The sequence below is a fragment of the Amycolatopsis sp. MEPSY49 genome (genome assembly GCF_051337345.1).
Taxonomy (GTDB): Bacteria; Actinomycetota; Actinomycetes; order Mycobacteriales; family Pseudonocardiaceae; genus Amycolatopsis.
In genome coordinates this window covers 771,510-828,371 of the sequence record NZ_JBDLYJ010000001.1, presented here as the reverse complement: position 1 = coordinate 828,371, position 56,862 = coordinate 771,510, and the positions used below count along the sequence as shown (strand labels likewise).

Below are 56,862 nucleotides of genomic sequence, written 5' to 3'. Positions count from 1 at the left end.
CGGGGGTCGCCCGCGCGCTGCGTTCGCGATCCGCCGGCGAGATGCCCTTCCAGGCGTCGGTGAGCACCGGTCCCGGCAGGACGGAGTTGACCCGCACGTCGGGGGCGTATTCGACGGCCAGCTGCCGGGCCAGCGCGACCAGCGCGCCCTTGCTGGCGGCGTAGGCGGGGTGGCCTGGCAGCCCGAAGTGCGCGTGCACCGACGAAACCAGCACGACGGCGCCGCGCCGCTCCCGCAGCGACGGCAGGCAGGCCTTCACGGCGAGGTACGTGCCGGTCAGGTTGACGTCGAGCTGGCGCTGCCACTCGGCGCGGTCGATCTCGTGCAGCGGCCCGGTGCTGGGCACGTAGGCGTTGCTGACCAGGGCGTCGACCTCGCCGATGTCCGCCCACGTCTCTTCATCGCTGACCGATCCCCGGATGGGGACGACGCCGTCGGGGAGTTCGGCGATGTCCACGCCCAGCACGCGGTAGCCGTCGTGGAGCAGCTTGCGGGCCGTCGCCAGCCCGATGCCGGACGCCGCTCCGGTCACCACCGCGGTGCGCGTGGCCATCGCCTCTCCTCCTAGAACTTCGCTACGTGGACATGGTCGTCCGGCCCGCGGGCGGCGAACCACAGCGACGCGCCGTCGGCTGCCGCGCCGAGAGTTCCCACGATGCTCCCGCTCGGGTACTCCGGCCGTTTGAACCAGCCGGCCCAGGTGCCGGACCAGTCGTTGGCCCACAGCGTGTAGTCGCTCGCGGACGCGGTGAGCGCGACCTTCGCGCCGACCGCGACCAGCGTCGGGCTGCTGCTGACCGTGCCGCCGATGGACGTCCAGTCCGACCAGTTGTCGCCGGTCTTCGTGCGCACCCAGACGCTGTCGTCGGCGGTGCGGACGGCGACGACCGTGCCGCTGGTGGACGTCGCCGCGCCGGGACGGCCGTAGATCGGCTTGCCGCCGGGCGCGCCGAGACCGGACCACTGGCCGTCGGTGGTCCGCTGCCAAACCTGGCCGTCGGCGCCGCGGACGAAGACCGTGCCATCGCTCGTCACCGACGGCGAGTCGGTGAGCGTGCCGCCGAGCCGCTTCCAGTCGCCCCACTGCTTGCGGTAAGTGCGCTGGTAGAGGGCGTTGTCGAGGCCGCGGACGTAGACGTCGATCTTGCCGTCGGAAGTGACCGCGGCGGGCTGGCCGAGGAACTTGCCGCCGACCTGACGCGCCCCGTCCAGGCCGTTCTGCTGGAGGTTTCCGGCGGGGTCGCGGAAGAACGTCACGGTCTTGCCGCCGGTGCGCACGACCGCCGGACTCGCGGACGCCGGACCGCCGACGTCGTCGCCGGGGACGAGGTCCGTGCCGTGCAGCCGGAGGAACGCGGTGCCGTGCGCGGGCACCGTAACCGTGTAGGACCCGGTCGCGGTGCCGCGGTCGGCCCGGGCGCGGAGGTCGCGAATGGACACCCGGCCACCGAGGCCCGCGTCGGCGAACTTCAGCGTCATCTGCGTCGGCGCTTCACCGCGGTTCAGCAGCACGACGGCCCGGTCGCCGCGCTGGGAAAGGACCTTGCTGTAGGTGTCGGTGCTGCCGGCCGTCGCGACGCGGACGCCCTGGATGCCGAGGCGGTCCTGGTTGACGCCGACGATCTCCGGGTTCTTGAGCGTCTTCAGCATCGACGCGGGGAGCGTGCGCGGGTCGGAGCCGAGGATGAGCGGGGACGCCATCTCCGCCCACATGACGAACTGGGTGGTCGACTCCTCCTCGTTCAGCTCGTAGGTGCCCTGCTCGGTCTTGCGCATCGGGATGAGGTAGTCCGGGTCGTTGTAGTGGCCCGGCCCGTTGGCCTCGGGGTGCGCGGCGTTGGCGTCCATGTTGCGCAGGACGTCCTTCCAGATGCCCTCGTACGGCGTGCCGAACGCGATGTCGGTGCTGGTGCGCCAGGAGTCGGCGACGAGCGGGCCGTAGGTGTAGGCGATGCCGGCGACCTGGTCGGGGCCGTGCGGGACGCCCCACTCGTCGGTGACCGGGTTGCAGATGTTGAGCACCATCGGACGGCCCGCCTTGGCGAGGGCCTGGCTGAACTGCGTGAACGCCTCGGCGGGCTTGAGGTTCTGGGCGATGCCGCAGAGGAAGTCGACCTTGACGGCGTCGAACTTCCAGCTCGCGAACCGCTTGGTGTCCTGCTCGTAGTAGCCGCCGGAGCCGGCCGCGCAGTTCTTGCCGTCGGAGGCGCCGGCGTCGGTGTAGATGCCGGCCTTCAGGCCCTTGCCGTGCAGGTAGTCGACCAAAGTGGACAGTCCACTCGGGAACTTCGCGCTGTCTTCGCGGAGGTTGCCCTGCGCGTCCCGCGGGTCGGGCGCGGTCCAGCCGCCGTCGATCCAGACGTAGCGGTAGCCGGCGTCGCGCAGGCCGCTGGAGACGAGGAAGTCCGCGACGGACTTGACCGACGCCTCGCTCGGGGCGCCGAGGCCGTAGTAGGTGTTCCAGCCCATGTACGGGGTCTTCGCGACCCCGCTGTCGTAGTAGTCGGGAGCGCCTTGGTCCACGGCCGGGGTCGCCTGGGCGGGGGTCACGGTGACCGCGGCCGCCATCGCGGCGACCACCGCGAGGGATCTCTTCAAGAGCATGTGCCGGACGCCTTTCTCCGGTGAACTGCGAGCCGGGAGCAGCATGCCGGGACGTCTCGGCGTCCGTCAAGAATAAATCCTAAATTAAGATTTCACGCGCTATGCTCGGCCCATGAGCTACCGGTGGGAGACCACAGCGAACGCACTGCGCCAAGGCGTCATCGGCATCGTCCGCACCCACGACGCGGAGTCGGCGGTGTCCGCCGCCCGCGCGGCTCTCGAAGCCGGGCTGCGGTCGGTCGAACTGCCGCTCACCAACCCCGGCGCCCTCGACGCCATCGCCGGCCTCGCCGCCGCCTACCCGGACGCGACCATCGGCGCCGGCACCGTCCTCGACGAGGCCTCGGCCGTGCTCGCCATCCGCGCCGGCGCGCGGTTCCTCGTGTCACCGTCGGTGGATGCCGCCGTCATCCGTACCGCTCACCGGTACGGGGCCGCCGCCTTCCCCGGCGCCGGCTCCGTCACCGAAATCGTGCGCGCGCTCGAAGAAGGTGCTGACGCCGTCAAGGTTTTCCCCGCCTCCGCGCTGAGCCCGTCGTGGATCAAGGACGTGCGGGCCGCGCTTCCGCAGGCGCCGCTCGTGCCCACCGGCGGCATCGGGCCCGCGGACGTGCCAGGCTGGCTGGCAGCGGGCGCGGTGGCGTGCGGGGTCGGCTCGGCGCTGACCCGCGGCACCACCGCGGACATCTCCGCCCGGGTCGAGACGCTGTTGAGGAGCGCGCATGGCTGAGCTGGTCTTCGTCGGGTGCTACACCGGGGAAGCGGGGAACGGCACGGGGATCACGACGTTCTCCCGGTCCGCCACCGGCGAGCTGCACGAGGTCGCGTCGCTGGCCCTCGAGTCGCCGTCGTGGCTTACCCGGCACCCCTCGTTGCCGGTGCTGTACGCCGTGAACGAGACCGCCACCGGCGAGGTCACGGCGCTCTCCTTCGACGACTCGGGCAAGTTGTCGGTCCTGGGCGCGGCCGAGACGGGCGGCGCGCACCCGTGCCACCTCGCGGCGACTTCGGACGGCCGGTTCCTCCTGTGCGCCAACTACACCGGCGGCAGCCTGGCCGTCTTCGCGCTGTCGCCGTCCGGCTCCATCGAGGCGCGGACCGCGCTGGTCCAGCACGAGGGCAGCGGGCCCCGCACCGACCGCCAGGAGGCCGCGCACGTCCACATGGCCGTCCCCGGCCCCGGCATCGTGAGCGCGGTCGACCTCGGCACGGACGAGATCCGCAGCTACACGCTGTCTCCCGACGGTTCGGCCGAGTTGCTGGCGGTCTCGTCGCTGCCCGCGGGCACCGGCCCCCGCCAGCTGGTCCGGCGGCCGGGCACCGACCTCGCCTACGTGGTCGGCGAACTGGCCGGGACCGTGGTGACGGTCCGGGAGACCTCGCCGGGCGTGTTCGAGGTGGTCGCTTCCACGCCGTCGACCCTGTCTTCGGTGACGCCGAACCTGGTCGCCCACCTGGAGCTGACCGGCACGCGCATGTACGTGTCCAACCGGGGCCCGGACTGCGTGACGGAGTTCGCCCTCGACGAGGCGGCCGCGGTGGCCGACCAGCCGTGCGGCGCGAACCCACGGCACTTCACGCTGGTGGACGGCACCTGCTACGTCGCGGCGCAGTCGGAGGACGCGATCACGGCGTTCGCGCTGACGGCGTCGGGAGAGGCGGAGCTGAAGTACTACCCGACGGGCTCGCCGACCTTCGTGCTGCCAGTATCTACGCCCTGAGCAACGACCTGGGGGTTGCGCGATGCGTGTGCTGCTGTCCACCTACGGCTCCCGCGGCGACGTCGAGCCGCTGGCGGCGTTCGCGGTGCGGCTGAAGGAGTTCGGCGCCGAGGTGAAGGTGTGCGCGCCGCCGGACGAGGACTTCGTGCGGCGGCTGGCCGCCGTCGACGTGCCGCTGGTGCCGATCGGCCCGTCGGCACGTGAGCTGACGAAGGCCGCGCCGGCGCCGTCTTCGCTGCCCGAGCGGGCCGCGCAGCTGATCGCGGCCCAGTTCGACGTCATGCCGGCGGCCGCCGAGGACTGCGATGTCCTGGTCGCCACCGGCCTGATGCCGACCGCGGCCGGGGCGCGGTCGGTGGCCGAGCTGGCCGGTATCCCGGCGCACTACGTGGCGCTCCAGAAGCTGTCGCTGCCGTCGCCGCACCACGCGCCGCTCGCCTACCCCGGCCGGCCGCACCCGCCGGGTGTCACCGACAACCGGGTGCTCTGGGACGTAGACCGCGAGAGCCTCAACGTGCTGTTCGGGCCGGGCCTGAACGCGAGCCGGGCCGCGCACGGCCTGCCCGCGGTCGACGACGTTCGCGAGTTCGTGGTCGGCAAGCGGCCGTGGCTGGCGACCGACCCGGTCCTCGACCCGTGGGAGCCGGACGACGACCTCGACGTCGTGCAGACCGGCGCGTGGATCGTGCCGGACGAGCGGCCGTTGCCGGCCGACCTGGCGGCGTTCCTGGCCGACGGCGAACCACCCGTGTACGTGGGGTTCGGGAGCATGCCGATGCACGCGGCGGCGGACGTCGCCGAGGTGGCCGTGGCGGCGGTGCGGGCGCACGGCCGCCGCGTGGTGCTCAAGCGCGGCTGGGCGGGCCTGACCGTCGACGGCGACGACGTCTTCCTCGTCGACGAGGTCAACCACCAGGCGCTGTTCCCGCGGACGGCGGCGGTCGTGCACCACGGCGGCGCCGGGACCACGACGACGGCCGCGCGTTCCGGCGTCCCGCAGGTGGTCGTGCCGCAGGCCACCGACCAGCCGTACTGGGCGGGCCGCGTCGCGGCGCTGGGCGCCGGCGTGGCCCACGACGGTGCGGTGCCGACGATCGAATCCCTGACGACGGCACTCGGAACGGCTCTGGCCGCGAAGGATCGCGCGGCCGAAGTGGCGGCGCTCGTCAGCACCGACGGCACCGTGGCGGCCGCGAAGCTGCTATTGGGATCGGCGTAGCACGACCACGTCCGCGTCATGGGTCGCGGTCCAGTCGAAGGGGAGACCCGCGTACTCGAGGTGAGCGCCCGAGTACCGGGTTCCGTTTTGGTCCACATAGGACGCATCCGGGTAGACGTCGAGCCGCACTCGCGACGAGCGGCCCGGAACCAGCGGCGCGCCCGTCAGCTCGCCGGTGTTCCACGCCAGCACCACCACGGTGTCGCCGTCTTCCGACGTGTACTGGGTCGCGCCGGTCAGCACCCGGGCGACGCCGTGGTGGACGACGTCCCGGATCGACTTGTAGACCGCGACCAGTTCGGTTGCTTCGGCCTGCTGCTCGGGCGTCCACTTCGACAGGTCCGCGCCGATGCCCAGCACCCCGGCCATCGCGGTGACGAACCGGAACCGCAGCGAACGCGGCCGCGGGTCGAAGACGCCCGGGGAGTCCGTGACCCACGAACTCATCAGGTGCGGCGCGTGCATCAGCAGGAACCCGTCCTGGATCGCCAGCCGGTCCAGCGGTCCCGTGTTGTCGCTCGGCCAGACGACGTCGGTGCGCGCGACCGTCGCCAGGTCCGTCCGGCCACCGCCACCCGCGCACGCCTCGATCGTGACGTGCGGGTGGGCGGCGCGCAGGTGGTCCAGCACCGCCAGGTAGCCGGCGACGTGCTCGGCGTCCAGGTCCGCGGCCGACGAGCCCGGGCGGCCGCGTTCCGTGGGCGGGCGGTTCATGTCCCACTTCAGGTACGAGATCGGGTACTCCGTCAGCAGTGAGTCCAATGTGGACTTGACGAATTCGACCACCTCGGGCAGTCCCAGGTCCAGCAGGAGCTGGTTGCGGATCAGCGTCAACGGGCGGCCGTCGATCCGGTACACCCAGTCCGGGTGCTCGGCGTACAGCCGCGACTTCGGGCTGACGGCCTCCGGCTCGACCCACAGGCCGAACTCCAGGCCCAGTTCCCGCACCGAGTCGACGAACTCGCCGAACGTCTCCTCCGCCGGTGTCCAGTCGCCGAGGCCGCCGGTGTCGTCGTCGCGGCCGGTGAACCAGCCGTCGTCGACCACGAAAAGCTCGACGCCGAGGTCCGCCGCGCGCTTGGCCAGCTCCAGCTGGTGCGCGCTTCGGACGTCAAATCCCGTTGCTTCCCAGGAGTTGTAGAGCACCGGACGCGGGCGCCGCCAGCGTTCGCCGGCCAGTACGCGGTCGTAGTCGTGCCACACCGCTGCCAGTCCCGACACACCGTCCACACTGGACGCCAACGCGACCTTCGGAGTCGCCACGGAAGCTCCCGGTTCGAGGAGCACCGGACCCGGCGACGGAAGCCGCCCGGCCCGGACGCGCGTCAGCCCCGAAGGCTCGACGTCGGCCTCGATCGACCACGAACCCGGCCATTCCAGGGAGACGCCGTAAGCGGGACCGCCGGACGAGTCCTGCACCGCCAGCCACGGCACGTGCGCGTGGCCCGGAACGCCGAACCGGCTTTCCATCCGGAACCCGCCCGCGGGCAGGTCGACCGTGCGCCGCGTGAACTCCTGCGACCACTGGCCGGTCAGGTACGTCAGCCGGGCACCGGACACCGTCGGCACGCAGACGCCCGCCGAGCCCAGCCGGTCGAACTCCAGCGTCGACGAGCCCGTGTTCTCGAACTCGACCCACCGGGTCAGGACGTCCGTCTCGGGCACCGGCCGGTAGCACAGCACCGCGCGCAGCCCGGTCAGCTCGTCGAGGAAAGCCAGCCGCAGGTCGTCGTCCGTGGATGCCGATTCGAACCGCCACCACGAACCGCCGCGCACCGAGACGTCCGCGCCGGAGAACGGACGCAGGCCCAGCGGCGCGTACTCGACCGGAGCAGCGTCGGCGTCGGTGATGAAGTGCACCGCGCCCGCGTTCGTGAACACCGACGGCCCGTCTTCGATCCCGTGTGGACCCCACGCCACCAGCTCGAGCCAGCGCTCGGTGGGATCCAGGGCCACGGTGTACGAAGTGGACTTCATGGACACGGTCCACGTCACTTGATCGCCCCGATCGCCAAGCCCGAAATGAAGTGCTTCTGGAACCGCAGGAACACCGCCACGGTCGGCACGGCCGCGATGACCGACCCCGCCGCGATCACGTTCCAGTTGGACACGTACTGCCCCTGCAGGCCGAGCAGCGCCGGCGTCACCGGCATCACGGTCCCGGTGCGCAGCACAGTGATCGACCACAGCAGGTCGTTGAACGTCCACGTGAACGCCAGCGCGCCGAGCGCGGCCAGTGCCGGACGGGTCATCGGCAGGATTATCCGCCAGAAGATCTGCGCGACGCCGGCGCCGTCGATCAGCGCCGCCTGCTGGATCTCGCCCGGGATCGACCGCATGAACCCCTGCAGCACGAAGGTGTAGAAGCCGAGCCCGAACCCGACCTGCACGACGATCAGCGCGGTCAGCGTGTCGTAGATGCCCAGCAGCTCGGCCAGCTTCGCCACCGGTACCAGCAGGATCTGCGGCGGCAGCAGGTTCCCGGCCAGCATCACCAGGATGATCGTGCGGCGGAACGGGAGCTCGTACCGGCTCAGCGCGAACGCCGCCGCCGAGCTGAGCAGCAACGCCAGCAGCACGGTCGGGATGGTCACGAGCAGGCTGTTGAGCATCGCGTGCCCGCCGCCGCCCTCGCCCCAGGCCTGCCCGAAGCCGTCCAGGGTGAACGAACCCGGCAGCGCGCCGAGGCCGTTCGACGCGATGTCCGAAAAGGACCGCACGCTGGTCGTCAGCACCAGCAGGATCGGCAGCAACCACAGCACGGACAGGCCACCGGCGAGCAGGTGAAACCCGAACGTCCGCGTCTTCACGAGTCCTCCCGGAACGCGCGCACGAGGTAGGTCACGATCACGCCGAACGCCAGCACGAAGATCACCACGGCCAGCGCGGACGCGTAGCCGAGGCGCAACGACTGGAACGCCGTCGCGTACATGTACGTGCTGAGCAGCTCGGACGAGTGGTACGGCCCACCCTTCGTCATCGACCACACGACGTCGAACGACCGCAGCGAGTCGATGATGATCACCGACAGGACGACGGAGTTGACGCTGCGCAGCTGCGGCCACGTCACGTTGCGGAACTGCTGCCACGCCGTGGCACCGTCCAGTTTGGCCGCTTCGTACAGCACCGGGTCGATTCCCTTGAGGCCGGCCAGGTACAGCACCATCACGTAGCCGAGCTGCCGCCACAGCGCGGGGACGAGCACCGCGTACAGCGCCGTTTTCGGGTCGGCCAGCCAGGCGTGCTGCCAGCTGCCGAGCCCGATCGCACCGAGCACCTTGTTGAAGACGCCGTCCGGCTGGTAGATCACCTGCCAGATCAGCGAAGTCGCGACCAGCGAGAACACCACCGGCGTGAACAGCGCGGCCCGGTAGAACCCGACACCTTTTCTCTCCCGCTGCAACAACGTCGCCAGCGCGAGCCCGCCGACGGCCGAAAGGCCGCCGAAGAGGACGAGCCAGAGCACCGTGTCGAGCGCGGCGGTCTTGAAGATGTCGTCGGAGAACATCTCGGCGAAGTTCCCCAGGCCGACGAACGTGGGCGCGGAGACGCCGTCCCAGTTCGTCAGCGCCAGGTAGAAGCCTTGCAGCGCGGGCCAGAACACCCAGAACCCCTCGACGACGAGGGGCACCAGGACGAACGCCAGCAGCATCGGCGAGATCCGGCGACGGCGTTTGGGGGCCCGCGCCGCGGTCTTCGGCCGTTCGGCGGTCAGCACCGCCATGTCAGGACTGCCAGACCTTCTGCGCGGCGGTCTGCCAGTCGCTCAGGATCGAGTCGAGCTCGTTCGGCTTCTGGATGAACCGGATCAACGCGGCGTCGGCGGTCGGCTGCAACGCGTCGGAGGAGTCACGGTTGAAGAACTGCGTGATCTCCTTGGCGTCGGCGAGCATCTTGCGTCCCTTTTGGACCAGCGGCGTGCCGTTGTCCTTGGCCTTCGGGTTGGTCGGCAGGACCGTGCCGGAGGAGTTCTTGATGTAGAGCTCCTGCGCTTCGGCCGTCGCGACGTACTTGAACCATTCCTTGACCTCGGCGACGTGCGGGGTGCGCGCGCTGGCGAAGAAGCCGTCGGTCGGGCCCTCTTCGGCGACCGGCACGGCCGGGTCGAGGATCGGGAACTGGAAGAAGTCGAGGTCGCCGAGCGCGTCCTTCGGGGCGGCGTCGGCGAAGAACGTACCGGTCAGGACCATGCCGGTGCGGCCCTGCAGCAGCACGGTCGTGGCGTCCTGGAACGCGATCGCGGTGCCGTTCGGGTCGAAGTACGGCAGGGCCTGGCGCCACGGGTCGAAGATCTTCTTGACGCGCGGGTCGTCGAAGCGCTGCTTGCCGGCGAGCAGCTCGCGGTGGAAGGGCGCGCCGTTGATCCGGATGTTCAGGTAGTCGAACCAGGCCGACGCGGTCCACGGCGTGTTGCCGCCCGCGCCCAGTCCGATCGGCGCGATTCCCTTGCCCTTCAACGTTTCGCACAGCGCGAGGAACTCGGTCCAGTTGGTCGGCGGCTGGACACCCCACTCGGCGAAGTTGGACTTCCGGTAGAAGAAGCCCCACCAGTAGTACGACGTCGGGACGAAGACCTGGTGGCCGGCGCCGTCGCCGGAGAGCGCGCGGAACGCGGCGCTGTAGTCGCCCATGGTCTGCCAGACGTCGCCGACGTCGAGCAGCAGGCCCTTGCGCGCGTAGCCGGACAGCAGCGAACCCGGGTACCACGTGAAGGTGTCCGGCGGGTTGGCCGCGGTCAGGTAGCTGGGCAGCTGGGTGCGGAAGGTTTCCGACGCGACGGTGTTGACGGTCGCCGTCGCGCCGCCCTTGTCGCCGAACGCCTTGGCCAGCGCTTCGATCGCCTTCTTCGCCTCGGGCGAGGACAGGTTCGACTGGACGGTGACCGCCCCGGCGGCCTGCTTGACCGGACCGGAGTTCGCGGAGGTGGCGCAGGCGGCGAGGAAGCTGCCCGAGCCGACGGCGCCCAGCCCGGCGAGGCTCGCGTTGCGCAGGAAACGACGGCGGGACAGGCCGGCACTCGTCATGTCGTGACCCCTTTGTCTGTGGCGCCCGCACGGGCGTGACTGCTGCCAAAGAGTGCAACCGGGCGCCGTCGGTGTCAAGATGTATTCATAATTTATGACGACTTCGGTCGCAGCGTAGGATGGCCCGACCACGAACCACCAGTCGAGAGGGCCCTCCATTGACCGAACACCGGCCACGCGGGCTGCACGGCCAGACCGTGGAGGCACTGGCCAGCCGGATCCTCTCCGACGAGTGGGGCGAGGGCACCGTCCTGGACCTGCCCGCGCTGCGCGAAGAGCTCGACATCAGCCTGACCGCACTGCGCGAGGCGCTGAAGGTGCTGGCCGCGAAGGGGATGATCGACGCCCGGCAGAAGCGCGGCACGTTCGTCCAGCCGCGCGAGAAGTGGAACATGCTCGACGCCGACGTCATGCGCTGGCAGACCGCGGCCGCCGACGACCCGGGCCTGCTCGACGAGCTGACCGAGGTCCGCACGGTCGTCGAGCCGGCCGCGGCGCGGATCGCGGCCGAGCGGGCGTCGGACGAGGACCTCGAGTCGCTGCGGGAGGCGCTGGCCGACATGGCAGCGGCGGGCGACGACGCCGAGGCGAGCGTCCAGGCCGACCTCGCCTTCCACCGGCGGCTGATGACCGCCACCCACAACAACTTCCTGATGCGGATGGAACGGATCATCGCGATCGGGCTGGCCGAGCGCGACAAGCTCGTGCACGGGGCGTCGGCGGCGGAGGACCCGGTGCCGAGCCACCGCAAGGTGTTCGACGCGATCGTGGCCGGCGACCCGGCGGCGGCCGAGCAGGCGATGCTCGCGCTCGTCACGAAGTCCCGCGACGACCTGGCGAAGGCTCAGCGGAAGCCTGCACGAGGGTAACTCGTCGAGTTACAAAGTTGCATTTGAATCAGGCTTCGGGGCGTGCCGTAATGGGTTCATGACTGACGTTCTGAACACGATGGTCGCCGCGGCCGCGGAGGCCGCGAAGGGTTTGCTGGCTTCGTTCGACCCGGCGAGCCGCCCGCCGGACCGGGAGGCGATGTACGAACTGGGCACTCGCCTCGAAGCCACTTCGACTTCGGTGGTGCGGTCGGCGCTCGACGGCGTCGACGGCGTGGAGTGGTGGGACGAGGACGAGCGCGGCCGGGTCGTGCCGCCCGGGCAGTGGTGGGTGGTCGACGGCGCCGAGGGGGCGGTCAACCACGTGCACGGCCTGCCGGAGTGGGCGGTGACGATCACGCTGGTCACGGACGGGCAGCCGGAGCTGACGGTCGTCCGTCAGCCGATCGGCGACCTGACGTACACGGCTTCGCGCGGGCAGGGGGCGTTCCTGAACGGTTCGCCGTTGCGCGTGTCGGCCAAGACGGACTTGTCGGCCGCCGCGGTGACGGCCAGCCAGGCGGGCAACTCCCCGGAGGTCCATCAGCGGTTCGCCGGCGCGTTCGCGGCGATGGCGTCGAAGGCTTTGCTGGTGCGCAACACGATTCCGACGGTGTTCCCGTTGCTCGGTCTCGCCGCCGGGCAGTACGACGTCTTCTGGCAGTACCAGCCGGATCTTCCCGGGACCGCTTCCGGTTCGTTGTTGGCTTCCGAGGCGGGCGCGGTTGTTTCGGACTTGTCGGGTGATGCTTGGCACGTCAATTCGTCGGACATCCTTGTCGCGGCACCGGGTTTGCACGCTTCGGCGCTTGAGGTGCTCGCGTGAGCCGGGTGGCGGTGCTCGGCGCTTCGGGCGCGGTGGGCAGTGAACTGGTGCGGCAGGCTCTTTCCCGTGGACATTCGGTGGTGGCGATCAGCCGGCGGCCGTCGCTGCCTCCCGCTGATGGGCTTCGTACTGTCGCCGCTGATGTCTTCGACTCCGCTGGGATCGCGGAGGCGTTGCAGGGCACCGAGATCGTGCTCGACGCTTTGGGTTTGCGGAAGGGTGATCCACCGGGAGTGCTGACGGCGGGGGCCCGCGCGGTGGTGGCCGCGGGGCCGTCGCGGGTGGTGTCGGTGGGAGCGTTCGGAACGGGCCCGTCGGCTTCGGCGGCTGGGTGGTTGACCCGGACGTTGCTCTCGCGGTTCATGAAGGCGGAGCTGCCGGACAAGGTGGCGGCGGACGCGGCGATCCTCGGCATGGGCGGCACGGTGGTCCAGGTGGGCCCGATGAAGAGCGGCCCGATCAGCCCGACCCGGCGGACGGTGGGCCTCGATTCGGTGCCCCGGCGCTGGTTCCCGGCAACGGTCACCCACGCGACGGTGGCGGCGGCCATGCTCGACGCGGCCGAGGAGGGCCCGCGCGGCGAGGTCCTGGTGGCGCTGCCCAAGTGAGGTCGGCGGGGGTCGGCCCGGCCCGGTTGCGAACGACGTGAATGACTCATTCATGTCGCCTGGTGACATGAATGAGTCATTCACGTCATCCGGGCGGTGCCCCCTCCAGCACCTCGGCCAGCGCCGTCCGGCAATGGCCCCGCAACCACTCGTGCGCCGGGTCCGTGTCGTACCGGCTGTGCCAGCTCACCACCACCGGCGCCCCCGGCAGCTCGACCGGCGGTTCCGTCGCCGTCAACCCCAAGTCCGCCCGAGCCGACGCCGTCGCCTGGACCGCCAGCACCCCCACCACGTCGCTGTACGCGATCGCCTGCAGCGCCAGCGCCGCCGTCGGCAACGCCGCCACCACGCGGCGGCGCAATCCCAGCTCGGCCAGCGCCTTGTCCACCCCGTCGCGCAACCGCCCCCGGCGCGACACGATCACGTGCTCCGCCGCCGCGAACTCCTCGACGTCCAACCGCGCGCCGGCGCGCGACACCACCGCCAGCCGGTCCTCGCCCACCACGAGATGGCTGATCTCCGGCGACCCCGGCACCGTCGCGCCGACCTCCAGGTCGACGTGGCCGCGCGCCAAGTCCGGCGTGTCCACCGGCGCCTCCGCCAGCAACCGCAGCCCCAGCCCGGGCGCCTCGGCCGAAGCCGTCCTGAGCAACGCCGGGAACAGCGCCGCCAGCAACGCGTCGTGCCCCTGGATGGTGAACGTGCGCCGCAGCGTGGCCGGGTCCACCGTGCGGGCCGGGGCCAGCACCCGGTTCGCGCGAGCCACCAGCGTCCGCACTTCGTCGCGCATCGCCAGCGCGCGCGGGGTCGGGGTCATCGTGCGGCCGGTGCGCACCAGGATGTCGTCGCCCGTCGTCGCGCGGATCCGGGCCAGCGTGCGGCTCATCGCCGGCGGGGTCAGGTGCAGCCGGTCGGCCGCCGCCTGCACGGAGTTCTCCTCCAGCAACGCGTCCAACGCCGTCAGCAGGTTCAAGTCCACCTGCACGACAGTAATGAATCAGGTGCCGTCGAGTGCGTTCTGGAGCATGCGCGACGCCGCCGCGCGCGGGGCCGGGTCGATCGCGATCAGCGCGTTGACGACGGCGCCGTCGACCAGGGCGATCAGCCGTTCGAGCTCGTCGGGGGAAACCGGCGTGCCCGAGCGGGCAAAGATCTCCGTCAGCAGCTCGTTGAGCTGGGCCGACAACGTCCGCATCAACGGCCGCAGGTACGGCCGGCGGCCGGTCGCGACCAGCCGCTCGTACCGCAGCAGCACCGCCTCCGCGTCCGCCTCCGGGTCGTCGGTCTCCGGCCCCAGCAGCATCTCCAGCACCAGCTCGACGGTCGCCTGGACGCCCCGGTTGCGCGTCGCCAGCTCCTCCAGCCGGCGGCGGCCGGTCTCCAGCTCACCCTGCCCGTGGTGCTCGACGGCCGCCGCGACCAGGTCTTCCAGCGAGTCGAAGTAGTACGTCGTCGAGGCGAGCGGCAGCCCCGCGCGCTCGGCGACCGCCCGGTGCCGGACGGCGTCGAACCCGCCCTCGACGAGCAGCTTCGCGGCGGCCTCGACGAGCGCGGCGCGCCGTCGTTCCCCCTTCGGGGTGGTCGCAGCGGTCATGACCGGTCATTCTGCCAACCGGGCGAACCGGGGCTCAGAAGCGGGCCGCGAGATCGTGCGCGAACGTCTCCACCTGCCCCGCGTACGGCGCCGTCGCACCCGAAGACGGCACGCTGACCAGCACCAACGAGCCACCGGACGCGGTCGCCACCTGGGCCGTGACCGTGCCGGCGGGCTGGGACTTGAAGACCACGGGAATGCCCTTCGGGTACAGCGCCGCGGAGACCTCGCCGCCCGGGACCGGGAACCCGGCGGAGCGCGCCGCCGTCGAACAGGCGCCGCCCGGCACGGCCGGGGTACCGGCGACGTGGCCGGGGAGCTCGCCAGCGAGGGCAATGGCGAGCTCCCCGTCCACCTCTTCGCACCCGGAGGCGCCTTCGGCCAGAGGGCCGGTCTTCCCGCCCTGGTCACCTCCCTGCCGAGGTGGTTCGGACGAGAAGTTCGGTGACTCCCCACCGATCTCAGGACGTGCCGGGCTGATGCCGGGTTGCCCCGAGCCCGGACCCGATTGCGACGACATCACGCCGTCGCCCGCGGCCGTCATCGACTCGGGGGTACCCCCGGACAGCAGTCCGTATGCACCGAAGCCGACGACGACCAGCGCCGCGGCGCTCACGCCGGTGGTGATCCGGTTGCGGCGCCGCACGGTCTGGCGGCGGGACTCGCGGACGACGTCGTCCTGCGTGAAGCCCGGCGAAGGCGCGTCGCCCGGCGCGGCGGAGAACAACGACCGCAGCTCCTGCTCATCCATTGGTCTCCACCTCCCTCTCCAGGACCTGCCTGAGGTTCGCCAGCCCGCGCGCGGTCTGGCTCTTCACGTTGCCTTCGCTGCAGCCGAGCGCCTTCGCCGCGCCGGTCACGTCGAGCCCTTCGAAGAACCGCATGACCAGCACCGCCCGCTGCTTGGGCGGCACTTCCTTCAACGCCGCCAGCAGGTCTTCCCTGGTCGCGACGAGGTCGTCGAGGCCGGGCGTGTCGTCGGCGGGCTCGGGCAGCGTCTCGGTCTGCCACTCACGCCGCCACGGCCGCCGCGATTCGTCGATCGACGCCCGCACGAGCGTCTTGCGGACGTACGCGTCGGTCGCCGCGGGATCCCTGATCTTCTTCCACCTCCGGTGCAGCGCGACGAACGCCGTCTGCGCGAGGTCGTCCGCCCGGTGCCAGTCGCCGCAGAGCATGTACGCGGTCCGGCGCACGGCGTCCCGCCTGGCGGCGAAGTACTCCGCGAACTCCTCCTCGTCGCGCTGGTCCACGCGCAGTCGTGCTCCGCTCTGTTGTCGTCGGTGGGTAGGACGGAATCAGGGGCGTCCACGGTTGCACGGACCGAGCGGGTTCGACCACCCGAGGCCTCATTGATCCTCATCCGGTGGGTGTGATGTGATCGCTCTGTGACCTTCACGCTGCCGCCGCTGGACTTCCGTTCCGACACCGTCACCCGTCCGGATGACACGATGCGCGCGGCCATGGCGTCCGCGGAGGTCGGGGACAACGTCCTCGAGCGCGACCCGACGGTCCAGGCGCTGGAGGAACGCGCCGCGCACGTCCTGGGCATGCCGGCCGCGCTGTGGGTGCCGAGCGGGACCATGGCGAACCTCGTCGCGCTGAGCCTCCACCTGCAGCGCGGCGACCGGTTCCTCGCCACGCGCGGCGCGCACGTGCTGTCCAACGAGCTTGGCTCGGCGGCGTGGCTGGCCGGCGGGATGCCGGACATCCTCGAGCACGACGGCGGCCCGGGCCGCCCATCGCCCGACGCCCTCGCGGCCGCGATCGGACAACCCGGGCCGTACTTCACATTACGGACATCGCTGCTCTGCCTCGAGAACACGCACAACGCGGCCGGCGGCGCGGTGACCCCGCCCGACGAGCACGCCCAGCTGCTGTCCGTCGCGAAGGAAGCCGGCCTGACCGTGCACCTCGACGGCGCCCGGCTCTGGCAGGCCGCGGTCGCGCTGGAGGTGCCGCCCGCCGCGCTGACCGTCGGCGTCGACACCGTGTCGGCCTGCTTCAGCAAGGGCCTCGGCGCGCCGGTGGGCTCGGTCGTCGCGGGCAGCGTCGCGTTCGTCGAGCGGGCCCGCCGGATGCGCCAGATGCTCGGCGGCGGCGTCCGGCAGGGCGGCGTCCTGGCCGCGGCCTGCCTGGTCGCGCTCGACCGGATCCCCGACCTGGCCGAGTCGCACGAGAACGCGCGCCGGCTCGCCGAGGGCCTGCGCGAGCACGGCTGGCCGACGAACGAGCCGGACACCAACATCGTGCTCGCCGACGTCCCCGACATCCCGACCGCGCTCGCTTGGCTCGACTCGCTCGGCATCCGCGCGGTGCCGATGGCGGGCCGGGTCCGGTTCGTCACGCACCGGGACCTGAGCGCGGCCGACGTCGAAGAAGCCTTGCGCCGGATCAAGTCCGGCGCGTGAACTCCACTGCGACACCATGAAACCGGGGGCACCGTGAACTGGATCGTGTTCGACTACGGCGACGTGCTGAGCAAGCCGAGCGTGGCGCGGCCGGACCTGGCCGCGCGCATGGGCGTGCCGCTGCCGGAGTTCGAGAAGGCGTACTGGGACTACCGGATCCCGTATGACGCCGGGAGCACGCCGCTCGAGTACTGGCAGACGGTCGGCGACGCGCTGGGCGTGTCCGTCGACGAAGACCTGTCGGCCGAGCTGACCCGCGTCGACGTCGAGGGCTGGGGCCACCTGGAACCGTCGTCGCAGGCGCTGTTCGAAGCGCTTTCCGAGGCCGGCGCGTCGCTGGCGCTGCTGTCGAACGCGCCGGTGGTGTTCGGCGAGTGGGTCCGCGCGCAGGAGTGGGTCCGCCACTTCCGCGTCACGCTCTTCTCGGGCGATGTCCGGTGCGTGAAGCCGGACGCGAAGATCTTCCGCCTGCTGCTGGACGAGCTGGGCGCGGAGCCGGCCGACTGCCTGTTCTTCGACGACCGGCAGTCCAATGTGGATGGAGCACGGGCGGTGGGGCTGAAGGCCGAGGTGTGGAACGGCGCCGACGCGGCTCGCGCCTGGCTCGGCTGACCTCACCCGCACCGCACGTCCGCCTACCGGTGGTGATCGTTCGTGGCCTAGGCTGCACGCCAACCCCGACTCCCCGGTAGGCCGCCATGACGAGCGAACGACCGTCGGCCCGTGTCGACTTCGACCGGCCGAGCATCGCCCGCGTCTTCGACGCCCTGATGGGCGGCACGGACAACTACGAAGCCGATCGGGCGGTACTGCGGGAGATCCTCGAAGTCGCGCCGCAATCGCCGGCGATGGCGCGGGAAGTGCGGCAATGGCTCGTGCGCGCCGTGCGGTACCTGACCGAACGGCTCGGCGTCGACCAGTTCCTCGACCTCGGCTCGGGCTTCCCGACGGTCGAAAACACCCACCAGGTGGCGCAGAAGTACAACCCGGAGGCGCACGTCGTCTACGTCGACAACGACCCGGTCGTGCAGGCGCACAGCCGGGCGTTGCTCGTCGACAACGACTTCACGCACATCTCGGGCAACGACCTGCTGCGTCCCGGCGAAACCCTCGCGGACGTGCAGCGGTTCATCGACTTCGACCGGCCGGTCGGGCTGGTGCTGTGCGCGATCGTCCACCACATCGCGGAGCTGGAGCAGGCGCGGCAGGTGGTCAAGTCCTACGTCGGCGCGATGGCGCCGGGGTCGTACCTGGTCCTGCTGCACCAGCACAACCCGGACGACGGCTCCGAAGCGGCCGGCGTCGCGACGGAGCTGCAACAGCGGTTCAGCGGCACCGGGCTCGACACGCGTTACCGCACGCGGGCCGAGATCGCGTCGTTCTTCGACGGCCTCGACCTGCTCGAGCCCGGGTTGACCGCGCCGCACCTGTGGTGGCCGGACGGGCCGCGCCTGGCCCCGCTGGCGCCGGTCAACTGGACGTCGCTGGGCGGCGTGGCGCGGATCCCCTGACTCAGTAGCGGTTGATGCGGCGCGGGTCCTTGCGGCCGCTGGTGATCGCGCGGTAACCGGCCGCGCCGAGGAACGCGATGCCGCCGATGATGGCGATCCACAGGACGGCCTTGAACACGAAGCCGATCACGGCGCCCAGCACCATGAACGCCACCCAGGCGACGATCAGGCCGCCGACGATCTTCCAGAACATGGCTTCCTCCGATTGCTCCCGTGGCCCTGGCGGCCCGATGCCTCCACTGTGGCACCTCGGGCGGGGAAACTCCCCTCGTCGAGCCAACGTTCAGGGATGAATCAGGGTTCCCCCTGGCGAAGCCACCCCCCGAGCCGCCGGACGCCTTCGTCGATGTCCTCGGCGCTGCCGGCGAAGGAGAACCGGACGTACTTGCCGCCGTCGACCGGGTCGAAGTCGACGCCGGGCGTGATCGCGAGGCCCGTGTCGGCGAGCAGCCGCTGGCACCAGCTCAGGCTGTCCTCGGTGTACGCACTGACGTCGGCATAGGCGTAGAAGGCGCCGTCGGCGGGCGCGAGCTTGTCGAGGCCGATGCCCTTGAGACCCGCGAAGAGCCGGTCGCGGTTGGCGCGGTAGTGCTCGACGTGCGCGTCGGCCTCCGTGTACGCCTCCGGCGTGAAGGCGGCGAGCGCGGCGTACTGCGACACCGCGGGCGGGCAGATGGTGAAGTTCCCGGTCAGGACGTCGACGGCGCGGTGCAGCCGCTGCGGCACGAGCATCCAGCCGAGCCGCCAGCCGGTCATCGCGAAGTACTTCGAGAAGCTGCCGAGCACGAGCGGCTCGCGCCCGTACTGCCACGCGCAGTCGAGTTCGGCGCCGTAGGAGATGCCGTGGTAGATCTCGTCGCTGATCAGCTGGACCCCGTGCGAGGAGCACCAACCGGTGATGGCGGCCAGTTCTCCGGGCGGCAGGACGGTGCCGGTGGGGTTGCTCGGGCTGGCGACGATCAGGCCGTCGATCGGGCCGAGTTCGTCGAGCAGTTCCACGGTGGGCTGGAAGTTCGTCTCGGCGGTGGTGGCGAACTCGACGACCTCGCAGCCGAGGACCGACAGCAGGTTCCGGTAGGCGGGGTAGCCGGGCCGGGCCATCGCGACCTTGGCACCGGGGTCGAAGGCGCTGAGGAAGGCGAGCAGGAAGCCCCCGGAAGAACCGGTGGTCATGACGACGTCCTGCGCGGCGACGTCCAGCCGGTACTTCCGCCGGTAGTGCCCGGCGACGGCCTCCCGCAGCTCGGGGATGCCGAGCTGTTCGGTGTAGCCGAGGGTGCTGTCTTGCAGGGCCTTGGCGGCGGCTTCGAGCACGGGCTTCGGAGCGGGAGCGGAGGGCTGCCCGGCGGCGAGCGACACGAGATCGCCGTGACTGCGCTGCCGGGCCCCCGCCGCGGAGAGGACGTCCATGACGTGGAAGGGCGGCACACCGGCCCGCAGCGCGGGACCCGCCTCGAGGTCGGCCATGGGGCCAGGCTAGTAGCCCCGGTAGGCACCGCCGTGGGCCATGGCCTTGATGCCGGGCACGTTGTCGAGGCCGCCGTAGCGGTCGAACGAGTACCGGACGCCCGCGATGATGTTGTCGACCGGGTTGTAGATGTTGTCGTGGCCAGGCAGCTTGTGGGCGTTGAACGTCGAGTCGATGCACTGCATGAGCCCCTTGGACGGGTGCCCCGCGGCCGCGTTCGAGTTGCCGGTCAGGAAGAGGTGGTCACCTTCCTGGGCCGTCCACGTGCCCAGTTCCGTCGTCACGCACCACACGTCCGCCCGCCCGGCGGCTTCCTTGCGCAGGAAGGCTCCGGTGACGATCGGGTTGTTCAGGTGCACGGCGAACTCGGCCTGCCAGGTTTCCGGCTGGTTCGCCCGCTCCACCGGAAGCACGCGCGGCCGGGATCCGGACAGGTAACCGGCCAGCGTGATCGCCTCGAGGACGGCACCGGGCGCCTGGTAGACGACCACCTGAGGCTCGGAGTAGCCGGGCCGCAGGTACCGGGTGCCCTCGGCGTCGATGATCGCTTCGAGCCACGCCGCGCGCTGGCCGTCGGACATCGCCAGCACTTGGGTCACCGCGTCGGACTTGGGGTTCCCCGCGCGCGACAGCAGGTCCTGGGCGTAGTCGTGGTCCAGCCGGAACTGGTGGCGGGGCCCGCACCCGCCGCGGTCGTCGACGTACACCGCGTGCGGCACGCCGTCGAGGAGCCGGCGGATCTTCGCCACCATTTCGGGCTTCGACTGTGCGATGGACATGGTCGGGCGGTGCCGCCGGGTCTCGACGTGACCGTCACCGGCGATCCACCCCAGGATCGCCGCTTCCGGCACGCTGACGTCCAGCGTCGACTCGGTCGCGGCGGGCGCCGACAGGAGGATGCGGTCACGCGAGCGGACTTCCCCGGTCGTGACGAAGCCGGGCTCGGTCTCGTACCGGTTCTCCTGCTTCGGCGAAGCGATGTTGTGCTTCTTGCGCCGATGGACCGCGACGCCGTTCTCGGGCTGGTGCTCCGCGCGCGGCTCCCAGCCGCACTCCGGGCAGACGACCGGCAGGCCGGTGCGCCGGACGTGCACCCGCGGCAGGTTGAGCCAGCGGTGGTTCGGCGTCGTCGTCGCCTCCCAGCGCGAATTGCCCATCCGGACCAGCTCGGCGTTTTCGTGGTGGACGACCCGGGTGATCCGCGTCCACTCACTGCACCCGGTGGCCGGGTTGAAGCCGATCGTCTCGTCTCCGACCTCGACCGCGTCGTGCTTGAGGAACCCACGCCGGGTCAGGATCTGCGTGTCCAGCGGCACGCAGTCCCAGTTGTTGATGGCGTTGGGATTCCCGCCCGACTCGTGCTGGATGATCGCCCAGATGTTGGGGATGTCGGCCTCGGTCACCGGGACGCCGGCGGCCTGCAGGGCCTTGATGGCCTCCTGGATCCACTGCTGCACGTTCCCCGGGGGCGGCGACGACGGCGGGCCGCCGCTCGGGCCGAGGCCGCCGCCTCCGCCACCACCGCCGCCGCCTCCGCCACCGCCGCCGTGGTGGGAGGAGCCGTTGCTGTGGATGCCGCCGGTGCTCTTGGGCGCCGCCGGGGTGCTGGCCGGGAGCGGGACCTGGTCGTAGCCGCCCTCGATCTGCTGGGACATCAGCTTCTGCGACGCCTTGATCGCCGTGTCGGCCTGGGTCTGCAGGCCCGTCACGTCGCCGTCGAAGCCCGCAGTGATGGTGTGGATGTCGGTCGCGGCCTTCGCCTTGATCTCCGCGGAGGTCTGGGCGGGTGCGGGCTTGTTCGGGTCCTGCTGGTGTGCCGCGGCCGCCCTGTCCGCCGCGTCCATCGCGGTCTGGGCCTGCTGGTTGCGCTCGTTGACCGCCTTCTCCGCGGCGAGTTGCTTGTCCCCGACGTTCTTCTTGATCTGGTCGAGGGTCTTCGCGAGGTCGTCGAGGTCCTTGGCGACGTCTTCGAGGTGGGTCTGCACCTTCGTCCCGGCGTCGCGGACCTGGCGGACGTAGGTGAAGAATTGGTCGGCGGCCGGCCCGGCCCACACCTTCGCGTCCAGCGCGTCCGTGGAGCTCTTCAGGGAAGCATTGTGGTCGCCGGCGTTTTTGCCCGCTTCACGGAACTGCGCCGCCGCGGCGGTGATTTTTCCCAAATCGACCTTTTCGACCTGGTCGACCTTCTTCATGAAGGATTCCCAGTTGTCCGGCGTTCCGGCGCCGACCCCGTTCAAGCCCACTCTCTTGCCCCCTGCTCAGTTCACTTGTCGACGTGCAGCTTGAGGTCGCTCGCCCCGACCTGGTCGGTCTCGGCGATCAGCCCGGCGGCCTTGCGCATGGCGAACCCCAGCGCCTCCATGTGCCTGCCCGCGGCGTCGAACTGGCTGTGCACGCCGTCCTTGAACTTGCCGACCGCGCCGTGGGCGTCGCCCGTCTCGTCCATCCCGCCGAAGGGGCTTTCCTTCTCGTGGTCCAGGCCGGTGACCTTCTGCTTGGACTTCTCGAACTCGTCCTTCAGCTTCTCCACCTGGCCGGCCGCGATGGCCATCGATTCGGTGTCGTAGACAGGCACGGTTCGTCATCCCCTTCGGAAACTCGTATCCGCCCGATCAGACGTCGTCATGACCGGGACGGTTCCCGCGCTTACTTTATGACTTCCCGAGGGGCGCGCGTACGGATCCCGGGCAACTTCCACCCGGCGGGGCTCAGGCCTCCGCCACCAGCTCGCGGATCCGCGTCGCCAGCAGGGCGTTGTCCGCCGGGGTCACGGTCGCCCACTCGCGGCCTTCGCGGTCCGACACCACCTGGAACAGGTACCGGCCCGCGTCCGTGTCGAAGAACGCCACCACTCGGCCCGCGCGGTGGACCACGCCGTCGCGGCCGACGCGTTCCGCGCCGAACTGGCCGCGGGCCTCCTGGCCCAGCAGCATCCCTGACAGCTCCTGCGCGTGGAACAGCTCCACGCCGCGGTCTTCCAACGCCGTGACCAGCGCTTTCGGGTCGCCCTTCGCCGCCGCGTCCGCGTCTTTCAACGTCGCGTACGGGATGCTCACCGTCTGGCCGATGCCCGGGCCGAGGTCGCCCGCCACCGAGACCGCCGTCTCCGCGAGGCCGTCCTCGGTCGCCGGGATCAGCCAGACCTCGCCGTGGTCCACCACCGCGAGGACCGCCTGGCCGCGGGCGCTCACCGCGCGGCCGCGGATCTCGCGCTCGGCCCAGACCCAGACGTCGATGCCGTACTGCGGGCGGGCCAGCAGGTGCAGCTGGTCGGCCACTTCGCCGGTCACCCGGCGGTTGCGGGCCAGGCGCCGCTCGCTCAGCGACGCCCACGCCGCGTCCACCAGCTCCCGCCGTTCGGCGTGGGTGGTTCCTTCGCTCGGCACGTCCAGCGCCACGTGGCGGCGGGGCAGTTCGAGCGATTCCCAGAGCACGTCGAACTCGTGCGCGGACAGCACCAGCGACACGGTCAGCGCCCGTCCCCGTCGCGGTCGCCGATCACGTCGGGCGAGACCATCCGCTGGTCGGCGAACAGGTCCTGGTCGTCGACGCCGAAGCGGCGGACGTGCTCGGCGTCGTCCTCCCGCAGGGCGGCCTCGTTGAGGAACTTCGCCTCGCCGGGCTTCTGCTTCGGGCTGATCTGCTCGGACTTGCGCAGCGCGGCGGCCTCCTCCTCGGGCAGCTCGCCGACCGGCAGCGGCCGCACCGGGCCCTTCGCCGGGCCCTTCTCCCGCCGCTGGCGCTCCTTGTCGCCGCTCAGCGCGCCGCCGGCCGCGCCCGCGCCGATCGCCGCCGCGCCCGCGCCGATTTCGCCGGGGGTCGCGCCGGGCTTGACCGTGAACCCGCGTTCGGCCGTGAACTGGCCGGGCGGGAGCGGCGCCTGCGGCATCGAGCCCACCGTGCGGCCCTTGGCCAGCAGCCCGTCCGGGCCGCGGCCCGCCGAGCTGTCGAGGCCGGTCGAGCCGCCGGACGCGCCCCCGCCGCCGAGCGACTTGATCGGCGCGGTCGCGGGCGACGACCCGGGCGGCAGCGAGCCGGGCGCCCCCGGCGGGACGAACTGCTCGCCGCTGCCGCCGACTGCCAGGCCGGGCGAGAAGTACGTGGAGTCGCCGGAGGCCGTGCCGCGGCCCGGGGCGTTGACCCAGCCGGGCGCGGGCGTCGACGTCGGCGGCTTGACGCCCGCCGGGGTCGTCGACGACGACGGCGTCGTGTGCTGGGCGGCCGGCGCGGTCACCGATCCGGTCTGGCGCGGCGGCTGCTGGGCGGGCCGGGATGGCTGCTGCGCCGCGACGCCGTAGACCGGGGTCGGCGGGTCGGCGTGGACCGTGTGCGAGACCGGCTGCACCACCGGCGGGTCGACGTGCACCGAGCGGACCTTGTCCGAAGCGGGCTTCACGCCGCCGTCCGGCGTCACCGCGACGGCGGCGCCCGCGACGTCCAGCACGCCCGGCGTGATCCCGGGGGCGGCCAGCTTCAGCGACTCGGGGTCGGACAGCGACTGCGTCGAGAGCAGGTTGGTGCCGCTTTCCTGCGCGTACTCGTTCAGCGCCTGCTTCGCCTGCTCCTTGGCGTTGTTCGCGGCCTCGACCTGACGCGCGTGGTCGGTCTCGAAGCCGATGAGGGACAGCAGCAGGCCGTCGGTGAGCGTGTAGCCGCCCGCGCCCTTCCGGACGGTCTCGGCGTCGGGCAGCTTGTACTTGGTGCGGTTGAAGGACTCGCCCTGCTCGAACACCATTTCGGCGGCGTGCGCGACCTTCGTCGTGGCGTCCTGGGAGAACCCGGCCTGCTCGGTGAGCACCTGGCTGGCCGCACCGCCCGCCTGGCTCTGCCATTCGACGCCGAGCTTCAGCAGCTGCGCGCGCAGCGTCTGGTCGGTGTGGGCGAGGGCGGTCGCGACGGCCTTGAGCGCGTCCACGGCCGTGCCGATGCTGCCGGTGCCGTCACCGTTGACCATCCGCGTGATCTGGTCGGCGATCGCGGTGTTGGTCCAGCCGTCGAAGCGGTGGTTCCGGATGCCGGCCGCGAGCTCGGAGAATTCCACGCGCCCTCCCTAGTTGCGTGCTTTCAGGGTCTGCAACGCGATGTCGGCGGCGTGCACCGACATCTCGCACAGCTGCGGCTGCGTGAGCTTGCCGCGGGTGATGGCGAAGGTCTGGACGGCCAGCGTCTGGCCCCGGGCGACGCCGACGAGCGCCTCGCAGTCGGCGGGGTCGCCCGCCGCCCGGTAGTTCGTCAGCGCCGGGTAGCCGCCGATCGTCTTCGGTTCGGTGGTCATGCTGTTCTTCTTGCGGGCCCCCGTGATCCACTCCTCGAGGTCCGCCGTCACGGCCCGGACGTGGTAGGCGTGCACCGGCTCGGCGCCGTCGGCGTCGAACACGCACGTCGCCCCGTCCGCCGACGGGCCTTCCCGGGGCGTGCTGGTGATCTTCAGCGCGTCGAGCTGCACCTGCGGGAAGAGTTCGCACAGGTTGACGCCCTGAAGGGGCAGGTCGGCCGAGCGCTGCGGCAGCTGGGCCGCCTTGGCGCTCTGCGACGCCGCGGTCGCGGCCGTCTCGACCGGGTACGGGGTGCCTTCGGTGCCCGCCGAGCAGCCGGCGAGCGCCGCCGTCGCGAGCACGCCCCCGGTGATCCGCAGCGTCCGGCTACGCACCGTGCTTGCCGCGGTCACCGAACACCGCCGCCTTCTCCTCGTCGCTGACCTTGTAGTCCTTGGCGGCCTCACGCAGCTGCGAGACGAGGCGCTTCAGACCGGCGACGTACTCGCGGACCTGGCCCGCGTACGAGCGGTCGCCGTCGGCGATGAGGGAGTTCCAGGCCGCGATGGACTGGGTGCTGATCACATCGGCCGACGGCGCGTCGATCCGCAGCAGGCCGAGCTTGGTCAGCAGCTGGTCTTCGAGGGCGTTGGCCTGCTCTTCGACGATCCGGGCGACGTCCAGCAGCTTGTCCGGGTGGACCAGGACGTCCGCGGCCGCCGGCGCCACCGGGACGGCCGGGCTGAGGTCGTACGAGGGTCCTGACATGCTCTCCCCTGACGTCATGCGGACAGTGACCGGCCGACTCCTCGTCGAGGCTACCAACCCACGTGTAGCGGCAGCCTGAGATTGGACGAAGATCGGGCGCCGCCGGTTCCCTCGATCAGGCGCGCTGTTTCGCCGGGGCGCCGACCTCGCCGTTCGCCGCCTTGAGGGCGATGTCCGTGCGATGGTGCGAGCCCGCGAGGTGGATCTTCTCGACGGTCTCGTACGCGTGCTTGCGCGCCGACTTCAGCGTCTTGCCGGTGCCGACGACCGAGAGCACGCGGCCGCCGGCGGAGACGACGGCGCCGTCGTCACGGCGGCGGGTGCCCGCGTGCAGCACGCCCTCCAGCTCGGCGCCGCCGATGACGTCGCCGGTGCGCGGCTTGCCGGGGTAGCCGTCGGCGGCGATCACGACGGTGACCGCGGCGCCGGTCGCCCACTCCAGCGGCGGGTGCTCGGCGAGCTTGCCGGTGGCGGTGGCGTGCATCAGCCCGGCGATCGGGCTGCGCAGCAGGGCCAGCACGACCTGCGTCTCCGGGTCGCCGAAGCGGCAGTTGAACTCGATGACCTGCGGGCCGTCGGACGTCAGCGCGAGCCCAGCGTAGAGCAGGCCGGAGAACGGCGCCCCGCGCTTGACGAGCTCGTCGGCGACCGGTTGGACGACCCGCTCGACCAGCTCGTCGACCAGGTTTTCGGGCGCCCAGGGCAGCGGCGCGTAGGCGCCCATGCCGCCGGTGTTCGGCCCGGCGTCGTCGTCGCCGACGCGCTTGAAGTCCTGCGCCGGCAGCAGCGGGACGACGGTGTTGCCGTCGACGAAGCAGAACAGCGAGGCCTCCGGACCGTCCAAAAAGGACTCCAGGAGGACCGGGTGGCCGCCGTCGAGCAGCATGATGGCGTGCTTGCGTGCGACGTCGTAGTCGGTCGTGACGACGACGCCCTTGCCGGCGGCGAGGCCGTCGTCCTTGACCACCCAGGTGGGGCCGAAGCGGGCGAGCGCGGCGTCGAGGCGGGCCGGGTTGTCGACCACCTCGCTGCGCGCGGTCGGCACGTTCGCGGCGGCCATGACGTCCTTCGCGAAGGCCTTCGAGCCTTCGATCCGCGCGGCGGCGGCGGACGGGCCGAAGCAGGCGATGCCGGCCTTGCGGACAGCGTCGGCGACGCCGGCGACGAGCGGCACCTCGGGCCCGACGACGACGAGGTCGGCCTGCCAGCTCTTCGCGAGCGCGGCGACCGCCTCGGGATCGGCGGCCTCGACACCGAGCTGCTCGGCCACGGCGGCGGTCCCGGCGTTGCCGGGCGCGCAGGCCAGCGCGGTGACCGCGGGGTCACCCGAGGCCGCGAGGACGAGGGCATGCTCACGGGCGCCGGAGCCGATTACCAGTACGCGCACGCAGCACAGCGTATCCGGCCGGGTTCGCGCCGGACATTTCGCCGTCGGTCGAGCCGGGCGGCTTGTCCACAACGCACGGGCGGTGTGGACAACTCGGCCTCCGGCCCCGGCGATCCGGAGGTTTCGTCGGAGGGCGCCGATACGCTGGAAGCGGGGGTTCCCCCAGGGAGGGCGGGGTGCTGCGCGGGCCGGAGTCCACGCGCGGTTCACGGTGGTCGCGGGTGCCCGAGACGTCATGAAAGACCCGTTCATCGCACCAGGCGTCAGGGCCCCGGCCAAGTCGTGGCCGCGCGGTCTGCCCGGCGTCGCGGCGATGTCATGAAAGGGTCGTTCATGTCGTCTGACGAGGTGAACGACCCGTTCATGACGTGCGGGCGGCCGCGCCCGCCCCGAGCCGTGCCGCGGGCCACACCGCCGCGAACAGGAGTCCACCCGGCGTTCACCGCCCGGTTCGCCCGGATACGCACTTCGGACGCTTGCGACATCGAGGGTTGCGCGAGTAGTCAGGGTCAACCCTGTGTGAAAAGAGGTCACCAGATGAAGCGCAAACGTGTCGGCGTACTCGCCCTCGCCGGACTGGCGTTGCTGAGCGTCACCGGGCTGGCCGTCGGGTCGGCGAGCGCGGCTGAAAGCGGGTCCGCCGGTGCGGCCGCGCACGGGCGGGGCCACGATGACCCCGTGATCGTCGGACACCGCGGTGCCCCCGGCTACCGGCCGGAGCACACCCTCGCCTCCTACGAGCTCGCCTACCGAATGGGCGTCAGCTACGTGGACGTCGACCTCGTGCCCACCAAGGACGGGCAGCTCGTCGCCCGGCACGAGCCGGAGATCGGCGGCACGACCGACGTCGCCAAGCACCCCGAGTTCGCGAACCGCAAGAAGACGCTCGTCATCGACGGCGTCCCGACCACCGGCTGGTTCACCCAGGACTTCACGCTCGCCGAGCTGAAGACCCTGCGCGCGGTCGAGCGGATCCCGCAGAACCGCCCGCACAACACGCTGTACAACGGGCGCTACCGGATCGCCACCTTCCAGGAGGTGCTCGACCTGACCAAGCGGCTCGGCAAGGAGCTGCACCGGACGCTCGGCACCTACCCCGAGGTCAAGCACTCGACGTTCTTCTCCTCGATCGGCAACCCGACCGAGCCGAAGCTGGTGTCCATCCTCAAGCGCAACGGCCTCGACCGGCCGGACGCGCCGGCGATCATCCAGTCGTTCGAGGTCTCGAACCTGATCGACCTGCACAAGCAGCTCCGGACGCCGCTGCTGCAGCTGACGTCGGCGACCGGCGCCCCGGCGGACTTCGTCGCGAAGGGCGACCCGCGGACGTACAAGGACATCGTGACGCCGCAGGGCCTGCGTGACGTCGCGAAGTACGCGAAGTACCTCGGCCCGGACAAGAGCCAGATCATCCCGCTGGACGCCGCCGGGAACCTGACCTCGCCGACCGCGCTCGTCGCCGACGCGCACAAGGCGGGCCTGAAGGTGCAGCCGTACACGTTCCGGAACGAAAACCCGTTCCTGCCGGCGAACCTGCGCTCGTCGGCCGAGCCGGACGCCTACGGCGACGTCTTCACCGAGGAGGCCGCGTTCCTCGAGGCCGGCGTCGACGGCTTCTTCGCCGACCAGCCGGACACCGCCCTCGAGTCGCTGCACGCGTTCCTGGGCCGGTAATCCCGTTGCCGCGAAGGGCGCTTCCGTGGACGCTGGGTCCATGGAAGCGCCCTTTTCCGGTGTGATCCTGGTCAGCCGCGGCGACGAGACGCTGCGCGCCGAGGCCCACGGCTACGCGCACATCGCCCACGGCGTCGAAAACACCATCGACACGCGGTTCGCGATCGCCAGCGGCACCAAGGGGTTCACGGCGCTGGTCGTCGTCGGCCTCATCGCCGAGGGGTGCCTCTCGCTCGAAACCACGGCGCGGGAAGTCCTCGGCGACGACCTGCCGCTGATCGACGACCGCGTGACCGTCGAGCACCTGCTGACGCACACCTCCGGCATCGGCGACTACTGCGACGAAGACGAAGACCCGCCGCCCACGCCCCTGCTCGCCACGTCGGCCGACTACCTCGCCGCGCTCGACGGATATCCGCAGAAGTTCCCGCCGGGCGAGCGGTTCCACTACAACAACGGCGCCTTCGCCGTCCTGAGCCTGATCGCCGAACGGATCGCGGGCATACCTTTCGCCGAACTCGTCCGGACCCGCGTGACCGAACCCGCCGGGATGGCCGACACGGCGTTCCTCCGCTCGGACGCGCTGCCCGCCCGGACGGCCACCGGTTACCTGGAAGACGGGCGCACCAACGTGTTCAGCCTGCCTGTCGTGGGCTTCGGCGACGGCGGCAGCTACAGCTCCGCGCCCGATTTCCGGAAGTTCTGGCCCGCGTTCCTCGACGGCCGGATCGTCCCCCGCGAGTGGGTCGACCGGATGCTCCGCGGCGACCACTACGGCCTCGGCTTCTGGCTGCCGCGGCCGGGGGTGGTGCACCTGGACGGCGGCGACCACGGCGTCACGTTCTGGAGTTCGCACCAGCCGTCGTCCGGGCTCACCGCGACCTTGATCTCGAACGACCACCGAGGTGGCGGGCCCCTGCTCAAGCAGCTGGACGAGTATTTGACGAAGGCTTGACACCCTCCGGGACCGGGGCTACCTTCGGCGAATTCAATGGTCTGGCCGCATACCTTTCAAGAGGTGCCCGATGGACGTTTCCGACCAGCAGACCACCCCCGACCACGCCGACGAAGACAGCGCGCGCCTGCACCAGCTCGGGTATGCGCAAGAGCTCAAACGGACGATGTCCGCGTTCTCCAACTTCGCCGTCTCGTTCACGATCATCTCGATCCTCTCCGGCTGCCTGACGCTCTACGGCTTCGGCATGAAGACCGGCGGACCCGCCGCGATGATCTGGGGCTGGCCACTGGTCGGGGTGTTCGTCATCCTGGTCGGCCTCGGCATGGCGGAGGTCTGCTCCAGCTACCCGACCGCGGGCGGCCTCTACTACTGGGCGGCGAAGCTGGCGCCGGACAAGTCCGGGCCCGTGTGGTCCTGGTTCACCGGCTGGTTCAACCTCATCGGGCAGATCGCGGTCACCGCCGGCATCGACTTCGGCGCGGCGCTGTTCCTCAACGCGTTCCTCGACCTGCAGTGGGGCTTCGAAGCGACGCCGGGGCACACGATCCTGCTGCTCGCGATCATCCTCGTGGTGCACGGCCTGCTGAACACCTTCGGCGTCCGGATCGTCGCGATCCTCAACAACGTCAGCGTGTGGTGGCACCTCATCGGCGTGCTGGTGATCGTCGGCGTGCTGGTCTTCGTGCCCGCCAAGCACCAGGACGCGTCGTTCGTCTTCGGCAGCTTCGTCAACCAGACGGGCTGGGGCTCGACCTTCTACGTCTTCGCGCTGGGGTTGCTGGTCGCGCAGTACACACTGACCGGCTACGACGCTTCGGCGCACATGACGGAGGAGACGAAGAGCGCGGCGACGGCCGGGCCGCGCGGCATCGTCATGTCGATCGTCGTCTCGCTCGTCGCGGGCTGGATCCTGCTGATCGGCCTGACGTTCGCGATCCAGGACTACGACGGCGCCGTCGGCTCGGCGACCGGCGTACCGCCCGCGCAGATCTTCATCGACGCCACCGGCGCGGTCACCGGCAAGTTCCTGCTGCTGATCTGCATCGGCGCGCAGCTGTTCTGCGGGATGGCGTCGGTGACGGCGAACTCGCGGATGATCTACGCGTTCGCCCGCGACGGCGCGATCCCGGGGTCGGGCTTCTGGCACAAGATCAACAAGCGCACGCAGACGCCGACCAACGCGGTGTGGCTCGGCGCGGGCGGCGCGCTGGTGCTGGCGCTGCCGTACCTGTGGAGCGCGACGGCCTACGCGGCGGTGACGTCGATCGCCGTCGTCGGGCTTTACGTGGCGTACGTGATCCCGGTGTTCCTGCGCGTGCGCCGCGGCGACTCGTTCGAGCCGGGACCGTGGACGCTCGGCAAGTGGGGCAAGCCGGTCGGCATCATCGCGACGATCTGGGTCGTGCTGATCTTCTTCCTGTTCATGCTGCCGCAGGTGTCACCGGTGACGGTGGATTCGTTCAACTACACGCCGATCGCGTTCCTGGTCGTGCTCGGCGGCGCGGCCCTGTGGTGGGTGCTCTCGGCCCGCAAGTGGTTCACGGGCCCGAAGGTCCAGGGCTCGGCCGCCGAGCTCGCCGCGGTGGAACAGGAGCTCAAGGAACTCGGCTGACGTCCGGCGTGCTTTCCGCTGCCGGGGAGCGGCGGCCGGGACGGACCACCGTCACGGCCGCCGCGCCCAGGGCGCCTACCCCCGCGAACGCGTAGAAGCCCCACGGGTACGCGATTCCGGCCGTCAGCAGCGCGCCGCCGAGGAGCGGGCCGGAGATCGCGCCGATCCGGCCGATGCCGGCCGACCAGCCGAGGCCGGTCGCGCGGATCGCGTCCGGGTAGATCCGGCCGATGTAGGCGTACACCAGCACCTGCGCGCTGAACACGAAGCAGCCGGTCAGGAACACCGCCGCGTACAGCCCGACGGCGGGCAGCTTCACGCTCAGCAGCGCGAGGAACACCGCGCCCGCGCAGAACCACGCGATCGCCGACGGCCGGATGCCGACGCGGTCGGCCACGCGCCCCGCGACGAGCAGCCCGACGATGCCGCCGACGTTCAGCGTCAGCAGCAGGCTCAGCGCCGCGCCGAGCGGGTAACCGGCCTGGCGCATGATCTCCGGCAGCCAGGTGTTCAGCCCGTACACCAGCAGCAGCCCCATGAACGACGTCACCCAGAACGCGATCGTCGCGCGCAGCAGGCCGCCGCGGAACAGCCCGGCGACGGCGTGCCCGGCCGACCGCTCGGTCTCGCGGACCCGCTGGAACGACTCGGACTCCGGCAGGAACTTCAGCATCAGCGGGATCAGCACGACGGCGGGAACGGCGCCGGCGACGAACATCGCGCGCCAGCCGAGCGGCGAGATCAGCACGATGCCCAGCAGCGCCGTCAGCACCGCGCCGACGTGGTAGCCGGTCATCACCGTGGTCGTCGCACTGCCGGACCTGCCCTGGCGCGCGTACTCCGTGACGAGCGTGATCGCCGTCGGCAGGCAGCCGCCGAGGCCCAGGCCGGCGACGAACCGCAGCAGCCCGAAGACGAACGTCGAGGGCGCGAACGCGCACAGCAGCGTGCACAGCGAGAACAGCGTCACGGAGATGATCAGCGACTTCCGGCGGCCGATGACGTCGGTGATGGTGCCGATGGCCAGCCCGCCGAGCATCATCCCGGCCAGCCCGACCGTGGAGACGACCGACGCCGTGCCGGGCGTCAGGCCCCAGACGTGGTCGCGCAGCAGCACGGGCAACACGGTGCCGAGCACGACCAGGTCGAACCCGTCGAGCAGGACGGCGGTCCAGGCCAGGGGCACGACCCAGGAGCGAGTGCCAGGGGACATGGGGAACCTCCGGATGTGCGTCGGTGCACGTGATCCGCACAGGTGTGCGTATTGCGCACAAGTATGCACACGAGGTACGACGTAATCCAGCTCACTTCCATTGGGCGGAAGCCGAGCGCAGGCCCGCTACCTGCGGGAAGATCACGCGAGTGGAAATCCTGACCCTGATGGGCGTGCTCGCGGGCTCACTGGCCCTGACCGCGCTCGCGCGGCGCTACAACCTCTCGGCGCCACTGCTGGTGGTGGTCGTCGCGCTCGGGGTCGCGCTGATCCCCGGCGTCCCGCGGTTCGAGCTGGAACCCGAGCTGGTGCTCACCGTCGTGCTGCCGCCGCTGCTCTATTCGACGTCACTGGAAAGCTCGCTGTCGCACTTCAAGAACAGCCTGCGGCCGATCGTGGCGCTCGGCGTGGTGCTGGTCGCGGTGACCGCGGTGGTCGTCGCCTTCGTCGTGCACCTGCTGCTGCCGGACGTGCCGTTCGCGTCGGCGCTGGTCCTCGGCGCGGTGGTGGCGCCGCCGGACGCGGTGACGGCGGTGGCGATCGGGCGCAAGCTCGGCCTGCCGCGGCGGCTGATGACCGTGCTGACCGGGGAAAGCCTGGTCAACGACGCCGCCGCGTTGACGCTCTACAAGGTCGCGCTCGCCGCGGTCGCGGGCACGGCGGGCTCGGCCGGGCACGGGTTCGCGGTGTTCGGCGTCGCGACCGTGCTCGGCATCGCGGTCGGCCTGGCGATCGGCGCGGCCGTCGTGCTGGTCCGGCGCCTGCTCGACGACCCGCTGATGGAGTCGGCGTTCGGGATCATCGTGCCGTTCGGCGCGTACGTCACCGCGGAGCACCTGCACCCGTTCGGGGCGGAGTTCAGCGGGTCCGGCGTCCTGGCGGTCGTCGCGGCCGGCCTCTACCTGGGCGCGCGCTCGCTGTACGCGTCCCCGGCGACGCGCATGCAGGACAGATCGGTGTGGGCGTCGATCGACGTCCTGCTGGAGGCGCTGGTGTTCGCGCTGATGGGGCTGCAGCTGCCGTTCGTGCTCGACGGCGCCCAGCACGCGGCGCGCGACAACGGGACGCTCGCGCTCGTCGCGGTGGTCGTGCTGCTGGTGACGATGGCGGTGCGGATCCCGGCGGTGTTCGTCTTCGCGTACCTGCCGCGGGCGATGCGGCTGTTCGGCCGCGGGCGCGCGGCCCCGCCGTGGCGGTCGCTGGCGGTGCTGTCGTGGACGGGCATGCGCGGCGTCGTGACGCTGGCCGCGGCGGCCGGTGTCCCCGCCGGCACGCCGGGACGTGAGGAGATCCAGCTGTTCGCGTACGCGGTGGCGATCGGGACGGTGCTGATCCAGGGGCTGACGCTGCCGCCGTTGATCCGGGTGCTGAAGGTGCAGGACCCGTCGGAAGCGTCGCGGGACGAGGCGGAGGAGCTGGCCGCGCGGGAGGTCGCGAAGAAGGCGGCGCACGACCGGCTGCGCGAGATCAGCCGCGAGCGGCTGGCCTCGCTGGACCTCCCGCCCGAGAAGGTCCAGCGGCTCAAGGAGCGGCTGGAACGGCTGATCGACACGCGCTACCGGTTCGCCGAAGCCACGATCAAGCTGTCGGGCGAGGACCGTCCCGGTACCCCGCAGGCCCAGTTCGCGAAGGCCCGCAAGGAGCTGCTGATCATCCAGCGCAAGGCGATGATCGAGGAGAACCGGGCGGGCCGCCTCGACGACGACGTCCTGCAGAAGGTGCTGCGCGAACTGGACCTCGAGGAAATGTCGGTGACGGCTACCCTCACGAACCGATTGAGCTGATGACCTCCCAGGTCCGCCGGCGTTCCGCGCTCGACCGCATCCCGGTCTGGGAGACGAGGACGTCGGTGGCGCCGGCGTCGTAGTAGCGCTGGAGCCCGGCGAGCACGGTCTTCTCGTCGCCGATGATGGCGAGGTCCGCCGCGTGGCCGACGCCTTCGACGTCGAGGATCCGCCGGTAGGACGGGATCTGGCCGTAGAAACCCATCTGCTCGACGGCTTTCGCGCGGACTTCGTCGGGTTCATCGGTGACGATGGCCGGGACGGCGGCGATGATCCGCTTGCCGGCCATGGCGGGCACGATCTGTTCGGAAAGCGCTCTCGGACCGGCGAGGAACGGCAGGGTCCCGTCGGCGAGCTCGGCGGTGACTTTCAGCGCTTGCGGCCCCATCGCGGCGACGATGACCGGGATGTCCTTGCCGCCGGCCACAGTGGACGGTCCGAGTGGCTTCGCCTGGACGGTTTCGCCCTGGAAGTCGACGGCTTCCCCGGCGAAGACCTGCTTCAGGACGGTGAGGTACTCGCGCAGGTGCCGGATGGGCGGCGGGTACTCGACGCCGTAGACGGGACCGAGGAAGCCTTTCGAGCCGAGCCCGATGCCGAGGGTGAAGTTCCCGTGGGCGGCGGCTTGCGCGGTTTGCGCGGCACTGGCGACGAGCAGCGGGTGCCGAGGATAGGTCGGGACGACGGAGGTGCCGACCTCCAGGCCGGGATTTTCCCGCCCGGCCAGCGCGGCGACGGCGATGGCGTCTTGGCTGAGGGGCAGCTGCGAGAACCAGACGGACTTCAGCCCGGCCTCGGCGGCTTGCCGGGCTTGGGTGAGCAGCTCGTCAACGAGGTTGGGGGCGGCGTCGGTGTCGCCGGCGGGGAGCGTGACTCCGATGGTCATGAACCCAAGCTAGCGAGGGCCGCCACCGGTTTCCGGCTTCCCAAGAATTGAGAACCCGTGCTCTCGGCAGCGCGCACGGCGAGCCCCCTCGCCCCTCCGTGCGCGCCGCCGGCCCCCACCCCCAGCGGTAGAACAGTGGCAGGGTGGCTGTACAGGATCGGCACATCCGGCGAACATCGACTGGTCACGCGATGCGTACGGGGAGGAATGTCGTGGAGTTCCTGCTCCTCGGCCCGGTCGAGGTCCGCTCGGGCGCGGCCCACCTGCGGCTGACCTCGGAGCGGCAACGCGCGCTGCTCGCCGCCCTCCTGCTGGCCCCGGGCGTCGTGTGTCCACCGCATCGGCTCATCGAGCTGATCTGGGGCGAATCGCCGCCACGGTCGGCGGCGGCGAATCTGCGGACCCACGTCGGCCAGTTGCGCCGGCAGCTCACCACCTTGGACGGCGGTGCCCGGCGGATCCACGCTCGGGCCGGCGGCTACTCGATCGAAGTCCGGCCGGACGAGCTCGACGTCGACCGGTTCGACGGGCTCGCGACCGCGGGACAGCGTGCGCTGGTCGACGGCGACGACGAGCGCGCCGCGGAAATTCTCCGCCGGGCCACGGCGCTTTGGCGGGGCCGGCCGCTGGCCAACCTGCCCGTCACCCCGGCGATCGACGGCGAGGTCCAGCGACTGACCGAATCCTGGCTCGCGGTCGTCGAGCACCACTGCCGTGCGCGCCTCAACCTGGGCGCGTGCGCGGAGGTGGCCGGGGAACTGCGCCGGCTGGTCGTCGAACACCCGCTGCACGAACGGCTCTGGGCACTGCTGATGCTCGCGCTGGCCGGTGCCGGGCAACAGGCCGCGGCGCTCGACGCCTACGACACGATCGGCAGCAGACTCGCCGGCGAGCTGGGTACCGAACCGGGACCAGCCCTGCGTGAAGCGCACTTGGCCGTGCTGCGGCAGGAATCCGTCCCCGTCACTTCACGACCGCGGCCCGCACAGCTTCCCCGGGCTTCCGCCGGTTTTCGCGGGCGACAAGCCGAACTGCTGGCGCTCGACCGCCTGCTCCCCGGCGGTGCCGGCCCGCGCCTCGGCGTCGTCGTCGGGACCGCCGGTGTCGGCAAGTCGGACCTGGTGACCCAGTGGGCGCACCGTGTCCGTGACCGCTTTCCCGACGGGCAGCTCTACGCCGACCTCCGCCGTACGACCCCGCCCGGCCCGATCCTCCGGAGGTTCTTGCGGGCCCTGGGCGTCGCGCCGCGGCAGATCCCGGAGGACCTCGACGAGGCCGCGGCGTTGTACCGGTCCGTGCTGGCGGACAAGGCCGTGCTCTGCGTTCTCGACGACGCCCTGGATCCCGGTCAGATCCGGCCGTTGCTGCCGGCCGCACCGAACTGCTCGGTCCTGGTGACCAGCCGCAGCCGGCTCGACGAGCTTGTCGCCTTCGACGGCGCCCAGCGCGTCACGGTGGACGTCCTCGACGCGGCCGACGCGGTGGCCGTGCTCGCGGCCGCGATCGGTCCCGAACGCGCGGCCCGGGAACCGGCGGCCACCGACGAGCTGGCCGAGACGTGCGCGCGGCTGCCCATCGCCCTTCGCATCAGCGGCGCCCAGCTCCGGCACCGGGTGGGTCGCCGGGTCGCCGACCACCTCGCCGAAGTGCACGCCCACGGTGTGCTCGACAGCCTGACGACCGACGGGGAGACCAGCGCCGTCCGGCTCGCCTACGACCTTTCCTACGACGCGCTCGACGCCGGGAGCCGTCGCGTGTTCCGGCTGCTCGGCCTGGTTCCCGGTCCGGACACCACCGTGGCCGCGGCCGCCGCGCTGACCGGCGACCCGGCCTCGGCCGTGGCCCGGCGCCTGGAGCGGCTGGCCCTGGCCCACCTCGTCCAAGAGCACGCGCCGGGCCGTTACCGCCTGCACGACCTGCTCCACCGGTACGCCGCCGAACGTGCGGAACTCGACTGCACCGAGGACGAACGGGACACGGCGACGCTCGCCCTGCTCGACCACTACCTCGGCCGCGCCACCGCGGCGGCCGCCCTGCTGCACCCGTTCGTCCTGCGCCGGCACGTACCGCGGGCGGACCGGACCACGTTCGACGGCGAAGAAGCCGCCCGAACGTGGCTGAGCGGCGAAGTCCCCAACCTCGTCGCGGCGATCCGCCACGCGCACGACCACGAGTACCACGAACTGGCGTGGCAGCTCGTCGAGGCCCTTCGTGGGCACAGCATGAACACGTGGCTCCCGGAGGGACTGGAGCTGGCCCGGATCGGGCTTGAGGCCGCCACCGCTACGCAGCGAGCGGACCTGCGGGCCGCCGCGCACAACAACCTCGCGGCCAACCACGCGCTCCGCTACGACTTCGCGCCCGCCACAACGCACTTCGAAGCAGCGCTGCGGCTCTACCGCGACTTGGGCTTCCAGCGCGGGGTGACCGGCGTGCTGGAGAACCTGGCCACCCTCTACCTGGTCACCGGCGATCTCGACCGGGCGGGGACGCTCTTCGCGGAAGCCGGCGCGCTCGAACCGGCGCGGAACCCGATCTGCTTGCGCAACCTCGGCGTCCTGCACGAGTACCGCGGCCGGCTGGCCGAAGCGAGCGCGATCCACGCCGCGCACGCCGCCGAGACGGGCAGTGCCGATGACCTGATTCTGCTCGCCCGCGTGCGCGCCCGCGGCGCCGACTACGAGAAGGCTTTCTCCGCCGCGGAAGCCGCCGCCGAGCGCGCGCGGCGCTCGAACGAACGCTGCGCCGAGAGCCATGCGCTCGCCGTGCTCAGCAGGATCCACGCCGGCACGGGCGACGCTTCACAGGCCATTCGCCTCGCGGAGGAAGCACTCGAACGGGGGCGCGGAATCGGCGACCCCGGCGCCGAAATCGCCGGGCACACCGCACTCGCGGTCAGCGGCATCGCCGGCGGTCACCACCAGCGCGCGCTGCTCAGCGGTCACCACGCACTCCGCCTCGCCCGCCGGACCGGCACCCGCTTCGAGGAATGCGAAGCACTCATGACCATCGGGCGTATTCACGAGGCCGCCGGAGCGCGGGAGCAAGCCGACCACTACCTCGGCGTGGCCCGGCAGCTCGCGGAAACCCACGGCTACCACGGCCTCCTGGACCAAGTGGCCGTCGACCGCCGATCCTGATCCCCACGTCGCCCGCCTGTGCAAGCGCTTCCGCATCGCGGACACCGCCGCTCCCAGGACTTGAGAACCCGAGCGCGATTCCCGGGATTCGCCCACCCTGTCCTGCATCCCGCTCACGATCTTCAGGAGAGCCCATGTCGCTGACCGAAGTCATCGAAGGCACCCGCAAGGCCGTCGACGCCGACCCGCACAACGCCGCCGTCTCCTTCTCCGTCTCGAACACCCTCAAGACCGGCACCCGGACCGAAGTCCACGTGAACGTCCGGGACCACAGCTTCACCGTCGACGAGCCGCCCGCGCTCGGCGGGACCGACCAGGCCGCCAACCCCGTCGAATACGCCCTCGCCGCCCTGGGTTCCTGCCAGGTCATCACCTACCAGTTCTGGGCGGCGAAGCGCGGCATCCCGCTCGACTCCGTCAAGGTCACCGTCGACGGCGACCTCGACCTCCACGGCTTCTTCGGCTTCTCCTTCAACACGCGCCCCGGCTTCGGGGACGTTCGCGTGTCCGTCGAGCTCGAAGGGCCGGCCAGCCGGGAGCGCTACGAAGACCTCAAGCGCGAGGTCGACGAACACTGCCCGGTGCTCGACCTCTTCCGCAACGAGACGCCGGTCAGCACGAAACTGACTTAGACGAACTCGTGCCGCACGATCGTCTGGTCGCGGCCCGGGCCCACGCCGATCGCCGAGATCCGAGCGCCTGACAGCTCTTCCAGGCGCTCGACGTACGCGCGCGCGTTCGCCGGGAGCTCCTCGAACGTGCGGCACGCCGAGATGTCCTCGAACCAGCCCGGGTGCTCTTCGTAGATCGGGATCGCGTGGTGCACGTCGGTCTGCGTCATCGGCATGTCCGGCGTGCGGAAGCCGTCGACCTCGTACCCGACGCACACCGGGACCTTCTCCAGGCCGGACAGCACGTCCAGCTTCGTGAGGAAGTAGTCGGTGATGCCGTTGACACGCACCGCGTACCGCGCGATCACCGCGTCGAACCAGCCCGTGCGGCGCGAGCGGCCCGTCGTCACGCCGAACTCGCCGCCCTGCTTGCGCAGGTACTCGCCGGACTCGTCGTGCAGCTCGGTCGGGAACGGGCCCGAGCCGACGCGGGTCGTGTACGCCTTGAGGATGCCGAGCACCGTGGTGATCCGGCCCGGGCCGATGCCCGACCCCGCGCTCGCGCCGCCGGACGTCGGGTTCGACGACGTCACGAACGGGTACGTGCCGTGGTCGACGTCGAGCAGCGTGCCCTGCGATCCCTCCAGCAGCACGGTTTCGCCGCGCTCGAGGGCCTGGTTGAGCTGCAGCCGCGTGTCGGCGATGCGGTGCGCGAACTTCTCGCCCGCGGCCAGCACCTCGTCGGCGACCTCGTTCGCGTCGAGGGCCTTGCGGTTGTAGACCTTCACCAGCACCTGGTTCTTGAACTCCAGCGCGGCTTCGACCTTCTGGCGGAAGATCTTCTCGTCGAGCAGGTCCTGCACGCGGACGCCGACGCGGGCGATCTTGTCCTGGTAGCACGGGCCGATGCCGCGGCCGGTGGTGCCGATCTTGCGGCTGCCGAGGTACCGCTCGGTGACTTTGTCGATGGCCACGTGGTACGGCATGATCAGGTGCGCGTCGGCCGAAATCAGCAGCTTGGACGTGTCGACGTCCCGCGCTTCGAGGCCGGACAGCTCATCGAGCAGCACGCCCGGGTCGACCACCACGCCGTTGCCGATGACGTTCGTCACGCCCGGCGTCAGGATGCCCGAAGGGATGAGGTGCAGGGCGAAGTTCTCGCCGTTCGGCAGGACGACCGTGTGACCGGCGTTGTTGCCGCCCTGGTAGCGGACGACCCACTGGACGCGGTCACCCATCAGGTCGGTGGCCTTGCCCTTGCCTTCGTCTCCCCATTGGGCACCGATGAGCACGATGGCCGGCATGTGACACTCCAGGTGTTCGACGACTGAGGTTTAGTGTCCCGGACGGACACCGGTGGCGCTGACGAAATGCCGGTGCATGACTGTAACGGAGGACCTGCGGGTGCGCGGAATCGTGGTGGCCTGTGGCGACGGCGCGGCCGGCTTCGAAGAAGTCGACGACGTCGAATCCGTCCGCGTGCCCAGCCGTCCCGGCAAGGCGGAAATCGACCCCTTGCTGGGCGAACACGATCACCTGGTCGTGTCCGGCACGGACGCGGACCTCGCCGCGGTCGTCCTGCGCCTGCTGCGGAAGGACGCGCTCTCCGGCGTGTCGGTCGGGTACGTGCCGTCGTCGCCGGACTCGTCGGTCGCCGCGCTCTGGAACCTCCCGAAGACGCCGCTGCAGGCCGTCGCGCTCGCGCTGCGCGGCGAGGTCGACCCGGTGCCACTGATCCGCGACGACGTCGGCGGCGTGCTCGTCGGACGCGGCGAGCTGCGGCTGGTCCGCGGGGTGGCCTACGCCGACGAGCAGGTGGCGCTGCGCGGGCCCGCCTCGTCGGTGGAGGTGACGCCGGACCCGGGCGGGCCCGGCCTGGCGATCCGCGTCGTGAAGGGGACCATCTTCAAGCGGCCGACGACGTTCTACGCGCGCGCGTTCCAGATCGGGTGCATCCCGACGCGGCCCGTCAGCGACGACGTCGTCCACGAGCGCGCGGTGAACAAGTGGACCTGGTACCGGCACACCCAAGACCTTCGGCTGGTCCGCGGACCAGCCTGACCTGCTAGTTTCACGGTCGAGTGAGCCTGCGGCAACGCAGCGTTCACCAACGGGCAGCAACATGTCACCTATACGTGTTGCACACGCCACTCAGGTGTATCAGGGTTAGCTGTCCCCACACCTGAACCGGAGGCAGCAAAATGCCAACCAGGCGTGCTGTTCGTCATTCGTTCACCATCCTCGCGGCCACCGCCGTGCTCTCCGGGACGCTGGTCAGCGTCGCCGAGGCCACCCCACCGGGCATCCCTTCGGCGTCGACGGCGAAGACCGAGCTCGCGTCCCTGACCGTCAAAGCCGACGGTTCGCAGACCGGCTACAGCCGGGACAAGTTCCCGCACTGGATCGACCAGGGCGGCGGCTGCAACACCCGTGAAGTGGTGCTCAAGCGCGACGGCACGAACGTGGTCACCGACTCCAGCTGCGCGGCGACGTCCGGCAGCTGGAAGAGCCCGTACGACGGCGAGACCTGGACGGCCGCGTCCGATGTGGACATCGACCACGTCGTGCCGCTGGCCGACGCGTGGCGCACCGGCGCGTCGTCGTGGACGACCGCGCAGCGCCAGGCGTACGCGAACGACCTCACCGACCCGCAGCTGATCGCCGTGACGGACAACGTCAACCAGGAGAAGGGCGACAAGTCGCCCGACCAGTGGAAGCCGCCGCTCACCAGCTACTGGTGCACCTACGCGAAGATGTGGGTCGCGGTGAAGTACAAGTTCAAGCTGACGATCAACACGGCGGAGAAGTCGGCGCTGACGGACATGCTCGGCCGCTGCTGACCGCTGTCAAGAGCGAATGCTTGCGGTGTCAGGGATTGGGACCGCGGTTCGCCTGGTGGGACGGCCTTCAGCGCGTGGTTAGCGTCGCTCATCGAAGACGCAACCGCTCCCCGCTGGAGGCCGTCCGGTGTCCCCACTCTTCCGCGCCCGCAACGCCGCGGCCCTGCTCGCCCTGCCCGTGCTGCTGACCGCCTGCTCCGCCGCCGGCACCGAACAAGCCGCCTCCGGGCCCCCGAAACTCGGTGGCACGCTCCGGCTCGGCATCTCGTCCGCGCCCGACTGCATCGACCCGCAGCAGGCCGCCACGAACGCGTCCATCAACGTCGGCCGCCAGCTCGTCGACTCGCTCACCGACCAGGACCCGAAGACCGGCGAGATCAAGCCGTGGCTGGCCGAGAAGTGGGAGATCAGCGCCGATTCGACGGCGTTCACCTTCCACCTGCGCGCCGGCGCGACCTTCTCCGACGGCAGCCCCGTCGACGCCGCCGCCGTGAAGACCAGCTTCGACGCCATCAAGGCCCTCGGCACGAAAGCCCAGCTCGGCTACGGCTACCTCGCCGCGTACAAGGCGTCCACGGTCGTCGACCCGCAGACTGTGCGCCTCGACTTCTCCGCGCCCAGCGCGCAGTTCCTGCAGGCCAGCTCGACGATGTCGCTCGGCCTCCTTGCGCCGGCGGCGTTCAAGAAGACGCCGGAGCAGCGCTGCCAGGGCAACGGCCTGATCGGCTCCGGGCCGTTCGTCTTCGAAAGCCTGAAGCAGAACCAGGAGATCGTCCTGGCCAAGCGCAAGGGTTACGCCTGGGGTTCGTCGCTCTTCAAGCACCAGGGCGAGGCCTACCTCGACAAGATCGACTACAAGATCGTGCCCGAGCCCGGCGTCCGCACCGGCAGCCTCGCCTCCGGCCAGCTCGACGCCGCCACCGACATCCAGCCGGTCGACGAGCCGCAGTTCGCCGGCAACGGCTTCAGCGAGAACATCCGGCCCAACCCCGGCGTCGTGTTCAACCTGCACGCCAACACGACACGCGGCGTGCTCGCCGACGAGAAGGTGCGCCAGGCCGTGCTCAAGGGCGTCGACCGCGCCGAGGTCGTGAACACCGTGCTGACGCCGAGCTACAAAGCCGCCACGAGCATCCTCGGCTCGGCAACACCGCTGGTCAGCGACCTTTCGCAGCAGCTCGCGTACGACCAGAAGGGCGCCGCGGCGCTGCTGGACGGCGACGGCTGGGTGCCCGGTCCCGACGGCATCCGCGTCAAGAACGGGCAGCCGCTGAGCGCGTCCGTCGTGTTCTCGCCGGTGTTCAACCAGAACCGCAGCGTGCTGGAGCTGATCCAGCAGCAGCTCCGCAAGATCGGCTTCGACCTGCGGATCGAGCAGCACACGACGGCCGAGACCACGCAGATCCAGCTGGCCGGCAACTACGACTTCCTCTGGTACAACGTCACGCGCGCCGACCCGGACATCCTGCGCGGCCAGTTCTCCACCAAGGCCGGCAACCGCAGCAAGCTGACGCCGGGCAATCCACTCGACGTCGCCCTCGACGCGCAATCGTCCACTGTGGACACTGCCAAGCGCAAACCGTCCGCCGACGAGGTGCAGAAGCTGATCATCGACCACGCCTACGCGGTCCCGGTGTTCGAGCTGACCCAGGTCGTCGCGCTCAGCTCGAAGGCGCACGCCGTCGACTTCGAAGCGTCGTCGCGGCTGCAGCTGTTCGACGCGTGGCTGTCGTGAGGCGCTACCTCCTCCGCCGCGTCGGGCAGGCGGTGTTCGTGCTGTGGGCGGCGTTCACGCTGTCGTTCCTGATCCTCTACCTGCTGCCGGGTGACGCCGTTTCGGCGAAGCTCGCGAGCAGTGACGCAGGATCGGCGGCCACGCCCGAGCAGCTCGCCGCCGCCCGCGCGGAGTACGGCCTCGACTCGCCGTTGCCCGTCCAGTACCTGAAACGGCTGGTCTCGGCCCTGCACGGCGACTTCGGGCGCAGCGTCGCGACCGGCGACGAGGCGTCGCACATGGTCGTCACGGCGTTGCCGCCGACGCTCGCCGTCACCGGCCTGGCGCTGGTGTTCGCGGTGCTGTTCGGCGGCGGGTCGGCGTTCCTCGGCACGTTCACCCGGTTCCGCTGGTTGCGGCAGGCGCTGCTGTCCCTGCCTTCGCTGGCGATCTCGCTGCCGCCGTTCTGGGTCGGGCTGCTGCTGATCCAGTTCTTCTCGTTCCGCCTGCGACTGCTGCCGGCGCTCGGCACGCAAGGCTTCTCCGCCGTGATCCTGCCCGCGATCACCCTGGCCCTGCCGACCGGCGCGATCATCGGGCAGGTGCTGGCCAAGAGCCTGGCGACGCAGCAGGAGGAGCCATACGCGGAGATCGCGGCGGCCAAGGGCGCGAGCCGCTGGCGCGTCCACTTCGGACACTTGCTGCGCAACGCGGCCGTGCCGACGTTGACCGTCGCCGGTGTGGTGGCGGGCAACCTCGTCGCGGGGTCGGTGATCACCGAGACGGTGTTCTCCCGCGACGGCGTCGGCCGGATCACCGCGGCCGCCGTCACCGCGCAGGACGTCCCGGTCGTGCAGGCGGTGATCGTGCTGGCCGCGCTGGTGTTCGTGGTGCTCAACCTGGTCGTCGACCTGCTGTACCCGCTGCTCGACCCGCGCATCGCCCGGACACCGGAGGTGGCCCGTGGTTGACCTCGCCCAGGCTCCCAAGCCGCACTTTCACGTGAAAGTGCGGATCCCGCCCGGGCTCGTGCTCGCGGTGGGGGTGCTGGCATTCGTGCTGCTCGCGGCGTTCGTGCCGGGGCTGCTGACCGGGTACGACCCGATCACCGGCGTCCCGGCCGAGCGGCTGCAGGGGCCGTCACTGCAGCACTTGTTCGGCACCGATGAGACCGGCCGGGACGTCTACGCGCGCGTGATCCACGGCGCGTCGCTCTCGCTGCGGGCGACCGCGATCGCCGTGCTCGTGGCACTGGTCGCGGGTTCGGCGCTCGGCCTGCTGGCCGGGTTCCGCGGCGGCTGGGCGGACACGGTGATCATGCGGGTCGTCGACGTCTTCCTGGCCATCCCGCCGATCCTGCTGTCGCTGGCCCTGGTCACGGCGCTGGGCTTCGGCACGACGAACGTCGCGATCGCCGTCGGCATCGCGAACCTGGCGTCCTTCGCGCGGGTCATGCGCGCGGAGGTGCTTCGCGTGCGGAACGGCGTGTTCGTCGAAGCGGCACGAGCTTCGGGAGTGCGCTGGTCGGGCGTGCTGCTGCGGCACGTCCTGCCGAACGCGGCGGGCCCGGTGCTGGCGCTGGCGACGCTCACGCTCGGCACGGCCGTGCTCGAGGTGTCGGCGTTGAGCTTCCTCGGTTTCGGCGCGACGCCGCCGACGCCGGAGTGGGGCTCGCTCGTCGCGGGCGGGCGCAGCCTCCTGGCCACCGCGTGGTGGATGACGACGTTCCCGGGGCTGACAGTCGCGGCGGTGGTCCTCGCCGCGAACCGGCTGTCCCGCGCGCTGGACGGAGGAGATCGATGACCCTGCTGCGGATTTCGGACCTGGCCGTGTCGTACCAGGGGGTGCCGGCCGTGCGTGACGTCGGGTTCGACGTCGGCGCGGGCGAAGTGGTCGCCGTCGTCGGCGAATCGGGCTCGGGCAAGTCGACGACGGCGCACGCGGCGATCGGCCTGCTCCCACGCGGCGGCCGCGTCGACGGCGGCTCGATCACCTTCGACGGCCGCGATCTGCTTTCGCTGTCGTCCCGCCAGTGGCGTTCGGTGCGCGGCCGCGAGATCGCGCTGGTGCCGCAGGACCCGGCGGTGTCGCTGAACCCGGTGCACCGGGTCGGCGACCAGGTCGCGGAGGTGCTGAAGATCCACGGCCTCGCGGACCGGCGCACCGCGTCGCTGGAGGCGATCTCGTTGCTGGAGCGCGCGGGCGTGCCTCAGCCGTCTTTGCGCGCCCGGCAGTACCCGCACCAGTTGTCGGGCGGGTTGCGCCAGCGCGTACTGGTCGCGTCGGCGCTGGCCGGGCGGCCGAAGCTGATCATCGCGGACGAGCCGACGTCGGCGCTGGACGTCACGGTCCAGCGGCGGATCCTCGACCACCTGACGTCCTTGGCTGCCGACTCCGGGACGGCGATCCTGCTGATCACGCACGACCTCGGCGTCGCGGCCGATCGCGCGTCGCGGATCGTGGTGCTGTCGCAGGGTTCGGTCGTCGAGGAGGGTTCGTCGGTGGTGAGCGCGCCGACGCACCCGTACACGCAGCAGCTGATCGCGGCGGCGCCGAGCTTGTCGAGCACGCTGCGTCCACCGGCGCCGGCTGCCGAGCCGCTGGTGTCGGTGCGGGACCTGGCGAAGACGTTCGACGGCGGAATCCGCGCGGTGGACGGGGTCTCGTTCGACATCCCGCGCGGCCAGACGCTGGCGTTGGTGGGCGAGTCGGGTTCGGGCAAGTCGACGACGGCCCGTCTTCTGCTGCGGTTGGAAACGCCGTCGGCCGGCTCGGTTTCGTTCGACGGCCAGGACATCACTTCCCTCGGCGGCGAAGAGCTGCGGCGACTGCGGCGGCGGATGCAGGTCGTGTACCAGAACCCGTACGCGTCGCTGAACCCGAAGTTCTCGATCGAGGACGTCGTGGCGGAGCCGCTGCGAGCGTTCAAGCTTCCGCGCACGCGGGTCCCTGAGCTGCTCGATCAGGTGGCGTTGCCCGCGTCGGTGGCGCGCCGGAAGCCGGCGGAGCTGTCGGGCGGGCAGCGCCAGCGAGTGGCGATCGCGCGGGCGCTGGCGTTGCGGCCGGATCTCGTGGTGTGCGACGAACCGGTGTCGGCGCTGGACGTTTCGGTGCAGGCGCAGATCTTGGCGTTGCTGGCGGATTTGCAAGCCGAACTCGGGTTGTCGTACCTGTTCATCTCGCATGACCTGGCGGTGGTGCGGCAGCTGGCGGACCAGGTGGGCGTGATGCGCTCGGGCAAGCTGGAGGAGCTGGGACCGGTGGCGCAGGTGCTGGAGGAGCCTCGGGCGGAGTACACGAAGGAACTCCTGGCGGCGATTCCCGGGCGGTCGGCCCAGAGGGTGGGCTGAGACAGAAACCGGACAGGATCGGCGGTGAGTGCTTTTCCCACCGCGCCGGGCGACGTATGGTCTGGACCATGCGGAGGATCGGCGTGGCCTTCGTGGCCTTGGTGCTGATGATTTCGGGTGCGGTGCCGGCTTCGGCCGCCGCCGGACGCAGGGTTGTCGTCTACTACCAGACCATCTACAACGGCTCCGCCTACGTCTCGCCGCTTCCCCTGCGCGACGCCGGGGCCACGGACGTCATCGTCGGCGCGATCCACCTCGACCCGAACAGCGTCGTCCACCTCAACGACGATCCCCCGAACGCCGCCAAGTTCACGCGGATGTGGCAGGATCTCGCCACCCTGCGCAGCCAGGGCGTGCACGTCCTCGCTTTCGTCGGCGGGGCCGCCGCCGGCAGCTTCCAGCGGCTCGAGACCCAGTTCGACACCTACTACCCGTTGCTGCGGAACCTCATCCGCACCTACTCGCTCTCCGGCATCGACCTCGACGTCGAAGAGCACATGTCGAACGCCGCCCTCACCAAGCTGATCGACGCGCTGCGCGCCGACTTCGGCAGTTCGTTCCTGATCACCCTCGCCCCGGTCGCCACCGAACTCAGCGGCGGTGGCGGGCTCTCGGGCCTCAATTACGACACCCTCTACCGCGACCGCGGCGCGCAGATCTCCTGGTTCAACGCGCAGTTCTACTGCGGCTGGGGCTCCCTGAGCAGCACGTCCGGGTACGACAACATCATCCGCCGCGGGATCGTGCCCGCGAGCAAGGTCGTCGCCGGGACGGTCACGAACCCCGCCAACTGCAGTGGATACGTCGCCATGTCGACCCTCCAGTCGACCGTACGAAGCCTCAAGAGCAAGTACGCGGACTTCGGCGGCATCGACGGCTGGGAGTACTTCAACTCCCTGCCCGGCGGGACGTCGGCGCCGCAGCAGTGGGCGCAGCAAATCGCTCCGGTCGTCAAGGGCTGAGCAGTACGCTCGGGTGGTGCGCATCCTCTTCACGTGCCGCCCGGCCTACGGCCACCTGTTCCCGTTGCTGCCGCTGGCGAACGCCGCGAAAGCAGCCGGCCACGACGTCGTCTTCGGCACCGGAGAGGCCTTCGTGCCCAAGGTGCGTGACCTCGGCTTCGACGTCCACCACGCGGGCATCTCGATCGGCGAGGCGGAGGCCGAAGCCAAGAAACGGCACGGTGAGGACGCCGCGTTCATGGACGTCGGCATCACGATGTTCGCCGAGCTGCTGCCGCGGTCGCTGCTCGACGACCTGACGCCGCTGCTCCCGGAACTGCGTCCGGACCTGGTCGTCTACGAGATGAGCGACGTCGGCGCCGGGATCGCAGCCCGCCGGGTGGGCATCCCCGCCCTCGCGGTCGTGATCGGGCGGTCGATGCCGCCGGAGCTCATGGCCGTCGCCGCCGAACGGCTGCGGCCGCTCTGGGGCACGCTCCCCTCGGACGCCCTCTTCGGCGACGCCTGCGTCGACGTCTGGCCCGACAGCGTCCGCGACCCGGGCACCGCCGCCGTGCCGACGGTGTTCCGGATGCGCCCGACGCCGTACGACCCCGACGTCCCGCTGCCGCCCCTGCCGGAAGACGGCTTCGTGTACCTGACGCTCGGCACGGTGGTCTACGGCGCGACGGACGTCCTGCGCGGCGCCATCCGCGCGCTGTCGAACCTCGACGTCGACGTCCTGGTCGCGCTGGGCCCCGGCGACCCCGCCGCGCTCGGCCCACTGCCGTCTCGCGTCCAGGTCGCGGGGTTCGTCCCGCAGGCCGAGGTGCTGAAGCACGCGGGACTGGTGGTGCACCACGGCGGCACCGGGACAGTGCTCGCCTCGCTCGCGGCGGGTCTGCCGCAGCTGATCCTGCCGCAGGGCGCCGACCAGTTCGCCAACGCCGAGACGCTTTCCACCCTCGGCGCCGCCCGCGCGCTGGTCGGCGACGAGGTCCGCATCCCCGCGATCGAGGCGGCGGCGCGCGAACTGCTCACCGACCCTAAGCCTGGCGAGATCGCGCGGGGCATCGCGGCCGAGATCGCGGAAATGCCGCCGGTCGAGCAGGTCCTGGCCGAGGTGGTGGCCTGGTGTCGTGAGTGAGAAACAGTGTGCTAACCCTGTTTTTCACTCACGAGGGCCAGGATCTCGCGGGCCACGGCGTCGTTCTGACGGAAGCTCGACGCGTTCGTGCGGGGCCGGGTGAACGCCGCCGCCGAGCGGGCGCTCGTGTGCGGGCCCACCGCGAACCGGTGCGGGTGCGGGCGGCCGGTGCCGTCGAGCAGGCGGGAGTCCGATACCCGCGTGTGGATCCGGCCCGACGGCAGCAACGCCCCCGTCACCGGGTCCGCCACCGTCTCCTCGGCCAGTTCGCCCGCGTCACGCAGCTGCCGGAGCAGGCCGTCGGCCGCGCGGGTCACGCTCGGGCCCGGGAGCCGCGCCTCGACGAGCGTCCGCGCCGACACCGTCCCCGGGTAGCTGGCGGTGGTCGCGACGAACGCACCGCCGTCGGTCGTCACCTGCATTTCGGCGCCGGCGAAGGTGACCACGCCGGCTTCGTGCAGCGCCAGCAGCTCCTCCAGGCGACGCGGTGGCGGGCCGCTGGCGTAGTACGAGAAGAAGCCGTGAAACCAACCGTCCATATCGGACACTTGAGAAGACGCGTCCAGTCGTCCTTTTTGGACCAGCACCGGCAGCTGGCCGTACACCGACAGCAACGCCATGAAGGCGCCCAGGTCGGCGCTGAACTCCTGGTCCGCCCGGCGCGCGAGGTCGGCTTCGATGTACTCGCGCAGCTCCTTGCCGAACTCCTCCGCCGTGCCGAATCGACGGCCGCGCAGAGGCCGGTCCAGGCGGTCGAGGTCGAGGCGGTCGGCCTCGGCGGGCACCGCTCGCGCGACGAGGTCGCGCATGCCCGGTGAATCCCACGGCAGGTCGGCGAAGGCGTCGGCGAACACCGCGAAGTCCAGCCGCACCCGGTCGGGGTGCCCGGTGAACAGCTCGCTGTAGTAGCCCCAGGCCAGTTCCTTCGCGATCAGCGGCCAGACGTCCGTGCGGAAGTCGAGCGCCTCGCCGGCCAGGCCGTCCATGGCGTAGGCGTCGAAGAACCTGGGCAGCCGCAACGGTTTCCCGCGCAACCGGTAGCCGATCTTCGCGTGGTAGGGCACCCCGCGCCGCGAGCCGACGTGCAGCACCGGCTCGGCGCCGCTCGGGTGGTAGCGCAGGCCACCGGTCTCGAGCTCTTCGAAGCGGCCGCCGCGGCCCTCGGTGAGCAGCAGCATCAGGTCGACGAACGCCAGCCCGAACCCGCGCACCAGCACGGTCTCGCCCGGCGCGATGCCGGAGTAGTCGACGTCGGCGGTGTAGCCGGCCGGGTAATAGGCGAGCCCGTGCCGCGCGGCGAACGTGACGAGCTCGCGCTCCCGCTCGTCCGGCTCGGCGTCGAGGTGCCCGACGGTGAAGACGACGGCGTCCGCGCGCACGGTCGTGCCGTCGGACAGGCTGACGTCGTTGCCGTCGACGCCGACCGCCCGCGCGGCGTGCTCGACGACGTCGATGCCGTCGGGCAGGTCGGCGAGAACCGTGCGGTAGAACCAGGTCAAATAGGCGCTCTGCAGCCGCCGGGTCGGGAAGTCGAAGCTGTCGAGGGCGGTCAGCTCGGCGACGACGTCGGGCGGGACTTCGGCGTCGAGCGCGCCGTCACGCACCTTTCGCGCCCACTCCAGCAGCGTCGGCCCCGGCCGGACCGGGCCCGCCATCTTCACCGACTCGTCGGTGAACATCGTGACGTCCTCGGGCATGGAGTTCATCCGCAGCAGCGGCGACTGGTCGTAGCGCCACACACGGCCGGGCCCCGGCGGGAACGGGTCGATCAGGTGCACCTCGAGCCGCCGGTCGCGCGGCAGGTCCGCGTTCGCGCCGAGCCGCTCGAGGACGCCGACCCCCCGGGGTCCGGCGCCCACGACAGCGAGGGTGAACGGCGCGCGATCGGCCACGCGACCGAAGCTACGCGCGGGATCCGGCGCCGGACGTCCTTCCCATACTCCGGAATTCCGGGAATAAAACCAAACACTCCGGCGAGCGGCGCCGAATCCCCGGCACGACGGCGAGAGGAGCGGAATTGTCCGTAGTCCACCAAGGCGCCGCGGCCTTCGAAGCAGTCCTTCAACTGCGAAGACTTGGCCGCTGAAATAGGTCCGCCGCACCGCGTCCACACCGCGCAGGACGTGGTCGGCACCCTGCTCAGGGGCAACTGGGCGATCTTCGCGCACGAATGGGCCGATCCGGACGGGATCGACCCGAAGCACTGGCGGGACGTCGTCGAGGCCGCGTCGGAGGCGGCCGGGGTCGACGTCGAGTTCGTGGTCATCCCGCGCCGGTCCCTGACCGTCGTGTTCAACCGGGCCGCCCCGCCCACCTTCGAGCAGGTCCGCGCGTCGATCGAGGTGATCGAAGCGAACCGGCGCTAGTTCCACCCTGCGGACTCCGTTGCCGCGTTCTTTCGCGAGGCGTAGCTCTGGCCTTACCGACGTGAGAGAGATGGGCCAGCGGCGCGCAGCGCCTCGATTGAGGGCGGCGGCGGGGGCATGGATGGAGGACGGAATGCCGGTCGAGTTCCTGGGCATCGGGGGCACGCACGACGGGTCGGAGACGCACGCCCGGTCGGGTGGGGTGTTCGACAAGGAGTACACGCTGCGCCTGGCCCGCGCGCACGAGGACTTCGGCTGGGACCGGGTCCTGTTCGCCTACGGCTCCGGCTCGCCGGACCCGGCGCAGGCGGCCGCGTACGTCGCCACGAAGCTCGAAAAACTGCAGATCCTGCTCGCGCACCGCCCGAACGTCTCGTACCCGACGTTCGCGGCGAAGACGTTCGCGACGCTCGACCAGATCTCCGACGGCCGCCTGACGGTCCACTTCATCACCGGCGGCAACGACCACGAGCAGCAGCGCGAAGGCGACTACCTCACGAAGGACCAGCGCTACGCCCGGACGCGCGAAGCCATCCAGATCATCAAGAAGGCGTGGACGTCGGACGAGCCCTTCGGCTTCGAAGGCGAGTACTACCGCTTCGCCGACTACGTCTCCGACGTGAAGCCGGTGCAGCAGCCGCGTCCCGGCGTGTCGTTCGGTGGCTCGTCGCCGGCCGCGTACGCCGCCGGGGGCGCCGAAGCGGACATCTACTGCCTGTGGGGCGAGCCGCTGGCCCAGACCGCGGAGCAGATCGAGTCGGTGAAGGCCGCGGCGCTGGCGGCCGGCCGCACGGACGTGCCGCGGATCCAGGTCGCGTTCCGGCCGATCATCGCGCCGACCGAGGAGCTGGCCTGGGAAAAGGCGTACGCGACGGTCGGGGCGATCAAGGACCGCACCAAGGGCGGCCAGCCGCTGACCCGGCGGCACAAGCTGACCGAGCCGGAGAACACGGGCTCCCAGCGGCTGCTCGCGGTAGCGGCCCGGGGCGAGCGGTTCGACCGCGCGCTGTGGACCCCGACGGCGGCCGCGACGGGCGGCGCGGGCAACTCGAACGCGCTGGTGGGAACGCCGGAGACGGTGGCGCAGGCGTTGCTGGACTACTACGACCTGGGCGTCGAGATCCTGTCGGCGCGGGGCTACGACATGCTCGGCGACACGATCGACTTCGGGCGGTACGTGATCCCGATCGTCCGGGAAGAGGTGGCCAAGAGGGACGCCGAGCGGGCCGCGCAGACCACGAGGACCCCGGCGGAGGACGCCCTGGCCGTCGACGGCTGACCCCGCCACCTGCGCAAACCCAGTAGCCACCTCGCGAACGCGAGGTGGCTACTTTTGCCTCTGGTCCTCCGCCCATCGGGTACGGAATGATCCATTGGTGACTCCTGGGCGACCGGCCAGACACTGCGGGCTATCGTCTGACGCGTCCAGGAAAGCTCCGTGACACCTTGGATACCGGCGAAAGAACCTAGAGATTTACCAACAGTCACGGGACACTGGCTGAGGTAACTCACGTACCGTGACTGCCTCATGACCGACCGGTCCTTTTCGTCACCATCGGTCATACGAGGGGCACGGTCTGCACAAGAGGTCGGGAGAAAGCGCATGGCAGCTCCGCGGGATCGCGTCACGTTCCGCGAGGTGTTCGGGATCGCCGAGTTCCGCGCGCTGTGGTTCGGGGAACTGCTCTCGATCACCGGGGACCAGCTGGCCAGGGTCGCGCTGTCCATCCTTGTCTTCACCGCCACCGGCTCGGCCACGCTGACCGGCCTCACCTACGCCCTGACCTTCGCTCCCTCGCTGCTCGGCGGCATCTTCCTGACCGGCCTCGCCGACCGGTTCTCGCGCCGGACCGTGATGGTCGCCGTCGACCTCGTGCGGGCCGGGCTGATCCTGCTCGTCGCCATCCCGTCACTGCCGTTCTGGGTGGTCTGCGTCTTCGTCGCCGGCGTCTCGCTGCTCAACCCGCCGTTCAAGGCCGCGCAGCTCGCGCTGCTGCCGCAGATCCTCGAAGGCGACCGGTTCGTCGTCGGCATGGGCGTGCGGACCATGACCGTCCAGACGGCGCAGCTGCTCGGGTTCGCCGGCGGCGGCGCGCTGCTGCTGGCGCTCGACCCGCACGTGGCCCTCGTGCTCGACGCCGTCACGTTCCTGCTGTCCGCCGCCTTCGTCCGGTTCGGCGTGCGGGCCCGGCCGCCGGCCGCGAACGCCGAGAAGCGGAAGTCCTTCTTCGCCACGATCGGCACCGGGGGCCGGGTGGCGTTCGCCAGCCCCGCGCTGCGGGCGCTCGTCCTGTTCACCTGGCTGATGGGCCTGCTGCCGGTCTACGAGGGGATCGCCGCGCCGTACGTCTCGTCGGCGGGCGGCGGCCCCGAGCTCGTCGGGCTCCTGCTCGCGGCCGACCCGGTGGGCAGCGTCCTCGGCACGTTCGTCTTCACGCGGTGGGTGCCCGCCGCGGCGCGGCCGAAGCTGATCGGGCCGCTGTCGGCGCTGTGCGCGGTGCCGATGCTGGTCGGCTTCGCGCAGCCGAACCCGTGGGTGTCGATCGCCCTCTTCGTCCTGTCCGGCGCGTTCGGCTCGGTCGCGCTGCTGCAGGCGACGGCGTCGTTGACGCTCGCGGTGCCGGACGAGAACCGCGCGCAGACCATGGGCCTGTCGAACACGGGGTTGACGACGATGCTCGGCGTCAGCCCGCTCATCGGCGGTGTGCTGACGGACTTCGTCGGGGCGCAGACGACCGTCGGCATCTTCGGCGTTGCCGGATTGATACTTACGGTGCCGCTCGCGCTGGCGTGGCGGCGGTCACGGCTTTCGGGGGCGGGCGAAGGCGGGCATGACTTTGAGACCCAGCGCGCCGAACACGCCTGAGCACGCTCGACACGCTGGTTTCGTCATCGCGACCTTGCGGCGCGGCTCCGGCTCACTGATCTCTGGAACGCATCGCTGGCCACCCTTCGATCCGGCGTCCCGGAAAATGTACACACCTAAGGCCCTTGTGGACAGACGGCAAACGGGCTGAAACTGTCCGTGAGTGGTTCATCACCACCACCGAGCGCAAGGGTTTGGGGGAAAAATGGTCACATTGGGGGAACGGTCTGGACAAGGCGTGATTTCTGGTGTTGCGGGCTGGGCGCTGTGGCGGCGGCCGCCCCGCTGGATCGCTGTCACGCTCGCGGCGATCGCAGTGCTGGTGGGCTGGACGGCCGTCGCCACGGTCACCACCACGATCACGCTGAAGCACCTGGGCATCCTCGGCCTGCTGGGCGCGCTCGCCCTGGCGCAGACCGAGGTCAGCCGTCGGATCGAGCGCCAGCGGCGCATCCTGAGCGACGGTCCGCACATGAACATGACGTCGGTGTGGCTGCTGCCCGCCGCGCTCCTGCTGCCGACGCAGCTGGTCACCTTGCTCGGGGTGACGCTGTACGTCGGCCTGGCGCTGCGCAGCTGGTCCGGCACCCGCCCCGGCCAGCCGCACCGGGTCGCCGCGAACGCCACCAGCGCGACGCTGTCGGCCTGCTCGGCGGGGCTGGTCACGCACTTCTCGACGGGGCTGAGCGTCCCCGCCGTCACGCTCGCCGTGGCGGTGTACTTCGTGGTCAACGCGGCCCTCACCGGCCTCGGTCTCTACCTGGCCAACCCGGAGGAAGCGACGGTCGAGAGCTGCCTCGGCGGCATGGACGACAACCTCCTCGAGCTGTCCACGCTGTGCGTCGGCGGGCTGCTGGTGATGGTGCTCGGCCAGGAGCCGCTGCTCTCGGTGCTGGTCATCCTCCCGCTGTACGTGCTGCAGCGGTCGGTGCTGATCAAGCGGCTCGAGGAGCTGGCCACCACCGACCAGAAGACCCAGCTGCTCAACGCCACGACCTGGCAGGACGGCGCGCAGCGCGAGATCTCGCGCGCCGAGCGCGACAACGGCAGCTTCGGCGCCATGATGATCGACCTCGACCACTTCAAGCGGATCAACGACACCTACGGGCACCTCGCGGGGGACGACGTGCTCAAGGCGGTCGCCGCCGTGGTCAAGCAGGAGACGCGCGCGCACGACCTGGTCGGCCGGTTCGGCGGCGAAGAGTTCGTCGCGCTGCTGCCGTCGACGTCCAAAGAGGACGCGATCGTGACCGCGGAACGGATCCGGCAACGGGTCAGCGAGCTGATCATCAGCACGAAGACCAACGAAGGCGCCGCCGTCGACATCGAACGCCAGACGGCGTCGATCGGCGTCGCCGCCTACCCGCTCGACGGGTCGTCGATCGAGGAAGTGATGGCGTCCGCCGACGCGGCCGTGTACGCGGCCAAGCACGGCGGACGGAACCGGGTGGTGGGGTCCGCGGAAGCGGCCCTCGCCGCGGCTTAGCGCAGCCGGTCGATGACGTCGCTCGCTTTCGTCTGGAGGCGAGCGACGCCGCCGACCGTGAATTCGGTGAGCAGGTCGATCAGGGCTTCCTGGTCGGGCGGCTCGCCGTCCCACGTCGCCTGCACCAGTGACTCCGTCATCGCGAAGAAGAGCGTGACGAGCGCGCGGTCGGCGCGGCCCGAGTCGATGCCGTGCGCCGCCCACCGCTTGCGGGCGGCGCCGGCGTAGACGACGGCCAGCCTCTCCCGCAACCGGGTGAGAGCGGGGTCGCCCGCGCGCTCGGCCGCGCGGAGCACGCCGTAGGCCTCCGGGCTGTCCGCGACGAAGGTGACCATGTTGGCGTAGTTGGCCCGCGCCCAGGCCCGCAGGCCGGGCTGCGGGTCGGTCACCGACGGGCCCGCGACGGCGGCGAACGCCTGCTCCTCCGTCACGGCCACGACCTCGGAAAACAGCGTCGCGCGGTCACCGAACTGCTCGTAGACGGCCTGGCGGGAGACGCCGGCTTCGCGCGCGATCTGCTCGATCGTCGCGCCCTGCATCCCGTGCTGCGCGACGACCTTCGCCGTCGCGTGCAGGACGCGGGCGCGCTGCTCCCCGACCGGGAGCTTGCGCGGCCGCCCGCGCGGAGCCGGGCTCGACATGGTGGTCCACCTCACGTGATTCTTTTCCGACACCTCTGTCCAAAAAGGTGTTCCCCGCGCACTGCCCCTGCTCGACGAGGAGCAAGCACGCGTATCTTCCCTCGCCGCGACAGCGTCGTCGTCACCGACTACGAAGGGCTCGGCACGCCGGGCGACCACACGTACGTCAACCGCGCGGCGGAGGCGCACGCGGTGCTCGACGCGATTGAAGGGCGCGTACGCGGGCGCCGCTCAACGCGCGCGGCAAGCAGCTGTTCGAGCAGGTCCGGACCGAGTGCACGGTGGAGGCGATCGCGGCGCGCGCGTTCACGCGGTCGTCGACGTCGACGACCGACGACCCGCTGGGCCCGGGACCGCGCGGTCCCGGG

50 protein-coding genes and 2 pseudogenes (1 of these 52 cut by a window edge) are annotated in these 56,862 nt (G+C 71.0%); 27 read left to right on the top strand and 25 right to left on the bottom strand.

Annotation, left to right across the window (positions count from 1 at the left end):
- Together ABFJ78_RS04080 and ABFJ78_RS04075 are read right to left on the bottom strand one after the other, a co-directional pair.
- Positions 1-553, bottom strand: the 5' portion of a protein-coding gene (locus ABFJ78_RS04080; protein ID WP_436384285.1) for an SDR family NAD(P)-dependent oxidoreductase. 131 nt of this gene lie to the left of the window's left edge; 553 of the gene's 684 nt are visible here — the first part of the coding sequence; the start codon lies at positions 551-553; its stop codon lies off the left edge, out of view.
- Between the two features lie 11 nt (positions 554-564).
- Entirely contained in the window at positions 565-2,604 is a 2,040-nt protein-coding gene (locus tag ABFJ78_RS04075; protein WP_436384283.1) for a hypothetical protein, read from the bottom strand.
- 112 nt (positions 2,605-2,716) lie between these two features.
- Here ABFJ78_RS04075 and ABFJ78_RS04070 point away from each other — a divergent pair, with 112 nt between their 5' ends.
- The 3 genes from ABFJ78_RS04070 to ABFJ78_RS04060 are packed head-to-tail and all read left to right on the top strand — an operon-like array spanning position 2,717 to position 5,544.
- A complete protein-coding gene (locus ABFJ78_RS04070; RefSeq protein ID WP_436384282.1) occupies positions 2,717-3,334 on the top strand; it encodes a bifunctional 4-hydroxy-2-oxoglutarate aldolase/2-dehydro-3-deoxy-phosphogluconate aldolase in 618 nt (205 codons plus the stop codon).
- Entirely contained in the window at positions 3,327-4,325 is a 999-nt protein-coding gene (locus ABFJ78_RS04065; RefSeq protein WP_436384281.1) for a lactonase family protein, read from the top strand. Before ABFJ78_RS04070 ends, ABFJ78_RS04065 begins: the two co-directional genes overlap by 8 nt.
- Positions 4,326-4,347: 22 nt before the next feature.
- A complete protein-coding gene (locus ABFJ78_RS04060; protein WP_436384279.1) occupies positions 4,348-5,544 on the top strand; it encodes a glycosyltransferase in 1,197 nt (398 codons plus the stop codon).
- Here ABFJ78_RS04060 and ABFJ78_RS04055 read toward each other — a convergent pair.
- The 4 genes from ABFJ78_RS04055 to ABFJ78_RS04040 are packed head-to-tail and all read right to left on the bottom strand — an operon-like array spanning position 5,527 to position 10,568.
- Positions 5,527-7,521 carry an alpha-galactosidase gene (locus tag ABFJ78_RS04055; RefSeq protein ID WP_436384278.1) on the bottom strand — a complete coding sequence of 665 codons (1,995 nt, stop codon included), beginning with the start codon at positions 7,519-7,521 and terminating at the stop codon, positions 5,527-5,529. The genes ABFJ78_RS04060 and ABFJ78_RS04055 overlap by 18 nt on opposite strands.
- Positions 7,522-7,535: 14 nt before the next feature.
- Complete coding sequence (locus ABFJ78_RS04050) at positions 7,536-8,354, bottom strand: carbohydrate ABC transporter permease (RefSeq protein WP_436384276.1); 819 nt, start codon at positions 8,352-8,354, stop codon at positions 7,536-7,538.
- The gene (locus ABFJ78_RS04045; protein ID WP_436384275.1) at positions 8,351-9,268 is read right to left on the bottom strand and encodes a carbohydrate ABC transporter permease; all 918 of its coding nucleotides are present in this window, start codon (positions 9,266-9,268) and stop codon (positions 8,351-8,353) included. The genes ABFJ78_RS04050 and ABFJ78_RS04045 overlap by 4 nt, the downstream gene beginning before the upstream one ends.
- Position 9,269: 1 nt before the next feature.
- The gene (locus tag ABFJ78_RS04040) at positions 9,270-10,568 is read right to left on the bottom strand and encodes an ABC transporter substrate-binding protein (protein ID WP_436384273.1); all 1,299 of its coding nucleotides are present in this window, start codon (positions 10,566-10,568) and stop codon (positions 9,270-9,272) included.
- A 158-nt stretch (positions 10,569-10,726) separates the two neighbouring features.
- On the opposite strand from ABFJ78_RS04040, the gene ABFJ78_RS04035 reads away from it, so the two are divergent.
- From ABFJ78_RS04035 to ABFJ78_RS04025, 3 genes are read left to right on the top strand one after another with little or no spacing between them, the layout of a single operon-like run.
- Positions 10,727-11,437: a FadR/GntR family transcriptional regulator gene (locus ABFJ78_RS04035; protein ID WP_436384271.1), complete on the top strand. Its 711-nt coding sequence runs from the start codon at positions 10,727-10,729 to the stop codon at positions 11,435-11,437.
- A gap of 58 nt (positions 11,438-11,495) precedes the next feature.
- The gene (locus ABFJ78_RS04030; protein WP_436384269.1) at positions 11,496-12,263 is read left to right on the top strand and encodes an inositol monophosphatase family protein; all 768 of its coding nucleotides are present in this window, start codon (positions 11,496-11,498) and stop codon (positions 12,261-12,263) included.
- Positions 12,260-12,871, top strand: coding sequence for an NAD(P)-dependent oxidoreductase (locus tag ABFJ78_RS04025; RefSeq protein WP_436384268.1), 612 nt, complete (start codon positions 12,260-12,262; stop codon positions 12,869-12,871). The genes ABFJ78_RS04030 and ABFJ78_RS04025 overlap by 4 nt, the downstream gene beginning before the upstream one ends.
- An 85-nt stretch (positions 12,872-12,956) precedes the next feature.
- Here the strand turns inward: ABFJ78_RS04025 and ABFJ78_RS04020 are convergent, their stop codons facing one another.
- Genes ABFJ78_RS04020 through ABFJ78_RS04005 form a run of 4 tightly spaced genes read right to left on the bottom strand, consistent with a single transcriptional unit; the run spans position 12,957 to position 15,718 of the window.
- Positions 12,957-13,850 carry a LysR family transcriptional regulator gene (locus tag ABFJ78_RS04020; RefSeq protein ID WP_436384267.1) on the bottom strand — a complete coding sequence of 298 codons (894 nt, stop codon included), beginning with the start codon at positions 13,848-13,850 and terminating at the stop codon, positions 12,957-12,959.
- An 18-nt stretch (positions 13,851-13,868) separates the two neighbouring features.
- Complete coding sequence (locus ABFJ78_RS04015) at positions 13,869-14,465, bottom strand: TetR/AcrR family transcriptional regulator (protein ID WP_436384266.1); 597 nt, start codon at positions 14,463-14,465, stop codon at positions 13,869-13,871.
- A 34-nt stretch (positions 14,466-14,499) separates the two neighbouring features.
- Positions 14,500-15,216 (bottom strand): hypothetical protein, encoded by a 717-nt coding sequence (locus ABFJ78_RS04010; protein WP_436384265.1) that lies wholly within the window; start codon positions 15,214-15,216, stop codon positions 14,500-14,502.
- Positions 15,209-15,718, bottom strand: a complete 510-nt coding sequence (locus ABFJ78_RS04005; RefSeq protein ID WP_372667285.1) for a SigE family RNA polymerase sigma factor — start codon at positions 15,716-15,718, stop codon at positions 15,209-15,211. Before ABFJ78_RS04005 ends, ABFJ78_RS04010 begins: the two co-directional genes overlap by 8 nt.
- Positions 15,719-15,853: 135 nt before the next feature.
- Between ABFJ78_RS04005 and ABFJ78_RS04000 the strand changes: the two genes are divergently transcribed.
- The 3 genes from ABFJ78_RS04000 to ABFJ78_RS03990 all read left to right on the top strand — a co-directional run bounded on the left by ABFJ78_RS04000 (position 15,854) and on the right by ABFJ78_RS03990 (position 18,387).
- Complete coding sequence (locus ABFJ78_RS04000; protein WP_436384264.1) at positions 15,854-16,876, top strand: threonine aldolase family protein; 1,023 nt, start codon at positions 15,854-15,856, stop codon at positions 16,874-16,876.
- 33 nt (positions 16,877-16,909) lie between these two features.
- A complete protein-coding gene (locus tag ABFJ78_RS03995) occupies positions 16,910-17,488 on the top strand; it encodes an HAD family hydrolase (protein ID WP_436384263.1) in 579 nt (192 codons plus the stop codon).
- 86 nt (positions 17,489-17,574) lie between these two features.
- Positions 17,575-18,387 (top strand): SAM-dependent methyltransferase, encoded by an 813-nt coding sequence (locus ABFJ78_RS03990; RefSeq protein WP_436384261.1) that lies wholly within the window; start codon positions 17,575-17,577, stop codon positions 18,385-18,387.
- A gap of 1 nt (position 18,388) precedes the next feature.
- On the opposite strand, the gene ABFJ78_RS03985 is transcribed toward ABFJ78_RS03990, so the two are convergent.
- The 10 genes and pseudogenes from ABFJ78_RS03985 to purD form a co-directional block, all read right to left on the bottom strand.
- Positions 18,389-18,580, bottom strand: coding sequence for a hypothetical protein (locus ABFJ78_RS03985; protein WP_372667289.1), 192 nt, complete (start codon positions 18,578-18,580; stop codon positions 18,389-18,391).
- 101 nt (positions 18,581-18,681) lie between these two features.
- Positions 18,682-19,854, bottom strand: a complete 1,173-nt coding sequence (locus ABFJ78_RS03980; RefSeq protein WP_436384260.1) for a pyridoxal phosphate-dependent aminotransferase — start codon at positions 19,852-19,854, stop codon at positions 18,682-18,684.
- A 9-nt stretch (positions 19,855-19,863) separates the two neighbouring features.
- Positions 19,864-20,079 (bottom strand): annotated as a pseudogene (locus tag ABFJ78_RS03975) (transglycosylase SLT domain-containing protein); the annotation flags it as partial.
- Between the two features lie 1,710 nt (positions 20,080-21,789).
- Positions 21,790-22,047: pseudogene (locus tag ABFJ78_RS03970) on the bottom strand (WXG100 family type VII secretion target); the annotation flags it as partial.
- A 71-nt stretch (positions 22,048-22,118) separates the two neighbouring features.
- Positions 22,119-22,430, bottom strand: coding sequence for a hypothetical protein (locus tag ABFJ78_RS03965; RefSeq protein ID WP_436384259.1), 312 nt, complete (start codon positions 22,428-22,430; stop codon positions 22,119-22,121).
- Positions 22,431-22,563: 133 nt separating this feature from the next.
- Entirely contained in the window at positions 22,564-23,322 is a 759-nt protein-coding gene (locus tag ABFJ78_RS03960) for an ESX secretion-associated protein EspG (protein WP_436384258.1), read from the bottom strand.
- 2 nt (positions 23,323-23,324) lie between these two features.
- The gene (locus tag ABFJ78_RS03955) at positions 23,325-24,896 is read right to left on the bottom strand and encodes a hypothetical protein (RefSeq protein WP_436384257.1); all 1,572 of its coding nucleotides are present in this window, start codon (positions 24,894-24,896) and stop codon (positions 23,325-23,327) included.
- 9 nt (positions 24,897-24,905) lie between these two features.
- Complete coding sequence (locus ABFJ78_RS03950) at positions 24,906-25,472, bottom strand: DUF3558 domain-containing protein (protein ID WP_436385379.1); 567 nt, start codon at positions 25,470-25,472, stop codon at positions 24,906-24,908.
- Between the two features lie 25 nt (positions 25,473-25,497).
- On the bottom strand, positions 25,498-25,878 hold the full coding sequence (locus ABFJ78_RS03945; protein ID WP_436384256.1) for a hypothetical protein: 381 nt from the start codon (positions 25,876-25,878) through the stop codon (positions 25,498-25,500).
- 115 nt (positions 25,879-25,993) lie between these two features.
- Entirely contained in the window at positions 25,994-27,265 is a 1,272-nt protein-coding gene (gene purD / locus ABFJ78_RS03940; protein ID WP_436384254.1) for a phosphoribosylamine--glycine ligase, read from the bottom strand.
- 537 nt (positions 27,266-27,802) lie between these two features.
- On the opposite strand from purD, the gene ABFJ78_RS03935 reads away from it, so the two are divergent.
- The 3 genes from ABFJ78_RS03935 to ABFJ78_RS03925 all read left to right on the top strand — a co-directional run bounded on the left by ABFJ78_RS03935 (position 27,803) and on the right by ABFJ78_RS03925 (position 31,509).
- The gene (locus tag ABFJ78_RS03935) at positions 27,803-28,939 is read left to right on the top strand and encodes a glycerophosphodiester phosphodiesterase (protein ID WP_436384253.1); all 1,137 of its coding nucleotides are present in this window, start codon (positions 27,803-27,805) and stop codon (positions 28,937-28,939) included.
- Positions 28,940-28,979: 40 nt separating this feature from the next.
- On the top strand, positions 28,980-29,894 hold the full coding sequence (locus ABFJ78_RS03930; protein WP_436384252.1) for a serine hydrolase domain-containing protein: 915 nt from the start codon (positions 28,980-28,982) through the stop codon (positions 29,892-29,894).
- Positions 29,895-29,964: 70 nt separating this feature from the next.
- The gene (locus ABFJ78_RS03925) at positions 29,965-31,509 is read left to right on the top strand and encodes an amino acid permease (RefSeq protein WP_436384251.1); all 1,545 of its coding nucleotides are present in this window, start codon (positions 29,965-29,967) and stop codon (positions 31,507-31,509) included.
- Here the strand turns inward: ABFJ78_RS03925 and ABFJ78_RS03920 are convergent.
- Positions 31,493-32,722, bottom strand: a complete 1,230-nt coding sequence (locus ABFJ78_RS03920; RefSeq protein WP_436384250.1) for an MFS transporter — start codon at positions 32,720-32,722, stop codon at positions 31,493-31,495. The genes ABFJ78_RS03925 and ABFJ78_RS03920 overlap by 17 nt on opposite strands.
- Before the next feature lie 149 nt (positions 32,723-32,871).
- On the opposite strand from ABFJ78_RS03920, the gene ABFJ78_RS03915 reads away from it, so the two are divergent.
- A complete protein-coding gene (locus tag ABFJ78_RS03915) occupies positions 32,872-34,506 on the top strand; it encodes a Na+/H+ antiporter (RefSeq protein WP_436384249.1) in 1,635 nt (544 codons plus the stop codon).
- On the opposite strand, the gene ABFJ78_RS03910 is transcribed toward ABFJ78_RS03915, so the two are convergent.
- The gene (locus ABFJ78_RS03910; protein ID WP_436384248.1) at positions 34,487-35,392 is read right to left on the bottom strand and encodes a TIGR03564 family F420-dependent LLM class oxidoreductase; all 906 of its coding nucleotides are present in this window, start codon (positions 35,390-35,392) and stop codon (positions 34,487-34,489) included. The two genes, ABFJ78_RS03915 and ABFJ78_RS03910, sit on opposite strands and share 20 nt — an antisense overlap.
- Positions 35,393-35,604: 212 nt before the next feature.
- Between ABFJ78_RS03910 and ABFJ78_RS03905 the strand changes: the two genes are divergently transcribed.
- On the top strand, positions 35,605-38,532 hold the full coding sequence (locus ABFJ78_RS03905) for a BTAD domain-containing putative transcriptional regulator (RefSeq protein WP_436384247.1): 2,928 nt from the start codon (positions 35,605-35,607) through the stop codon (positions 38,530-38,532).
- A 134-nt stretch (positions 38,533-38,666) separates the two neighbouring features.
- A complete protein-coding gene (locus ABFJ78_RS03900; RefSeq protein WP_436384246.1) occupies positions 38,667-39,164 on the top strand; it encodes an OsmC family protein in 498 nt (165 codons plus the stop codon).
- Here ABFJ78_RS03900 and ABFJ78_RS03895 read toward each other — a convergent pair.
- Complete coding sequence (locus tag ABFJ78_RS03895) at positions 39,161-40,447, bottom strand: adenylosuccinate synthase (RefSeq protein WP_436384245.1); 1,287 nt, start codon at positions 40,445-40,447, stop codon at positions 39,161-39,163. The genes ABFJ78_RS03900 and ABFJ78_RS03895 overlap by 4 nt on opposite strands.
- Positions 40,448-40,523: 76 nt before the next feature.
- Here ABFJ78_RS03895 and ABFJ78_RS03890 point away from each other — a divergent pair, with 76 nt between their 5' ends.
- From ABFJ78_RS03890 to ABFJ78_RS03855, 8 genes are all read left to right on the top strand, one after another.
- A complete protein-coding gene (locus ABFJ78_RS03890) occupies positions 40,524-41,204 on the top strand; it encodes a hypothetical protein (protein WP_436384243.1) in 681 nt (226 codons plus the stop codon).
- Between the two features lie 140 nt (positions 41,205-41,344).
- Positions 41,345-41,983 carry an HNH endonuclease family protein gene (locus tag ABFJ78_RS03885; protein ID WP_436384241.1) on the top strand — a complete coding sequence of 213 codons (639 nt, stop codon included), beginning with the start codon at positions 41,345-41,347 and terminating at the stop codon, positions 41,981-41,983.
- A gap of 127 nt (positions 41,984-42,110) precedes the next feature.
- On the top strand, positions 42,111-43,718 hold the full coding sequence (locus ABFJ78_RS03880; RefSeq protein WP_436384240.1) for an ABC transporter substrate-binding protein: 1,608 nt from the start codon (positions 42,111-42,113) through the stop codon (positions 43,716-43,718).
- A complete protein-coding gene (locus tag ABFJ78_RS03875) occupies positions 43,715-44,668 on the top strand; it encodes an ABC transporter permease (protein ID WP_436385378.1) in 954 nt (317 codons plus the stop codon). Before ABFJ78_RS03880 ends, ABFJ78_RS03875 begins: the two co-directional genes overlap by 4 nt.
- Positions 44,669-44,711: 43 nt before the next feature.
- Positions 44,712-45,500, top strand: coding sequence for an ABC transporter permease (locus tag ABFJ78_RS03870; RefSeq protein WP_436385377.1), 789 nt, complete (start codon positions 44,712-44,714; stop codon positions 45,498-45,500).
- On the top strand, positions 45,497-47,047 hold the full coding sequence (locus tag ABFJ78_RS03865) for a dipeptide ABC transporter ATP-binding protein (protein WP_436384239.1): 1,551 nt from the start codon (positions 45,497-45,499) through the stop codon (positions 47,045-47,047). The genes ABFJ78_RS03870 and ABFJ78_RS03865 overlap by 4 nt, the downstream gene beginning before the upstream one ends.
- Positions 47,048-47,115: 68 nt before the next feature.
- Positions 47,116-48,009, top strand: coding sequence for a glycosyl hydrolase family 18 protein (locus tag ABFJ78_RS03860; RefSeq protein ID WP_436384238.1), 894 nt, complete (start codon positions 47,116-47,118; stop codon positions 48,007-48,009).
- Positions 48,010-48,025: 16 nt separating this feature from the next.
- A complete protein-coding gene (locus ABFJ78_RS03855; RefSeq protein ID WP_436384236.1) occupies positions 48,026-49,135 on the top strand; it encodes a glycosyltransferase in 1,110 nt (369 codons plus the stop codon).
- 11 nt (positions 49,136-49,146) lie between these two features.
- On the opposite strand, the gene ABFJ78_RS03850 is transcribed toward ABFJ78_RS03855, so the two are convergent.
- Positions 49,147-51,027, bottom strand: coding sequence for an FAD/NAD(P)-binding protein (locus ABFJ78_RS03850; RefSeq protein WP_436384235.1), 1,881 nt, complete (start codon positions 51,025-51,027; stop codon positions 49,147-49,149).
- 183 nt (positions 51,028-51,210) lie between these two features.
- On the opposite strand from ABFJ78_RS03850, the gene ABFJ78_RS03845 reads away from it, so the two are divergent.
- From ABFJ78_RS03845 to ABFJ78_RS03830, 4 genes are all read left to right on the top strand, one after another.
- Complete coding sequence (locus ABFJ78_RS03845) at positions 51,211-51,501, top strand: hypothetical protein (protein ID WP_436384233.1); 291 nt, start codon at positions 51,211-51,213, stop codon at positions 51,499-51,501.
- 133 nt (positions 51,502-51,634) lie between these two features.
- Positions 51,635-52,780 carry an LLM class flavin-dependent oxidoreductase gene (locus tag ABFJ78_RS03840; protein ID WP_436384232.1) on the top strand — a complete coding sequence of 382 codons (1,146 nt, stop codon included), beginning with the start codon at positions 51,635-51,637 and terminating at the stop codon, positions 52,778-52,780.
- A 324-nt stretch (positions 52,781-53,104) separates the two neighbouring features.
- The gene (locus ABFJ78_RS03835; protein ID WP_436384230.1) at positions 53,105-54,367 is read left to right on the top strand and encodes an MFS transporter; all 1,263 of its coding nucleotides are present in this window, start codon (positions 53,105-53,107) and stop codon (positions 54,365-54,367) included.
- 322 nt (positions 54,368-54,689) lie between these two features.
- Positions 54,690-55,853: a GGDEF domain-containing protein gene (locus ABFJ78_RS03830; RefSeq protein ID WP_436385376.1), complete on the top strand. Its 1,164-nt coding sequence runs from the start codon at positions 54,690-54,692 to the stop codon at positions 55,851-55,853.
- On the opposite strand, the gene ABFJ78_RS03825 is transcribed toward ABFJ78_RS03830, so the two are convergent.
- Positions 55,850-56,494: a TetR/AcrR family transcriptional regulator gene (locus ABFJ78_RS03825; protein ID WP_436384228.1), complete on the bottom strand. Its 645-nt coding sequence runs from the start codon at positions 56,492-56,494 to the stop codon at positions 55,850-55,852. The two genes, ABFJ78_RS03830 and ABFJ78_RS03825, sit on opposite strands and share 4 nt — an antisense overlap.
- Positions 56,495-56,862: the final 368 nt, after the last annotated feature.

What these genes read in the sequence shown, in the direction of transcription:
- ABFJ78_RS04075 (WP_436384283.1), bottom strand. Translation starts at nt 2,604, where the DNA reads ATGCTCTTGAAGAGATCCCTCGCGGTGGTCGCCGCGATGGCGGCCGCG.
- ABFJ78_RS04070 (WP_436384282.1), top strand. Translation starts at nt 2,717, where the DNA reads ATGAGCTACCGGTGGGAGACCACAGCGAACGCACTGCGCCAAGGCGTC.
- ABFJ78_RS04065 (WP_436384281.1), top strand. Translation starts at nt 3,327, where the DNA reads ATGGCTGAGCTGGTCTTCGTCGGGTGCTACACCGGGGAAGCGGGGAAC.
- ABFJ78_RS04060 (WP_436384279.1), top strand. Translation starts at nt 4,348, where the DNA reads ATGCGTGTGCTGCTGTCCACCTACGGCTCCCGCGGCGACGTCGAGCCG.
- ABFJ78_RS04055 (WP_436384278.1), bottom strand. Translation starts at nt 7,521, where the DNA reads ATGAAGTCCACTTCGTACACCGTGGCCCTGGATCCCACCGAGCGCTGG.
- ABFJ78_RS04045 (WP_436384275.1), bottom strand. Translation starts at nt 9,268, where the DNA reads ATGGCGGTGCTGACCGCCGAACGGCCGAAGACCGCGGCGCGGGCCCCC.
- ABFJ78_RS04040 (WP_436384273.1), bottom strand. Translation starts at nt 10,568, where the DNA reads ATGACGAGTGCCGGCCTGTCCCGCCGTCGTTTCCTGCGCAACGCGAGC.
- ABFJ78_RS04030 (WP_436384269.1), top strand. Translation starts at nt 11,496, where the DNA reads ATGACTGACGTTCTGAACACGATGGTCGCCGCGGCCGCGGAGGCCGCG.
- ABFJ78_RS04015 (WP_436384266.1), bottom strand. Translation starts at nt 14,465, where the DNA reads ATGACCGCTGCGACCACCCCGAAGGGGGAACGACGGCGCGCCGCGCTC.
- ABFJ78_RS04010 (WP_436384265.1), bottom strand. Translation starts at nt 15,216, where the DNA reads ATGGATGAGCAGGAGCTGCGGTCGTTGTTCTCCGCCGCGCCGGGCGAC.
- ABFJ78_RS03990 (WP_436384261.1), top strand. Translation starts at nt 17,575, where the DNA reads ATGACGAGCGAACGACCGTCGGCCCGTGTCGACTTCGACCGGCCGAGC.
- ABFJ78_RS03985 (WP_372667289.1), bottom strand. Translation starts at nt 18,580, where the DNA reads ATGTTCTGGAAGATCGTCGGCGGCCTGATCGTCGCCTGGGTGGCGTTC.
- ABFJ78_RS03980 (WP_436384260.1), bottom strand. Translation starts at nt 19,854, where the DNA reads ATGGCCGACCTCGAGGCGGGTCCCGCGCTGCGGGCCGGTGTGCCGCCC.
- ABFJ78_RS03945 (WP_436384256.1), bottom strand. Translation starts at nt 25,878, where the DNA reads ATGTCAGGACCCTCGTACGACCTCAGCCCGGCCGTCCCGGTGGCGCCG.
- ABFJ78_RS03935 (WP_436384253.1), top strand. Translation starts at nt 27,803, where the DNA reads ATGAAGCGCAAACGTGTCGGCGTACTCGCCCTCGCCGGACTGGCGTTG.
- ABFJ78_RS03930 (WP_436384252.1), top strand. Translation starts at nt 28,980, where the DNA reads ATGGAAGCGCCCTTTTCCGGTGTGATCCTGGTCAGCCGCGGCGACGAG.
- ABFJ78_RS03925 (WP_436384251.1), top strand. Translation starts at nt 29,965, where the DNA reads ATGGACGTTTCCGACCAGCAGACCACCCCCGACCACGCCGACGAAGAC.
- ABFJ78_RS03920 (WP_436384250.1), bottom strand. Translation starts at nt 32,722, where the DNA reads ATGTCCCCTGGCACTCGCTCCTGGGTCGTGCCCCTGGCCTGGACCGCC.
- ABFJ78_RS03910 (WP_436384248.1), bottom strand. Translation starts at nt 35,392, where the DNA reads ATGACCATCGGAGTCACGCTCCCCGCCGGCGACACCGACGCCGCCCCC.
- ABFJ78_RS03900 (WP_436384246.1), top strand. Translation starts at nt 38,667, where the DNA reads ATGTCGCTGACCGAAGTCATCGAAGGCACCCGCAAGGCCGTCGACGCC.
- ABFJ78_RS03895 (WP_436384245.1), bottom strand. Translation starts at nt 40,447, where the DNA reads ATGCCGGCCATCGTGCTCATCGGTGCCCAATGGGGAGACGAAGGCAAG.
- ABFJ78_RS03890 (WP_436384243.1), top strand. Translation starts at nt 40,524, where the DNA reads ATGACTGTAACGGAGGACCTGCGGGTGCGCGGAATCGTGGTGGCCTGT.
- ABFJ78_RS03885 (WP_436384241.1), top strand. Translation starts at nt 41,345, where the DNA reads ATGCCAACCAGGCGTGCTGTTCGTCATTCGTTCACCATCCTCGCGGCC.
- ABFJ78_RS03865 (WP_436384239.1), top strand. Translation starts at nt 45,497, where the DNA reads ATGACCCTGCTGCGGATTTCGGACCTGGCCGTGTCGTACCAGGGGGTG.
- ABFJ78_RS03860 (WP_436384238.1), top strand. Translation starts at nt 47,116, where the DNA reads ATGCGGAGGATCGGCGTGGCCTTCGTGGCCTTGGTGCTGATGATTTCG.
- ABFJ78_RS03840 (WP_436384232.1), top strand. Translation starts at nt 51,635, where the DNA reads ATGCCGGTCGAGTTCCTGGGCATCGGGGGCACGCACGACGGGTCGGAG.
- ABFJ78_RS03835 (WP_436384230.1), top strand. Translation starts at nt 53,105, where the DNA reads ATGGCAGCTCCGCGGGATCGCGTCACGTTCCGCGAGGTGTTCGGGATC.
- ABFJ78_RS03825 (WP_436384228.1), bottom strand. Translation starts at nt 56,494, where the DNA reads ATGTCGAGCCCGGCTCCGCGCGGGCGGCCGCGCAAGCTCCCGGTCGGG.